This is a genomic window from Streptomyces buecherae, from assembly GCF_014295035.1.
GTDB lineage: Bacteria > Actinomycetota > Actinomycetes > Streptomycetales > Streptomycetaceae > Streptomyces > Streptomyces youssoufiensis.
Genome location: NZ_CP060404.1, coordinates 5,612,330 through 5,670,000 on the forward strand (window position 1 = coordinate 5,612,330; position 57,671 = coordinate 5,670,000).

Consider the following 57,671-nt stretch of genomic DNA (forward strand, 5'->3'; position numbering starts at 1 on the left):
CGTGGTGACCGAGAGGCCGACCGGGGAGAGGCACAGCTCACCCATGGTCTGGAGCATGTAGATCGAGAGCAGCCAGCCCGGGCTGACGGCCGAGCCGTCGTTGGCCATGCTCATCGGGATCACGAAGACGAAGAACGAGGCTCCGGTGAGGACCAGCGCCATGGCGAACTTCACCGTGGTGCTGGGTTCCTTGTTCCGCCGGGCCAGCGCCAGCCACATCCAGGCGAAGACCGGGGCGAGGGCCATGACCCAGGCCGAGTTGACCGACTGGAACCAGGACGACGGGAAGCGGATGCCGAAGACGTTGTCCGCCGTCTTCGTCTCGGCGAAGGCGGACAGCGTCGACCCGCCCTGGTCGAAGATCATCCAAAAGACGGCCGCCGCGGCGAAGAACCAGATGTAGCCGCTGACCTTGGTCTGTTCGAGCTCGGTCAGTTCCTTGTCCCGCTTGATGCGGACGAGCACCGCGATCGGGATGACCAGGCCCGCGATGGTGATCGGCACGAGCGCCCAGTTCAGGGTGAAGTGACCGGTCAGGGTGACCACGGCGTAGAACGCGGCCGTGGCCGCCGTCCAGATCAGACCCTTGCGGAGCCAGCCCTTGCGCTCCTCGATGTTGAGCGGGGTCGGCACCTGGCTGGAGAGCGGGCTCAGGTGGCGGGTGCCGATCAGGAACTGGATCAGGCCCAGCGCCATGCCGAGCGCGGCGATGGCGAAGCCGAGGTGCCAGTTGACCTCCTGGCCCACCGTGCCGATGATCAACGGCGCGGCGAAGCCACCGATGTTGATGCCGATGTAGAAGATCGTGAAGCCGCCGTCACGGCGCGGGTCTTCCGGGCCCTCGTAGAGGTGGCCGACCATCGTGGAGATGTTGGCCTTCAGCAGGCCGGAGCCGAACGCGACGAGCGCCAGGCCGCCGAAGAACGGCAACTGTCCGGGCACCGCGAGCAGCAGGTGGCCGGCCATGATGATGCCGGCGGCGATGGCCACGGTCTTCCGCGGCCCCCACACCCGGTCACCGAACCAGCCGCCGGGCATCGCCAGGAGGTAGACCATGGCCAGGTACACGGAGTAGATCGCGACCGCGTTGGCCTCGGTCATCTCCAGGCCGCCACCTTGGCTGCCGTCCTTCGAGTCCGGACCGCCGGAGATCAGGTAGAGGACGAGCAGGGCCCGCATGCCGTAGAAGCTGAAACGCTCCCACATCTCGGTCATGAAGAGAGTGGCCAGGCCGCGAGGGTGGCCGAAGAAGGTCTTGCCGCCGTTGGCAGGGGGTCCCTGCTTGGCCGCGCCCTTCGTCAGGCTGGACGCCATGGTTGTTCCTTGGGGGGCTCGGGACGCGAGGCCAAGACGGCTAGCCGGAATCAAGATCACGCGCCCGGTCGGGTAGCCGGCTTCGACGACGCGTCGCCCACCCCCGTCCCGCGGGGGCGGTACCCATGGGGGGAACCGGGAAGGGCGGTCACACCGCCGCGCTCCACGCCCCCCGCGCGAGGAACACGCGGCGGACCCGGCCGGCAGGTCATTCACTGTGCCTGACGGGGCTGGTGGCTCCAGTCCCGGGCACAAAGAAACCTTTGGCGCGTCTTGCGAACCAAAGGTCTCAGGGCAGTGCTACAGACGTTCCGTCACCATACGCCAGACGCGGGGCACGAATGGAAGGCGATGAGACGTAACTCACGACACATGGTCGCAACTTTTACCGCGCATTTGAAGAGAACTAGTCACTCGCTCACGATGACCTGATAACGGTCTAACACACACCAGAACGCCCGTGGCGATCCGGGGCCGACAACGGCGGCCCGGCGGGGGCCGTTTGGCCTCCGGTAGGCGCGGCTCCGGCCGGCCCGGAAGGTGTCGCGGTGGCTCGACCGCGCGGGGCGGGTCGGGGCCGGCGGCTTCGGCGGCGTCGGTGGCGTCCGGGCGAGGCCGCCCGCGCGTGGCGTGGGACACGTTCCACGGGGGGCCGCAGGGGCGCGCGGGGGCGCGTGGCGTGCGCCGGGGGCGTACGCGGGAGGGGCGGTCGCGGCTCGCGGGCCACCCGTGGTCGGCGGGCCGCGCCCCGCGAGGTGTCCGCCGAGACGAGGGCGCAGGCCCGGCCCTTCTCCGGTCGGTCGCGGACTACCATTCCCGCATGACCCGAGTACTGCTCGCCGAGGATGACGCGTCCATCTCGGAGCCGCTCGCCCGCGCTCTGCGCCGCGAGGGGTACGAGGTCGAGGTGCGCCAGGACGGCCCCACCGCGCTGGACGCTGGCCTGCAAGGCGGCGTCGATCTGCTCGTCCTCGACCTCGGCCTGCCGGGCATGGACGGCCTGGAGGTCTGCCGGCGGCTGCGGAACGAGGGCCACGGCTTCCCCGTGCTGGTGCTCACGGCCCGCGCCGACGAAGTAGACACCGTTGTCGGACTGGACGCCGGCGCCGACGACTACGTCACCAAGCCGTTCCGGCTCGCCGAACTGCTGGCCCGGGTACGGGCCCTGCTGCGCCGTGGCTCCGCCGAGGCGCAGCAGCCGCAGCCCGCCACCCACGGCGTACGGATCGACGTCGAGTCCCACCGGGCCTGGATGGGCGACGAGGAGTTGCAGCTCACCGCCAAGGAGTTCGACCTGCTGCGGGTCCTGGTCCGGGACGCGGGCCGGGTCGTCACACGCGACCAGCTCATGCGCGAGGTCTGGGACACCACCTGGTGGTCCTCGACCAAGACGCTCGACATGCACATCTCCTGGTTGCGCAAGAAGCTGGGCGACGACGCCGCCAACCCGCGCTACATCGCCACGGTGCGCGGCGTGGGCTTCCGGTTCGAGAAGAACTAGCGCGGGACCCGGCGAGGAGATCCGGTGGTAAGCACCGGAAACTCGCGAAGATGGCGAAAGTCGGCAGAAAGCCAGTGAAATGCCGACAGAATGCCGGCGGAAGACTGGCCGGAACCGCACCTGAACGCTGAACACTCAGCGCTGACCCGAACACGGTAGTGGGCCCATGCGTCGCCGTTTGATCAATTCCACGCTCGCGGTGGTGCTCGTCGTCATCGCCGTCTTCGGCGTCTCCCTGGTCATCGTGGAGACCCGCACCATCGAGAACAGCGCCCAGGAGAGCGTGGAGTCCGAGGCCCTGCGGCTGCTCAGCATCGTGGACGGGCGGCTCATCGGCGGCGAGGCGGTCACCCCCAAGGTGCTGAGCGAACAGATCACCACCGACCGCTACGCCCGCATCACCGTCCCCGGCCAGTCCGCCCCGCTGGAGATCGGCGACCGCCCGTCGGGCGGCGTCATCGCCGCGGAGGAGAGGGGCGCGAAGGGCGTGACGGTCCGGGTCGAGGAGTCGCACGGCACCGTCGGCCGGGAGATCGGTCGCACGTTACTGATCATCCTGGCGGTGGCCCTGCTGGCCGTCGCGGCGGCCGTCATCCTCGCCGTACGGCAGGCGCACCGGCTCGCCGCGCCCCTCACCGACCTGGCCGAGACCGCCGAGCGCCTGGGCTCGGGCGACCCGCGGCCCCGGCACCGGCGGTACGGCGTCCCCGAACTCGACCGGGTCGCCGACGTGCTCGACGCCAGCGCCGAGCGCATCGCGCGGATGCTCACCGCCGAGCGACGGCTCGCCGCCGACGCCTCGCACCAACTGCGCACACCGCTGACCGCGCTGTCCATGCGGCTTGAGGAGATCACGCTCACCGACGAGCCGGAGACGGTCAAGGAGGAGGCCACCATCGCGCTGGCCCAGGTCGAGCGGCTGACCGACGTCGTGCAGCGGCTGCTCACCAACTCCCGTGACCCGCGCTCCGGCTCGGCCGTCGCCTTCGACCTGGACGAGGTCGTCAAGCAGCAGATCGAGGAGTGGCGCCCGGCCTCCCGCAGCGAGGGACGGGCCATCGTCCGCTCCGGCAAGAAGGGACTGCGGGCGGTCGGCACCCCGGGTGCGGTGGCCCAGGTGCTGGCGACGTTGATCGAGAACTCGCTGATGCACGGCGGCGGCACGGTGGCGCTGCGCACCCGGGTCACCGGCAACCAGGCCGTGGTCGAGGTCTCGGACGAGGGCCCGGGCGTCCCCGCCGACCTCGGCGCCCGCGTCTTCGAGCGCACGGTCAGCGGCCGCAACTCCACGGGCCTCGGCCTCGCCGTGGCCCGCGACCTGGCCGAGGCGGACGGCGGCCGACTGGAACTCCTCCAGCAGCAACCGCCGATCTTCGCCCTCTTCCTCAGCCGCGAGGCCGACTCCGCGCACGAGGCGTGAGCCGTACGTACGCAGGCGTGGGCGCCCGTACGTACGGAAGCACGGACCGGACGCGCGGAGGCGTGGGCCGGACGCGCGGAGGCGCGAGCCCGTACGTACGAAGGCGTGGGCTGCGTACGAGGCGACAGCCGCCCGTACGAAGCGACAGCCAGGGAAGCGAGATGGCGCCCGGCGCGGGGCGTGGGGCGACGAGCCCCGGTGGCCGGGTTACTTGGCGCGGCCGGCCTGGGCGCGCTCGCGCCGCTCGGCCGTGGTGAGGAACGACTCGGCCGTCTGCACCGCCTCGCGGGCGGGCAGTGCGCGGAACACCCAGGTGCGGTACGACCAGAAGCGGAAGAGGGTCGCGATGCCGATGCCGACGAACTTGAACACGTTGCTCTGCAGCGGGGTGTCCCAGTCGAAGCCGTACGTCGCGGTGTAGAGGATGCCGTTCTCGATCACCAGGCCGATGGCGCTGAAGAGCAGGAACAGGCTCAGCTCCTTGGCCCGGCCGCTCTTGTCGCGGTCCCGGTAGGTGAAGTACCGGAATCCCACGTAGTTGAAGGCGATGGCGACGACCGTCGCCAGGATGCTCGCGCGCACCACGGGCAAGTCGGTCATGTGCCGGACGAGGTTGAAGACCGCGAGGTTGACGAGGAGGCCCACACCGCCCACGGCGCCGAACTTGGCGACCTCGCGCATGAGCAGTTCCAGCCGCATACGCAGCGCGGGCCGTTCACTCATAGTGATCGTCTTACTCCGTATCGCGGTTGTCGGCATTACTCCATCTGCTTCATGCTAACCAGCCGCGGCCGGGGGCGCGTCCGGGTATCGCGGATCGCGGCTCCGGCCGACCTTGGAGGTTCCTACGAGCGCGCGCGGGGCCCGTTGGCTGATACGGCTACCCTGGGTGGGTGACGTTCCCTGTAATTGGCATGGTCGGCGGGGGCCAGCTCGCGCGCATGACGCACGAGGCGGGCATCCCCCTCGGCGTCAAGTTCAAGCTCCTCAGTGACACCCCGACGGACTCCGCGGCGCAGGTCGTCGGCGATGTCGTCGTCGGTGACTACCGCGATCTGGAAACCCTTCGTAGCTTCGCACAAGGCTGTGACGTGATCACGTTCGATCACGAGCACGTGCCGATGGAGCACCTGCGGGCCCTGGAGGCCGACGGCATCGCCGTCCGGCCCGGCTCGCGGGCGCTGGTGCACGCCCAGGACAAGGGCGTCATGCGGGCCAGGCTCGACGCGATCGGGGCGCCGTGCCCGCGCCACCGGATCGTCGCCGACCCCGCCGACGTCGCCCGGTTCGCCGCCGAGGGCGACGGCTTCCCCGTCGTCCTGAAGACGGTGCGCGGCGGCTACGACGGCAAGGGCGTCTGGGTCGTGCGCGACGAGGCCGAGGCGGCCGAGCCGTTCCGCGCCGGCGTGCCGGTGCTGGCCGAGGAGAAGGTCCCCTTCGTGCGCGAGCTGGCGGCCAACGTGGTGCGCTCGCCGCACGGCCAGGCCGTGGCGTACCCCGTGGTCGAGTCGATCCAGGTGAACGGCGTCTGCGACACGGTCATCGCCCCCGCGCCCGACCTGGACCCCGAGCTGTCCACGCACGCGCAGCAGCTCGCCCTGCGGATCGCCGAGGAACTGGACGTCACCGGCCACCTGGCCGTGGAACTCTTCGAGGTCCAGCGCCCCGACGGCCCCGCGGTGCTGGTCAACGAGCTGGCGATGCGCCCGCACAACTCGGGCCACTGGACCCAGGACGGCGCCGTCACCTCGCAGTTCGCCAACCACGTGCGCGCCGTGCTCGACCTGCCGCTGGGCGACCCGCGCCCGCGCGCCCGCTGGACCGTGATGGCCAACGTCCTCGGCGGCGACTACCCCGACATGTACGGGGCCTACCTGCACTGCATGGCGCGCGACCCTGGCCTGAAGATCCATATGTACGGTAAAGATGTGAAGCCCGGCCGCAAGGTCGGCCACGTCAATACCTACGGCGACGACCTGGCCGACGTGCGCGAGCGCGCGAGCCATGCCGCCGGTTACCTGCGAGGAACGATCACGGAATGACTTCGCCGCTCATTGGGATCGTCATGGGGTCCGACTCCGACTGGCCCGTCATGGAAGCCGCCGCCAAGGCCCTGGACGAGTTCGAGATCGGCTACGAGGTCGATGTCGTCTCCGCGCACCGGATGCCCCGCGAGATGATCGCGTACGGGGAGGGGGCCGCGGACCGCGGGCTCAAGGCGATCATCGCCGGCGCGGGCGGCGCCGCCCACCTGCCGGGCATGCTGGCCTCCGTCACGCCGCTGCCGGTCATCGGCGTGCCGGTGCCGCTGAAGTACCTGGACGGCATGGACTCGCTGCTGTCCATCGTGCAGATGCCGGCGGGCGTCCCGGTCGCCACGGTCTCGGTCGGCGGCGCCCGGAACGCGGGCCTGCTCGCGGCCCGCGTGCTCGCCGCGTACGACCCGGACCTGCTGGCCCGGATGCGGCAGTTCCAGGAGGAGCTGAACGAGCAGGCCACCGAGAAGGGCAAGCGCCTGCGGGCCCGCGTCGAGGGCTCCGGCGGCTTCGGCTTCGCGAAGTAACCGGCCCGGGCGTCGCGGAGCGGCCGGTTCCGGTGACGCGCGCCAGCCGCCGGCGCCGCGCCGTACGCCCCGCGCGCCCGCCCACGACCTGCCGCGCACCCCGCGCCGCGACCCGCCCCGCACGGCTCGCGGCGCCTCGGCCGGCCGCCGCCCGTCGTTTAGCGCCCGCCCGCGACGGGGAACCCAGCATCCGCGGAAACGATGTCAGCACGGAAGCGCGGATGCGCGGAAGCGCGGAACGATGCCGCCACCGCCGGCACCACCACCGGCGACCGCACCACCGCACGCGCCAGCGACAGCGCGCGCGACAGCGACGATGGGGATGTGAGTGACCGTGTCACGTGAAGGCGCCAGCGACGGGCAGCAGTCGGAATCCGGGCCGGCCGTGGTCGCCCCCGCCCCCGAACTCCTGGCCCGCGCCCGCGAACTGCTCGCCGAGTACCCCGTGGTCGACGGCCACAACGACCTGCCCTGGGCGCTGCGGGAGATCGGCTACGACCTCGACGAGCGCGACCTGGCCACCGACCTGAGCGCCCACCAGCACACGGACATCCCGCGCATGCGGGCCGGCGGCCTCGGCGCGCAGTTCTGGTCGGTGTTCGTCCGCTCCGACTACGCCGGCGACCAGGCGGTCAGCGCGACCCTGGAACAGATCGACGTCGTACGCCGCTTCGTCGACCGCTACCCCGACGACCTGCGACTCGCCCTGACCGCCGACGACATGGAGGCGGCCCGCGCCGAGGGCCGGATCGCCTCGCTCATGGGCGCCGAGGGCGGCCACTCCATTGACTGCTCGTTGGGTACCCTGCGCGCCCTGTACGAACTGGGCGTCCGCTACATGACGCTCACCCACAACGACAACGTGCCCTGGGCGGACTCGGCCACCGACGACCCGGGCGTGGGCGGCCTCAGCCCCTTCGGGCACGAGGTCGTGCGCGAGATGAACCGCCTCGGCATGCTCGTGGACCTCTCCCACGTGGCCCCCACCACGATGCGGGCCGCGCTGCGCACCAGCGAGGCCCCGGTGATCTTCTCGCACTCGTCGGCGCGGTCCGTCTGCGACCACGTGCGCAACATCCCGGACGGCGTCCTCGAGCAACTGCCCGCCAACGGCGGCGTGGCGATGGTGACGTTCGTACCGAAGTTCATCCTGCCCGAGGCCATCGAGTGGACCCTGGCCGCCGACTCCAACATGAGCGCCAACGGCCTGCACCCGCTGGACACCTCCGCCGAGGGCATGCGGGTGCAGCGCGCGTTCGAGGCGGCGAACCCACGCCCGCTGGCCACGGCCAAGACGGTCGCCGACCACCTGGACCACATGCGCGAGGTCGCGGGCGTCGACCACCTGGGCATCGGCGGCGACTACGACGGCGTCGCCTTCACCCCCGCCGACCTCGCCGACGTCTCCGGCTACCCCACCCTCATCGCCGAACTCCTCGACCGCGGCTGGTCGGACGCCGACCTGGCCAAGCTGACGTGGAAGAACGCGGTCCGGGTCCTCCGCGCGGCGGAGGACGTCTCCCGCGACCTGCGAACCCGCCGGGGCCCGTCGATCGCCACCTTCGAGGCGCTGGACGGCAAGAGCAGGCGGTAGCGCGTGCGGCTGGGGTGGGGTGGGGCGGGGTGAAGCTGGCAGCCGGGCTGAAGCAGGCCCGGCGCCGGCCAGACACGGCCTTCTGACCGTGGGTGGTTGGGCTTGGCGCCGTCGCGGCCGGTGGTGATCGGACGATGGCCACTTCTGTCCTTCGCGAGCCCCGGCCGCCCGCCCACCCCCATGCTGGTGTCAGCCTCCGACCGGGAGGCAGCCAGGACAGCCAGAAGGGGCCGCCATGGGCGATCACCGCAAGCCGGACCCGGACCCCGGCCAGGGGAAGCCGCCACCCGGCAACTCCGACGGGAAGGTGCCCGACCCGCCGCCGCCCTCGGGCAACCGGCGGAAGTAGCCGTGCCGGCGCCCCGACTCCGCCGCCGCCAGAACCGGTTGGACAACGCCATGGCGAGCAGGGGCCTGTGGCCGGCGGGCTCCCCGTGGGTCCGCCCCGCCATGCGGGCCCTACCGCGCCACGCCTTCGCCCCGGACCGGCTCTGCGCCTGGTCAGGCCACGCGTACGCGCCTGTCGATCGAACCGCGACCCCGGGCCGGTGGGCCGATCTCGTCTACGGCGGCCCGTACGACTCCACCGTCATCCAGGTGACGGACGGCTTCCCCAGCTCCAGCCTGAGCTGTGAGGCGGTGGTGGCCGACATGCTCGACTCCCTGATGCTGGAGCCCGGCCACGCCGTCCTCGAACTCGGCGCGGCGACGGGTCGCAACGCGGCGCTCATGGCACACGGCGTCGGCCCCGACGGGCGGGTCACCACCATCGAGGCCGACCCCCGACTGTCCGACCTCGCGCGGCGGAACGTGTCGGCGGCCGGCGCCCGCGTCACCGTGCTGACCGGCGACGGCACGCGGGGAGCGCCCGCGCACGGCCGCTTCCACCGGGTCATGGCCACTTACGCCGTCGACCTCGTCCCCTGGGCCTGGGTCGAGCAGACGCGACCCGGCGGCCGGATCGTGGCCCCGTGGGGACGGCTCGGCCATGTCGCCCTCACCGTCGCCGCCGACGGCCGCTCGGCGAGCGGCTGGATGCAGGGGCTGGCGACCTTCATGCCCAGCCGTGGAACGGACCAGGGCCGGCCGTGGGAAACGGTCAGGGGAGCCGACCCGCCGGACGAGGAGACCCCCATGGCACGGGACGACCTGGCCTTGCTGCACACCGACGCCAACCTCCTGTTCGCGCTGCGGGTCGCCCTGCCCGACGTGCGGGTGCGCACCGAGGCGCTCCCCGACCGGCGAGCGACCGCCTGGCTGCACGACGGCCACTCGTCCTGGGCGACCATCGTCAACCCAGCCGCCGGCCCCACCGTCGCCTATCAGGGCGGCCCGCGCCGCCTCGCCGCCGAACTCGACGCCGCCTGGCGCGACTGGCAACGGGCCGGCTCACCCACGGTGTACGACTTCGGCATGACCCGCACCCGCGAGGAGCAGTGCGTCTGGAGCGGCGACCCGGTGACGGGGAGGCGGTGGTGGGTTGAGCGGGTGCCTCCGGCGGTCGAGCGGTCGTGATGGCTGGGCGTCGACTGTCCCTGGCCACTGCCCCTGGCCAGGGTGCCGCTCAGGTGACGGGCATACCGGCTACGTGGCCAGGCCGACCCGGCGCGCCATCTCCAGCAGGCGAGGCCGCGTGCGCTGGTTGAGGACGAAGAGAACGCGGATGACCTCGCGGCTCATCGGGTGCACCGCGGCCATCTCCGGGGCCACCGCGAACGCCTGCCCCAGTGCCCGTTCGGCCTCCTCGTACCCGCGCACCGCGAGGTGCGCCCGGGCGGCGTCGATGGCCAGGCGCCCCACCCGCGTGGGGCGGAGGCCGGCGGGCGGGGAAGCCAGCAGGGGCGTCGCCATCCGCGCCGCGTCGGCCGGCCTGTCCAACTCGATGTGGGCGGCCAGCTCGTAGAGGGCGACGTTGCCGGGCCCGAACGTGAGGTTGTGCGCGAGCACGTCCCTCGGGAGCTGCTCCGCAAGGGTCTTGGCCTTGGTGACGTGCGCCTCGGTGGCCGCGGCATCCCGGTGCCGCGACGCGAGGACGACGCCGCGCAGGTGCAGAGAGCCCAGGGAGACCAGCCGCTCGGGCGTGGCACCGAGAGCGCGCGTGGCTCGCTCGTACGCGCTGATGGCCCGCTCGATGACGGCCAGGCCGTCGTCGTACTGCCCGGCGGTCTGGTACGTGCCGGCCTCGTTCCACGCCGCGGACGCCTCGACGTCCGGCGCCCACGTCTGCCGGGCTGCCCACGTCTGCCGGGAGACGATCATGTCGGCGAGATCGGCCTGCCCGAGCCGGTGGGCCACGCCGTACGCACATCCGTACAGGTCCGCCACCTGGGCCCAAGCCGTCGCGTCCCCAGGGGCCTCGAAGGCGCTCGCCGTGGCTTGCCCCAGCAGCTTGGGCAGCAGTGCCAGCAGATCCAGGTAGCGGGTCTGCGCCCGCAGGTCCACCGCCTCGCGCACCGCGCTGAGCAAGGCCGCAGGCGGTAGCGCGTCCTCGCGCGGCAGGGTGTGTCGGCGAACGGCCGCCCGGAGCACGTCGAGCCCTTCGGCCTGCTGCGACGTGTCGGCGAACGGCTGTCCGTAGACGCGGGCGGTCGTCACGCGGAGCGCGGCGGCAACGGCCGCTACGAATTGAGGCGTCGCGGGGCGCAGTCCCGTCTCCACCTTGCTGAGACAACTCACCGAGAACCCACTGCGCTTCGCGAGCTTGGCCTGTCCGATGCCCCGTGCTTTGCGGAGGACGGCGATGTTCTCTCCGGGCGTCGGCGGGGTGTCCGCCGTGGTGCTGCTCATGGGGGAAGCTTCCCCGCGCGGGGCACACGACAGACCCGGCGCGTGCACCGGCTACACCGCACCCCGGCGGACGGTGACGCTCGCTCGCGTGTCGCGCAGGAGGTAGTACGGGGGAGTCGAGGGCGAAACGATAGATATCGGCAGCGTTTCACGCACGAGGAACGAGCGCGGCGTTCGCGATCCATCGTTCCACGGCCCCCGCCGTCGACTCCCTGCCCTCCACCATGCCGCCTCGGCGCTCGGCGAGCAGAGCCCGGCGCATGGGAGTGCGCTCCGTAGCGCGACAACTCAGCGCTCGCCGGGCCCTGTACAGGCTCACGCGGGGGCGGGGCAGACGAGCCGCGCCCGCTCGTAGAGGTCACGCGCTGTTTGGTTCTTCCGGTAGGGGCGGATGCGTTCGTTCATGGCGCGCATCGCGCGATCACACTGCCCCGATTGGACCTGCGGATAGATCTCAACGGCCATTCCCCAGGTCTGGCATGCCGCTTCCAGGTGCCCGAATTCGCACTGCCGCTCGGCGAGGATGGACAGATATCGGACGCGATTCCGCTGGAGCGAATGGTGCCGCAGTTTGTCGGATTCCTGGAGTGCGTCGATCGATCCAGCGATATCGCCCAATGCGTAGCGCACCTGCCCCACGTGGTAGGCCAGGGAAGAGGGATTGTAGGAACCGAAGGTCTTGGATCGCGCCTCGGCCTTTTCCATGGCCACTTCGGCTTCGCGGAGGTAGGTGAGCGCCTTTCCCTCGTTGCCCAGGGCCGCCGCGTGCGCCTGCTGGCCCGCCAGGAAGGCCCGCATGCGGGGCCCTGCCTGCGGGGATGCCGCCGCGGCGGCGTCGGCGAGCCTCATCGCTGTCTGGCTGTGGCCCAGATCGACGGCCTGCACACTCATGCCGCGAAGGGTGGTGCAGTACGTGAGGTGGTCATCGGCGGCGCCGGCGAGTTTCAGCGCCTGTACGTAGTACCGCTGGGCCAGCCCGTTAAGCCCCTCGTCCACGGCCATGTAGCCCGTCAGATAGCAGAGGTCGGCGGCGGCCGAGAGCATCGCTTTGCGTACGGATTCCGGCGCCTCCGTGTGCAGGTACGGAGCCACCGTGTTCACCAGGAACGCTGCTGCCATGGGGCGGGCGTGCCGACCGCCGAATTGGTCGTCCAACTCCGAGATGCGTTCGGTCATGGCCGTGACCATGTGAACCTCGGGCATCCCTATGCGCCGCATCTGGCCCTTCCGGGCAGCCTCCATACGCCCCACGACATCGGGCCAGTCAGGAATGGCGAGGGCCGCGGAGAAGAGTCCGGCTCCCACGATGCCGCGTCGCGTAGGGCTCATGTCGTCACTGCCGAGACGTACGAGGTCCGCAACGGTGCTGGGTGCGCCGGCCTCATCGTCGGTCGGCGCGGGGAAACCCGCGTCTGCCGGGTGCACCGGCCGTCCGAGGCGGCGCGCCAAAGCCTCGACGATGAGCGGTCGGGTCTCTGTCCTCGGCATGTGGCCCTGGAGCCAGGCCCGCGCCGTCTGCGGACTGTAGGACCTGGGTGCCCCCTGTTCCGTCGCCAACCGGTTCACCTGTTGGGCGAACTGGCGCAACGTCCAGCCGGTCTCGCGGAACAACCGCTCCAGGTGCGCGTTGGGCAGGCGATCAGACATGCCCTCAACTCCTCGTGCTGGAAGACTTTTTACGGCTTTTAAGCCGACGCCTTCAGTGACGGTACCGCCGAGCGTAAGCGATCGGTTGCCTAGAGCGAGATCGGAATGCGCGAGCGAGCGGCGTCCAGCCCGCTGCGGCTTTCCCCCGCCACGCACGGCGCGGAGAAGCGCCCCACGTCGCGCGTGCCATGGGCGTACCGCGCCTGGAGGAGACAGGGAGTCATGGATCAACCCAGGGACAGAGTGACCCACCGGTGCGGGAGGAGATGCTCCGTGCTGACCGGGCAGCACACCGTAAGGACCGCGCTGGGCTGCGTGTTGCGGTTCTTCCTCGCGGATGCCGGGCGCGGCGCCGGGCCCGGGTGGCGGCCGGTGTCGGACTGCGCGTTCCAGCACGCCTACGAGCTGAGCCTGTTCGACCCCGTCGGCCTTGCCGCCGGTGACCTGCGGCCCAACGCGCACCGCGTCCAACTCGCCCTGGACGCGCTGACCGGTCCGGGCAGCTTCCTCTGGTCGGACGGCGCGGACGCGGCCGGGGTGATGACGACCAACGGCAAGGCGCCCGAGGACTGTGGCCTGGGTGTGGAGGAGTGGCGTCGAGGTACGGGAGGGACGGCATGACGGAACGGCAGGTACGCGTGAGTCTGTTGGTGTGGCGGCCACGCGACCCCGACCACCCCGGGGACCTCTCGGCGGGCTGGCCGCGCGTGTTGCAGGTCCGTACGGGCGCGGGCCCCTGGCAGGTGCCCAGTGTGTTGCTACGGCCGGGCGAACCGCTGATGGTCGCGGCGGAACGTACCGCGTACGCACTCGGCCTGACCTTGCCGAACGCCCACCGCGTACTGGCCATCGACCAGCGGGCGCCCGCGGACCGGGAGCCGGAGGAGTTGATCGTCATCGTCGACGGTGGCTGGGTGGCCGAGGGCGATGTTCGCGCGGCGGACGGACCCCGCTGCGCCTGCTCACCCGCCTGCCCGCACCAGCGGCGCTGGGCCGGTACGGACGCGCTGGCCGATGACGTGGGGTTGGCCTCGGCCCTGGGCGCGGCGGTCGCGGCGATCCCGGCGTTCATCGTGAGCGCGCCCGCAACGGGTGGCTCGACTGCCCGCCCCGCCCCCGCCGTCGACCATGAGTGGCCCGCTCGGCGCTCAGCTCCACCCGGCCGGCGCAACTCCCGGGGTGAGGAGTGCCGTTGATCGACACCTCGCGTCACCTACCGTGTCCGCGACAGACGCAAAGCACGGACGAGACGACGAGGAGCCGCGGACCGTGGGCCAGGGACAGAGCCGTGAACAGAGTCGTGAACAGGGCAAGGGCGGAGACCGGGAGTACGTGAGTGCCACGCTGACGGTCGCCGCGCCCGCCGAGCGGGTGTTCGCCGTGTTGGCGGATCCGGCGACGCACGCGGCGATCGACGGCACCGGGTGGGTGCAGGAGGCCGTCGAGCGGGCGCCGCTGGCCGAGGAGGGGCAGATCTTCCGGATGGCCATGTACCACCCCAACCACCCCAACGGTGACTACCAGGTGGCCAACAAGGTCCACGTGTTCGACGCGCCGCGCGCGATCGGCTGGCTGACCGGGGAGGAGAAGGAGGACGGCCAGTTGACGTTCGGCGGCTGGTTCTGGCGGTACGACCTGGTGCCGCTGGGCCCGTCCGAGACGGAGGTGACGCTCACCTACGACTGGACCGAGGTGCCGCCGTCCATCCGGCAGTACCTGGAGTTCCCGATGTTCGGCCCGGACCACCTCTCCAACTCGCTCAGGCACCTGGCTGACCTGGCCGTCAGCGACTGACGTCAGCACGCCGACGCTGACGCCTCCGCCCTGAAGGGGCCCGCCCCTTCAGGGCTCGCCCCCCGGGCCCGCGCCCTGCGCCCCTTCCACGGAGAACGCGGTCATCAACACGCTGCGTCGGTGCTGCAATCTTTGAAGTAGTCGGGCGGCCCGAAGCTCACGAAAGTTTGCTCGGGATGCTCCGGGTATCCGTCAATGGTGAATCTCTTCTCCCCGTTCTTGATTTGCTGTGTGTGAGTTCCCTCGGCGTCCCTGTACTCCACTTCGAATACCCAGTCGCAGTCCTTCGCTCCCGACGTGACCCCCACTCGTAGGCCGCCGGGGGTGGCGCCGTTCCCCAGGTCAATCTTCTTGTAACTGAAGAACGGCTTTCCGAAATGTTTGTCGCTGCGGTCAGCGATGGTTGGATAGGGATTTTTTGACAGGTCGAACCACATGCCTTCGTAGGTGCCTGCGCCTTGCGGAGGGAAATGCAGGACGGTCTTTGCGGAAGCCGGTTCACACCTCAGGTCCTTGGCGCGCATTCCGACGATGGAAAGGCTCGCCGCCCTGTCGCTGAACAGGTCCATGAGCCAGACCCTCGTGTACGGATCGGTGCGACCTGCGGGTACGTTCAGCTTCTCCCCGCCGTGTGACGCCACGAGCTTGTTGAACCTTCTGACATCTTCTTCCTTTCCCAGGTCGGCCGTCGTGAGCGTCTCGCTTTCGGCGGGGGTGAGTGGGCGGTCCATGGTAATAACCACTCCGCCGTCAAGCCCTACTTCTTCCTCTCTGACACGTGAGGTGAAAGCAGGCCCTTCTCGGTCAATCTTTTCTTCCGCTTCTTTCGCGCGACGAGTCGTCGTTTCCGTCGAGAGGTAATCGAGTGTGTAGGGGAAGGCCCAGCCCAAAAGAGCGAGTACGGTCACGACGGCCAACGTCACCCAGATCCTCTTGCGCCTCCCGGTGGACGGTGAGTCGGCTATTCCGGGCAATGCCACCTCGGCGATGAGGTCAGGTAGACCTCTGGCTGTGCCGCCACCGGCGGATGCGCCACGTGCCGGTGGCGAGGTTGGCTCAGGGCTGTCCGTAGTCGGGGTGGACCGAGGTGCTTCGCCTGCGACGTGGCGTCGCGCCGCCGGCGTGTCCGGCACGGGAGTTCCTGAGTCCCCTTCGCTGGCCGACTGGCTCGCTGGGGAGTCGGGGTCAGGCATGCGCCCTCCCAGGGCAGAGTTGTTCGTCGGTCAAGGACCACAGCGGGACGACGGTCGACAGCCGGCAGCGCACGTCGTCCCCGGGGACAGGCGCTGACCCCAGCGCCGCTCCCTTGCGGTGAAGGAACCACAGGCGCAGCGGGTACGGGCGGGTACGCAGGCAGGTACAGCGGGATGCTCACGAGCGCGTACAGCCGCCGCACCACCCGCATCGCCCCGTCGGCAGGGCCGGCCGCCCCCGTCGCCATGGTCACGACGGTACCGACCCGCTCTGCGGGCTGGTGCGCGTTTCGTCAGGGGCAGTCGCCAAACTGGCCTGAACACCCGACGCCGCACCTCCGAACGCACGTGGTGTGCGTTCCATACGCCACTCACCGCGCCTGATCACCGCGCGGAACTTCGCCACCGGCCCTCCCCTTACCTCGCCCGCGCCCCGCCGTGGCATCCCCCAGGGGACCCGTCGTACCCCGGTACTACGTCCGGCCGGCCCGCAGCGGACCGCGGGCTGACGAGTGGGGGCGGCGCCGTGCCTAACGTCGGATGTGGGCCACGGGAGCACCGGGCCCGCACGTCAGGGCGTGCGCCGACGCGCCTGCTCTGACGTGCTCCGATACGCGCGGGCCAGGCCGCGGGGTGGCCCAGCCAAGGGGCGCCGGGATGACGGGAGCACAGCGATGATCAGGGCTTACGGGCTCACCAAGCGGTACGGCGAGAAGACCGTCGTGCGGGACCTGACCTTCACCGTGCGGCCGGGCATGGTCACCGGGTTCCTCGGCCCGAACGGCGCCGGCAAGTCGACGACGATGCGGATGCTGCTCGGGCTCGACGCCCCCACCAGCGGCCGGTCCACGATCGGCGACCGCGCGTACGCCAGCCACCCCGCGCCGCTACGTCAGGTCGGCGCGCTGCTCGAAGCCCGCTCCATCCACCCCGGCCGCACGGCCAGAGCGCACCTCCAGGCCCTCGCGCACACCCACGGCATACCGCGCCGCCAGGTGGACGCGGTCATCGACCGGGTGGGGCTCGGCGAGGCGGCCGACCGGCGGGTCAAGGGGTTCAGCCTCGGAATGGGGCAGCGGCTCGGCATCGCCGCCGCGCTGCTCGCCGACCCGGCCACGGTCATCCTGGACGAGCCGGTCAACGGGCTCGACCCGGAGGGCGTGCTATGGATACGCAACCTGCTCAAGTCCCTCGCGGCCGAAGGCCGTACGGTCTTCGTCTCCTCGCACCTGATGAGTGAGATGGCGGTCACCGCGGAGCATCTGATCATCATCGGACGCGGCCGGCTGCTCGCCGACACCACGGTGGAGCGGTTCGTGCGCGACGCGGGGCTCGGGGAGATCACGGTCGTCTCGCCGGAGGCGGACCGGCTACGGGCCCTGCTCGCGGGCCCCGACGTGCGGATCGAGGCGGCCGACGGCCGCCCGGACACGTTGCGGGTCACCGGCGCCGACGGCGAGCGCATCGGCCGCACCGCGGCGGCACACGGCATACCCGTCTTCGAACTCACGCCGCGCCGCGCCTCGTTGGAGGAGGCGTTCATGGAGCTGACGCGGGACGCGGTGGAGTACGTGGCCCACGACGACGACCCGACCACCCCTCAGCCCACCCCCACCTCACAGCACGCCACCGCGTCCCAAGGAGCCGCCACGTGACCGGCCGACCCGACGACCTCGTCACCCAGTCCCAGCAGGGCCAGCCCCGGCAGCAGCGCCAGCCCCGGCGGCGGAGCGCGGGCTCGCCCACGGTCGCCGTGGCCGGCCCGCCCGTCGACTACCGGGTCACCTGGCCGCGCGTGGTCCGCTCGGAGTGGGCCAAGCTGTGGTCACTGCGCTCGACCTGGAGCATCCTCGCCGCCACCCTGCTGGTGACCGCCGGCCTCGGCGCGGTGGTCGCGGGGACGTACCAGAGCGGTGACGGCGACGGCATCGAGCCCGTCGAACTCACGCTACTGGGCACGCAGTTCGGGCAGATCCTGCTCGCCGTGCTCGGCGTGCTGGTGACCGCCGGGGAGTACGCGTCCGGCATGATCCGGGCCTCCCTCACCGCCGTGCCGCGCCGGCTGCCCGTGCTGTGGGCCAAGGCGGTCGTCTTCGGCAGTGTGGCCCTCGCGGTCATGTTCGCGACCGTCTTCCTCACCTTCCCCCTGGCCCAGGTCTTCCTGTCCGGCACGGACATGGCGGCGGGCCTCGGCGATCCCGGCGTGGCGCGGGCGCTGTGCGGGGCGGCGGTGGGCATCGCCCTCCTCGGCCTGCTGTGCCTGGGGCTCGGCGCGCTGCTGCGCAGCGTTCCGGCGGCGATCGGCGCGTACATAGGGGCGGTGCTCGTGCTGCCCGAGGTGGTCGGGCTGCTGCCGTACGACGTGGTGGACGACATCGTCGCCTGCCTGCCGAGCAAGGCGGCGCAGGCCCTGATGATGGTGGACCCAGGCCCCGACATGCTGGCCCCGGGCCCGGCCCTGTTCGCCCTGTGTTGCTCGGTCGCGGCGACGTTGGCGGTGGCGGCGCTGTTCCTGCGCCGCCGGGACGTGTGAGCGACGGGCCCGGCCGGCGCGCGGGGCGGGCGCGTGACGCCGGACGTGCGCCCACCCGCGGGGCGGGCGGCCGGTGCGCGGGGTACGAGGATGGTGCCGGGTGGGCGGCGCGTACGGGCGGCCCGCCCGACACCCTGCCGGCCGAAGCAGGCTCGGCATGGGGCCGGCCGACGTGGGGCCGGCGCGGGGGCTGGCCGACGTGGGGCCGGCGCGGGGCCGGGTGAAGCAGGGCCGGTACGGGGTCGGCCGACGTGAGGCCGGCACGGGGGAGAGCGACGAACGAGGGGTGGGCGGGGATGAGCGCGGTGGGGGGCGTCCAGGAGTGGACGCCGAGTGGCCCGTATCCGATCCGATGGGCGCACCGGGCCGCGCGGCGGGTGCGTGCCCTCGACGCCCGCCGCCCGGTGCTGTGGGACGCGCTGCTGACGCTGGTGTTCGCCGCAGCGGCCAGCGTGGACGTGGGCGGCGGCAGTTGGCGGCGGATCGCCCACTCCGACGAGGTGCCGGTGGCGTTGGTGGCCGCCATGGCGGCGGGCTTCGTCCTGGCACTGCCCTGGCACCGCAGACGCCCGCTGGCCGCGTTCGCCGCCATGTCGGTGATCGGCCTGGTGGACGCGTGGGTGGGTACGCGGCTCCAGGTCGGCCAGCTGGGGCAGTTGATCGTGCTCTTCTGCATCGCCCTGCGGCTGCCGGGCAAGGCCCTGACGGTCGCCGGCGCGCTGGTCGTCACGCAGGCCGCGGTGGGCGCGACGCGCTGGCCCGAGGGGGACTGGGGGCAGGCGTTCCTCCCCGTCGTCACGGGCAGTGTCGTGGTGGCGCTGCTCGGCATAGCGGTCCGCAGCCGCCGCGACTACACGGCCTCGCTCGTGGAACGGGCCCGCCAGCTTGAGGTCGAACGCGACCAGCAGGCCCAGCTCGCCGCCGCCGCCGAACGCGCCCGCATCGCCCGCGAGATGCACGACATCATCGGCCACAACCTCTCGGTCATCACCGGCCTGGCCGACGGCGGTTCGTACGCGGCGCGCAAGAGCCCCGAGCGCGCGGCCCAGGCGCTGACGGCGATCGGCGCCACCAGCCGGCAGGCGCTGGACGAGCTGCGCAGACTGCTCGGCGTGCTGCGCGACGACGATGACACGGACGCGCAGCCCGAACCCGAACTCGGCCCGCAGCCCACGCTCGCCGACCTCGGCACACTCGTGGACCGGGTGCGGGAGGCGGGGCTGCCGGTGCGCCTGTCGGAGCGCGGCACGCCCGCGCCGGGCTCACCCGGCCGCGAGCTGACCGTGTACCGGGTCGTACAGGAGGCGCTGACCAACACGCTCAAGCACGCGGGCCCACAGGCCACGGCCATGGTCGAGGTGACGCACGCGCCGCACGCGCTCTCCGTCGCCGTCATCGACACGGGCGGGCCCGCGCGCCAGCTACGACACGGACAGCTCGCGACGGGCGGCGGCCACCAGGGCAGGGGCCTGCGCGGCATGCGCGAACGGGCCGCGCTCTACGACGGAGCCCTCACCGCGGGCCCGCGCTCCGACGGCGGCTGGCACGTACGCCTGGAACTCCCCGCGTCCCCCGCCACCCCACCCCCACGCCCACCGACCCCCCGCGGCGCGGACACCGAACCGCAGCCGGATGCCGAGCCCCGACCGGACACGGAACCGCGGCCGGACGCCGAGCCCCGGCCGGATGCCAAGCCCGGTGCGCCCGACCTCCGGGGCGCGGGCTCCGCCCTCGGCGGGACCGCCCCGCAAGGTCGGAAGGCTGACGTCGTGCGGGACACAGGCGTCGCCCACAGCGCACGCGCCGTACGGGACGCACACGGCGCACGGGACGCGTGGGACACACACGATTCCCACAGCGCACGGAACTCACGCGAGTCACGCGCTGCACGCGACGCACAGGACGCACAGGGGACGGGTATCGGGCGCGGGTCGCGCGAGGGGTGGGGCGGGCAGGTGACGGGCACTGTGCCCGGGGCGTGCGAGAGGCGAGAGGTGGGTGGCGCGTCGTGACGACGGTCCTCATCGTCGATGACCAGCCGTTGCAGCGCTTCGGCTTCCGCATGTTGCTGGAGAGCCAGGACGACATGGCGGTCCTCGGCGAGGCGGACAACGGCACCGCGGCCGTCCGCAAGACCGCCGAACTGCGTCCCGACGTCGTCCTGATGGACGTCCGGATGCCGGGCCTGGACGGCGTGGAGGCCACTCGCCGCATCGTCGCCGCCGGCGACCGCAGCCGTGTGCTGATCCTGACCACGTTCGACCTCGACGAGTACGCGTACGCCGGGCTGCGCGCCGGGGCCAGCGGCTTTCTGGTCAAGGACGCCCAGCCGGAGGAGTTGCTCGCCGGCATCCGCGCGGTGGCCAGCGGCGACGCCGTGGTCGCCCCGGGCCTGACCCGCCGCCTGCTCGACGCCTACGCGGACCGGCTGCCGACGCCGGGCGGCGGGCCGGGCGGGAGTCGTGCGGATGGCGCGTTGGACCCGCGGCTTGAGGCCCTCACCGAGCGGGAGCGGGAAATCCTCACCGTGATCGGCAAGGGCTGGTCCAACGCGGAGATCAGCGCCCGCTTCCGGCTCGCCGAGTCCACGGTCAAGACCCACATCAGCCGCATCCTCGCCAAGACGGGCGCCCGCGACCGGGTGCAGGCGGTGATCCTGGCGTACGACACGCGACTGGTGCGTCCCGCGCCATGACGCCGTCGCGGCCCCGGGGGGTCTCAGAGGCGGGGGCGGCCCAGGGCGCGGTACGTCCAGTCGGCCTGGCGCCAGACCTCGGGGTCGAGCGCGTTGCGGCCGTCGAGGATGCGGCGGTCGTCGACGACGCCGCCCAGCTCCTCCGGGTCCAGCTCGCGGAACTCGCGCCACTCCGTCAGATGCAGTACGACATGGGCGCCGCGCACCGCGTCCAGGGCGCTCGGGGCGTACCCCAGGGTGGGGAAGAGGGCGCGCGCGTTGTCCATCCCCTTCGGGTCGAACACCGTGACCTGCGCACCCTGGAGGTGGATCTGACCGGCCACGTTGAGGGCCGGCGAGTCCCGTACGTCGTCCGAGTCCGGCTTGAACGCGGCGCCCAGCACCGCGACCCGCTTGCCCAGGAAGGAACCGCCGACGGCGTCGCGGGCCAGTTCGACCATGTGGCCGCGCCGCCGCATGTTGATCGAGTCGACCTCGCGGAGGAAGGTGAGGGCCTGGTCGGCGCCGAGTTCGCCGGCGCGGGCCATGAAGGCCCGGATGTCCTTGGGCAGGCACCCGCCGCCGAACCCGATCCCGGCGCGCAGGAACTTCTTCCCGATCCGCTCGTCATGGCCGATCGCCTCGGCCAGCTTGACCACGTCGCCGTCGGCGGCCTCGCACACCTCGGCCATCGCGTTGATGAACGAGATCTTGGTGGCCAGGAAGGAGTTCGCGGAGGTCTTCACCAGCTCGGCGGTGGGGAAGTCGGTCACCACGAACGGCGTGCCCGCGGCCAGCGGCGCCGCGTAGACCTCGCGCAGCACCTTCTCGGCCCGCTCGCTGGTGACGCCCGCGACGATGCGGTCCGGCCGCAGGGTGTCCTGGACGGCGAAGCCCTCGCGCAGGAACTCCGGGTTCCAGGCCAGCTCCGCGTCCTCGCCCACCGGCGCCAGCTCGCTCAGGCGCGCGGCGAGCCGGCTCGCGCTGCCGACCGGGACCGTGGACTTGCCGACGACCAGCGCGGGGCGGCGCAGCAGTGGGGCGAGGGACTCGAAGGCGCTGTCCACGTACCGCATGTCACAGGCGTACTCGCCCTGCTTCTGCGGCGTGTTGACGCACACGAAGTGCACGTCGCCGAAGTCGGCGACCTCCTCGTAGGAGGTGGTGAACCGCAGCCGCCCGCTGCTGCCCTCGTGGCCGGCGACGTGCTGCCGCAGCAGGTCCTCAAGGCCCGGTTCGTACATCGGCACCCGGCCCGAGGAGAGCAGTTCGATCTTCTTCGGGTCGACGTCGAGGCCCAGCACCTCGAACCCGAGTTCGGCCATGGCCGCGGCGTGGGTGGCGCCGAGATACCCGGTGCCGATCACAGTGATCTTGGGGGCCATGCTGTGCTCCGTGGGTACGAATCGTGGTGAGGGCGGGCCGGACTGCGTGGCCCGAGCATAGTCCGGGCCTCATTCGGGAAACTGAGCCGCTGTCGTCTAACTCACGTACCCGCGTCTCGGCCGCCACCCCTAGGATTGGGTTACTTAACGGTTATTAACGCTCGGGTACGCCTACTCAGGGAGTGAGGACACCGTGGCCTCCGCGGAGAAGAACACTGTCGGATTCGACCTCTACCGCCCGGCCGAGGAGCACGACATGCTCCGCGAGTCGGTGCGCGCCCTCGCCGAAGCCAAGATCGCGCCGTTCGCGACCGAGGTGGACGAAGAGGGCCGCTTCCCGCAGGAGGCCCTGGACGCGCTGGTCTCCAACGACCTGCACGCCGTGCACGTCCCCGAGTCCTACGGCGGCGCCGGGGCCGACGCCCTCGCGACGGTGATCGTCATCGAGGAGGTGGCCCGCGTCTGCGCCTCCTCCTCGCTGATCCCCGCCGTGAACAAGCTCGGCTCGCTCCCGGTCATCCTCTCCGGCTCCGAGGAGCTGAAGAAGAAGTACCTGGGCCCGCTGGCCAAGGGCGACGCGATGTTCTCGTACTGCCTGTCCGAGCCGGACGCGGGCTCGGACGCCGCGGGCATGAAGACCAAGGCGGTCCGGGACGGCGACTTCTACGTCCTCAACGGCGTGAAGCGGTGGATCACCAACGCGGGCGTCTCCGACTACTACACGGTCATGGCCGTCACCGACCCGGAGAAGCGCTCCAAGGGCATCTCGGCGTTCGTCGTCGAGAAGGGTGACGAGGGCGTCTCGTTCGGCGCCCCGGAGAAGAAGCTCGGCATCAAGGGCTCGCCCACCCGCGAGGTCTACTTCGACAACGTCCGCATCCCCGCGGACCGCCTGCTCGGCGCCGAGGGCACCGGCTTCGCCACCGCGATGAAGACCCTGGACCACACCCGCATCACCATCGCGGCCCAGGCCCTCGGCATCGCGCAGGGCGCCCTCGACTACGCCAAGGGGTACGTCAAGGAGCGCAAGCAGTTCGGCAAGCCGATCGGCGACTTCCAGGGCGTCCAGTTCATGCTGGCCGACATGGCGATGAAGCTGGAGGCGGCGCGGCAGCTCACCTACGCGGCGGCGGCCAAGTCCGAGCGCGTCGCGGCCGGCGGCCCCGACGAGGACCTGACCTTCTACGGCGCCGCGGCCAAGTGCTACGCGTCCGACGCCGCCATGGAGATCACCACCGACGCGGTCCAACTCCTCGGCGGCTACGGCTACACGCGTGACTACCCGGTCGAGCGCATGATGCGCGACGCGAAGATCACGCAGATCTACGAGGGCACCAACCAGGTCCAGCGGATCGTCATGGCCCGCAACCTGCCGTAGCGGGAGTCGCGGATGCCGCCCGCGCGGCCTGACCCAAGGCCCGCACGCCCCGCGGCCCCCGCGCACCCGTGACCCGCGTACGGACCACGACCCCCGGCATCGCGCCGGGGGTCGTTTTCCGTTCCCCGCGCGCGGCGCCACGCCAGAACGTCCGGGGCGCGCCGGGCCCCGCGCCCGGCCCCAGCTCGCAGCCCTGCCCCCAAGCCGCCATCGGCTGCCCCGGCGCACGCCGCGCCCCCGAGGCGCGGCGCGAACCGAGTGGCGGGCGCGCGGCGACGGTGGGGGCGTGCGGCGGCGACGGTGCTCCGGACCGGCGGGTGGGGGCGGCGCAGGACCCGTCAGCGGCCTCTCAAGCGGCCTACCGTGAGGACGACGAGTGCGGCCACGCGGACGCACCGTGCATCCTCGGGGAGCAGCCATGGGAGATGTCGTCGACAAAGTGACCTGGTGGGGCGATGGCAGTACGTCGGGCCCCGCCGTGATCCAGCCGATGGACACGCCGATCCTCGCCTGGCGTGGCAACCAGAACAGTCGCAACCTCACCGTGGCCAACGCGACCGGCCCGCCCGGCCAACTCGCGGGCACCGTGCTGCGGAAGACGGTCCTCGCCGACTCCTCGCCGTACGCGCCGGCCCTCGCCGGCGGGCTGTTGGCGGACATCCACGGGCAGCTGGCCTGGGTCGACATCAGCGCCGGGCAGCGGTTGCACGTCGCCACGTTGGAGATCGAGACCCGCACCTTCACCTTCACCGGGCGCCTCGCCGGCCGCACCATCGTGAGCGACGGCCTACTCAGCGGGCGGAGCGCCCCCACGCTGGCGGGCTCCAGCCGGGCGTTCCCGCAGGTCGGCGTGGTCGACCAGCAGGGCAACCAGGTGGTGACGAACGAGAGCGGCCCGCTGGTCTTCAGCGCGCTGGCCACGCTGGCCTGGGTCGGGGCGACGCGCGGCCCCGTGCGCCGGTTCAGCCTCAGCGACGTGCCCGGCGGCCGGTTCCTGTGGGCCTGGACCGCGTCGGACGGCTTCCTCCGGTTCGCTTTCACGACCTCGCCGACCCCGAGCGGGGAGACGCCGGCGGTCGTCCGCTCGGCTCAGCAGAGCATCGCGCAGCCTTCGGTCACCTCGTACCGGGGCGGGGTGCACGTCGGGTGGACCGGCGTGGACGGCACCGGGCTGCTCAACGTCGCCGCCCTGGACCTCGACCGGCTGGGAAACGGGGCCGACCCCGTCACCTCGGTGAACATCCTCAACGAGCGCGGCATCGGCGCCCCCACGCTGGTGGGAATGGCGCCCACCGCCAACGTACGCACCCACCGCCTGGCCATCTTCTGGGCCGGCACCGACGGCCAGGGCACGCTCAACGGGGGCATCGTCTACCGCGAGTGAGCCCCGCGTACCCCGGCGGGCTCCCACGACCGGCCCCGCCCCCTTCCCCGTCGGCGCGGACCGTTCCCACGCCGATCACGCGCGGCCCGGCCCCACGGGGACCGTTCTCGCGGGCCCCGGCGGTGGCCGGCCGTCCGCGTGGGGTGGGGTGGCGCGTCGGCGTCAGCGGCCGGGGTCGTTCCGGCGCTTGCCCAGTTGGTCGTCGAGCTTCTGCTGAGCGGAGTCGATCTTGCCTCGGTGCTTGCCGCCCGTCTTGCGGTCCACCGCGTCACCGGCCTTGTTCATGCCCTTGCGCGCGGTGTCCTCGTGCCCCTTGAGCATGTTCTTCAGCTTGTCGAGCATGGACATGGCGTCCTCCTTGCCGATCCGGCTTGCTCTTGTCACCAGCATCTCCGAGCCCGGCCCACCCCGCATCCGCACCCGTTCGGCCCGCCGGTCAGCACCATGGGCGCCGCGCGGCGGTCCGTGCCGGGGTGATTGCGCTGGGCCGGGCCGCGTGCCGAGCGATCGTGCGGCTCACCGACCGACCCCCCGCACGCCACCTACGCACCTGCCCCCACGTACGCCACATACGCACCCGCCCTCGCATACGCCACGTACGCACCCGCCCTCGCGCACGCCACGTACGCACCCGCCCCGGCGTACGCCACGTACGCACCCGCCCCGGGGCACGCCCGCGACGGCGACCGGCCCACGCGCACGCCCGTGGCGGCGACCCGGCCCCGCGCGCCCGTCGCGACCTGCCCACGCGCCCGCCGGGGGCCCTGCCTGGCGGCTCCGCACACGCGAGCCCGTTCGCGACACGCGCACACGCGAGCGGGCCCCGACACCTACTGTCGGGGCCCGCTCACGGACTCATCGCCCTGCCGCACCGCCACCGCTGCCGGCTCGCCGAAGCGGTGCACCGGCGCGCGGGGCGGGCTCAGGCGGTGGTCACTTGGCCGAGACGGTGACCTTCTCGTCGTTCTTCAACTGCTCGACCAGCTTCTTGACCTGCGGCATGTCCCAGAGCACCGCCGAGCCCTTGGGGGTGCTGTAGCCGGGGTTGGCGACCGGCATGTTCATCTGCTTGCCGTCGCCGCCCGTGACGCCCTTCATCGCCCAGAACATCGAGCGCAGCTTCCACAGGCTCATGTCCTTGTCCACGATGAGCGAGTCGAGGCCCGCGCTCATGGTCGGGTAGAGCCGGAACGGGTTCAGGATGGTGCCGGGCGTCGCGGCCTGGGAGGCCAGCGTGGACAGGAACTTCTGCTGGTTCTTCGTACGCTCCAGGTCGCTGCCCGCCTCGTACCGGTTGCGGACGAAGGCCAGCGCGTCCTTGCCGTCCAGCGTCTGCTTGCCCTTCTTGAAGTCGGCGCCGGACTTCTTGTCCTTGATGTCGCGCGGGATGTCCATCTCGACGCCGCCGACCGCGTCCACGATCTTCGCGAAGCCGCCGAAGCCGATCTCCGCGTAGTGGTCGATCTTGAGGCCGGTGTTGTACTCGATCGTCCGGACCAGCAGCTCCGGGCCCTGGATGGAGAACGCGGCGTTGAGCTTCTGCTGCTGCTCCGGGATGCGCTTGCCGGACTCGGAACCGGTGAACGCGGGGATCGTCACCCAGGAGTCGCGCGGCAGGCTGACCATGGTGTTCCCGTTGTCCCCGACGTGCAGGATCATCATCGAGTCCGTGCGCTTGCCGTCGGCGGAGCCGGTGTGCAGGTCCTTCTTCTCCTCGTCGGACATGCCCTCGCGGCTGTCGGAACCCACGATCAGGTAGTTGGTGCCGCTGCCGCCGCTCGGCCGGTCCTCCACGGCGCCCAGGTCGACCTCGCGCTTGAGCTTGGAGTCGGCCCAGAAGTACGTGCCGATGGAGACGACCAGGAGGAACGCGAAGACGCTGACCAGGCCGATCGTGATCCGCTTGCGCCAGTTCGGGCGCACGGGCGGCGGGCCGGGCGGGGCGCCGTGCGGCGACTGGCCGCCACCCGGGTCGCGGGGGAGGGGGCCGCGGCCGGCGCCGTAGACCTGACCGGTGTTGTACCCGTCGTCATAGCCGTCGCCGGCGTGCGCGCCGTCGTAACCGGGGGGCTGCTGCTGGGGCGGGACCGCGCCGCGCGGCGACATCCCGGGCGGCAGCGGCGGTCCGCCCTGCGGACCGCGGGACGCGGGGTCGCGGCGGACGTGCGGCATCGAACGCGCGATGTCGGGCGCGGGGCCGCGACCGGCGCCGCCGCCGCGCCCCCGGTCACCGTCGCCATTCCACCCCTCGGGCCAATTGCTCATAGCCGAAGTTTGCCCGCTCACACCAGCGCGCTCACAGGGCGGGTGCGGTCTTGGGGCGGTGCTGTTGCAGAGCTGATGCATTACGAGGGGCGCATAAGCGGCGGCCATGACCATTCAGGCCCAGGCCGTGGCGGCGGCAATTCAGGGCAAACCGCCCTCCGGATCCGCGTCGAAGATCGCCCACCGTACCGACACCGCGTACGGGTCGTGTCGGACGGTGGTCGGATGGTGGACGGCGGCGGGCCGGTCCGCCGGGGCCGGTCGGCGCCAGACCGCCCCGTACCGTCGATCGCGTCCCGTGGCGCCCGCGCTGACCAGCGTAGATGTACGGCGAGCGACGGCAGGGCGGCGTCGACGGCGTCCGAACATGATGTCGGGGCCGTCCGCTTATGGTGGAGGGCATGACTGATCAGGGCCCTACGGCGGCGGGGGACGACCTTCCCGGCAAGCCGACCTCGGCGTCGCGCACGACGCTGTCGCACATCATGACGGCGGCGGACACGAACCTCCTCGGGACCGTCCACGGCGGCGTGATCATGAAACTGGTCGATGACGCGGCCGGAGCGGTCGCCGGCCGGCACTCGGGCGGGCCCGCCGTCACGGCGTCCATGGACGAGATGGCGTTCCTCTCGCCGGTGCGCGTCGGCGACCTCGTCCACGTGCACGCGCAGTGCAACTGGACCGGCCGCACCTCCATGGAGATCGGCGTGCGCGTCATGGCCGAGCGGTGGAACGAGTCCACGCCCGCCACTCAGGTCGGCAGCGCCTACCTGGTGTTCGCCGCCGTCGACGCGGACGGCATGCCGCGCGGCGTGCCGCCGGTCATCCCCGACTCGGAGCGCAACGCGCGCCGCTTCCAGGAGGCGCAGATCCGGCGCACGCACCGGCTCGCCAGGCGCCGCGCCATCCGGGAACTGCGCGAGCAGCGCCCGGACGAGTGACCCGGCCTTCCCGGCACACGAGCCGGGCTCAGCGGGGCACCGGCGTCGTCGTGGTGCGCCCCGGCTGCCTGCCGTCCGGGGCGTAGTCGCAGTCGAGGCTGGACATCTCGCGGTCGCCGTCCTCCGAGTCGATGATGACCACGCCCGTGCAGGCCCGGCCGTGCTCGTCGGTCCACGTGACGAGTTCGCTCCGGTCCGACTGTGCGCAGCCCACGAGCAGCGCGCCCACCGCCGTCGCCGCGGCCGTGGTGACGAGTCTTCGCACCCTCATGTCCTTCTCCCCCCGCCGCCCCGTGCCGGGGCGGGTCGTCGCGGCGCACCCCCCGTGCGCCGACCCACCCGTCATCATGCGGCTGGTCGGCCGTCGGGCACAGAGGGCGGACGAAGCCGGGGGAGGGCGGCGGGCGGATGAGAGCGGGGTGGCACCGGCCGACGGCGCCGCTACGAGCAGCTCACCTCGTCGCCCTTGACCGCCGACCCGGCGACCGGGGTCGGGTGCTCCGGGCGTACCGGGCGCACGCCCCGGTGCTCGGTGCCCAGCGTGACCTGGAGCACCGGGCCCTGGCCGCGCACCGCGCGGAGCGTGGCGCCGGGCAGGGCCGTGGCCAGGGAGCGGGCCGAGTCCCGCCAGCGCGGGTCGTGGGCGATCACGGTGTGCGGAGCTCCGCGCTCGCGCGCGTTGCTGGCCACGCCGGTGGTGGCGAACCCGGTCGCGCGTAGCGCGCGGTCCGTCCTGGCGCCGAGCCCGGTGCGGTCGGTGCCGTTGACGACCTGGACCCGGATCTGCGCCGGGTCGATCTCGACCGCGGTGGCCCGGGGCCGGCGCGGGCGCTGCGGGGCCAGCGGGCGGTCCTCGCGGATGGCCTCGAAGAGCTTGTCGGCCCGCGCCTCGTTCCACCGTACGGTCGAGCCGACGCCCGGCACCGAGTAGCTGACGTCCCCGACAGGTACCGAGGCGAACTCCGACGAAGCGGGCGAGAAGCCCCGCATGGCCTTGCCCAGCTTGACGAGTTCGGCGCTGCCCAACTGCCGGTCGGCGCGCACCGAGCCGAGCACGGACGAGGCCACCCTCGCGAACTTGACCGGGTTGAGCAGCACCCCGCTGGCGGTCGCCTTGTCGATGAGAGCGGCCAGGAACCGCTGCTGACGCTGCATCCGGCCCAGGTCGGCGGCGCCGTCCACGTGCCGCGACCGCACGTACTGCAGGGCCTCGCCGCCGACCAGCGTGTGCCGCCCGGCGGCCAGGTCGAGCCCGGTGTACCGGTCCTTCAGCGGCCGTACGGTGCACACCTCGACGCCGCCGACCACGTCCACGGTCCGCATGAAGGTGGCGAAGTCGACCTCCAGGTAGTGGTCGATGTGCACGCCCGTCATGTGCTCGACGGTGCGCACGGTCAGGCTCGGGCCGCCCTCCGCGTACGCCGCGTTGATCTTCTGCGCGTGGGCGCGGCGCACGGTGCCGGTCGCCGGATCGGTGTACGCGGGGATCTCGGCGTACGAGTCGCGCGGCAGGCTGACCACGCTGGCGCGCTCGTGGTCGTCCGAGAGGTGGACGAGCATCAGGGTGTCGGCGCAGTTGCAGGGGGCGCCGCCGAGCCGGTACTTGGCCTTCTCCTCGGGCGTGATCGCCTCGCGCCGATCGACGCCGGCGACCAGGAAGTTCGTCCCGTCGCCGGCGGCGGGGCGGTGGTCGAGGGACCCGAACGGGTCGACCCGGTCGATGCCGTTCTCCAGGCCGGAGACCATCGCGTGCCCGGCCCCGCCGGCGATCAGCACCGTCACGGCGACGGACACGGACAGCCGCCGTCCCCAGCGGGGCCGGTCGCCGCGCCCCGACCTGGTCCGCGCCGCGGCGACGGGCGGGGCGGCGGGCTCGCGCGGGGTGCGGGGCCGGCGCTGCGGGGGCGGGTGCGGGGAGCGGTCCGGTTGGGTCACTGGGGGAGACCTCCGCGACGGGCTGGGGGCGGGCGGGCACGCAGAGCGGGAGGAACGCCCGGCACAGCGTGGGCAGAACAGGGCGAAGTCGGGCGAAGCGGCTCGAAGTGAACATCGTAAGTCCATATGATGAGCGCCACAGCTCCCCACGCCGGTCATCGCGCCGGCGGCCACCCGCCCGGTGCGCCTCCGCATCCCCCATTAGCGGTAACGTGGCCCGTACTACCCGCAGTCACCTGGGCGGCGACCCCTGTACCCCCGAGGGAAGATGTCTGAGTCACAGCCTCCGGCCGTATCCGTGATCATGCCGGTGCTCAACGAGGAGCGTCACCTGCGCAATTCCGTCCGGCACATCCTGGAACAGGAGTACGCCGGCGAGCTGGAGGTGGTGATCGCCCTCGGCCCGTCCACGGACCGTACGGACGAGATCGCCGCCGAGCTGGTGCGCGAGGACCCTCGGGTGCACACGGTGCCCAACCCCACGGGACGCACGCCCGCCGCGCTGAACGCGGCGATCAAGGCGTCGCGCCACCCGGTGGTGGTGCGCGTCGACGGCCACGGCATGCTCTCCGCGAACTACATCGCCACCGCGGTGCGACTCCTTGAGGAGACCGGCGCGCAGAACGTGGGCGGCATCATGCATGCCGAGGGCGAGAACGACTGGGAGCACGCCGTCGCCGCCGCCATGACCTCCAAGATCGGCGTGGGCAACGCGGCCTTCCACACCGGCGGCGCCGCGGCCCCGGCCGAGACCGTCTACCTGGGTGTCTTCCGCCGCGAGGCGCTGGAACAACAGGGCGGCTACAACGAGGAGTTCATCCGTGCCCAGGACTGGGAGCTGAACTTCCGCATCCGCGAGGCGGGCGGCCTGATCTGGTTCTCGCCCGAGCTGAAGGTCTCCTACCGGCCGCGGCCGAGCATGCGCGCGCTGGCCAAGCAGTACAAGGACTACGGCCGCTGGCGGCACGTGGTGGCCCGCTACCACCAGGGCTCGATCAACCTGCGCTACCTCGCCCCGCCGACCGCCGTGGTGGCCATCGCCGCGGGCCTGGTCGTCGGCGTCGCGCTCACCCCGTGGGGCCTGGTCGTCCCCGGCGGCTACCTCGCGGCGATCGTCGCCGGCTCCGTCCCGGCGGGCAAGGGGCTGCCGGTCGGCGCCCGGCTGCGGATCCCGCTCGCCCTCGCCACCATGCACCTCTCCTGGGGCTGGGGCTTCCTGACCAGCCCCCGGGCGCTGGCGAAGAAGGTCATCGCCAGCCGCCGCCCCGCCGTCGTCGCCAGCGGCTCGGGCGTCTGAGCCCCGCCGCGACACCTCCGTACGACGACGCCGTACGACACCGCCGTACGCCGCCGACGCGCCGGCGAGGCTGAAGGCCCGCGCGCCCGCGCCTGGGCCGGCAGCGCCGCCCGGCGGGGCAGGGCCCCAGCCGGCGGGTCGACAGCCTGACCGACCGGTCGGGCCGGGCGCCACCAGGCGCGGCCGGCCCGGCCGGGACTAGAACGTGTAGACCGGGTTCACCTTCATGCACGCCGTGTCGTCGTCGCCGTTGAGCGCGTCCGCGCTGTCCGGCGCCTTGGTGTCCTGGTCCCGCTCCTCGCCTCCGGCGCCGTCGCCACTGCCCGCGTCCCCGCCGTCGGCCGGCTTCGGGAAGCTGGTGCCCTCCCGCCAGTCCGCGCCCACGACCACCGTCACCTGCGGCAGCCCGGAGCCGAGCTGGACGGCGCTCTTGGGCAGGCCGAGCGAGTCCGCGACGGCCAGCGCGTTGGCGCGCTGCTCCTCGGTCGCGTACGTCACCGTCGTCGCCGCCTGCGGCTTGGGCGTCGGGTCCGCGATGGCCTGGTGGAAGCCGTCCGCGATCAGCGCGTCCGCGATGGCCGAGGCGCGCTGCGGCACCGGGGCCAGCGAGGGGGAGCCGGTGCCGTTCTGGACGGCGACGGCGATCTCGCCCTTGGGCGCGGCGGGCACCGTGGGCTCGGTGGTCTTCTTCGGCGGGAGCTTCTTCTTGTCCTTGCCGTCGAGCGCGATGTCGTTGCGGATCAACTCGAACAGCTTGTCCGCGTCACCCGGCTTGGGCACGACGTGCGCCTTGCTCCGCGGGTCCGGAATCCACGGCATCGTCGTCATGGTGATCCGCTTGGTGGGCACCCGCTTGAGGTCGTTGCCCAGGTCGTAGAGCTTCTTGACGGTGCCGAGCCCCGGGTCCACCTTGAGCGCCTTGGTCGCCGCCTCGGCCAGGTCCATCAGCTTGCCCGGGTCGGACAGCTTGGTGCCGGACTTGAGTTGGCGGACCATCGCGTTCATGTACATGTGCTGGGCCTTGGCCCGGCCGATGTCGCTGCCGTCCTCGAAGCCGTGCCGGGTGCGCAGCCACTGCAGGGCCTGCTGGCCCTTGATGTCGTGCTCGCCCTTGTTCAGGTGCAGCCCCGAGTCGGGGTCCTTGACGTTGTTGTCCACGCAGACCGGCACGCCGCCGACGGCGTCGGCCATGTCCACCACGCCCGCGAAGTCGATCATCATGAAGTGGTCGATCGGGACCCCGGCGAGCCCCTCCCAGGTGGCGACCGTGCAGCCGGGGCCGCCGTTCTGGAGGCTGGAGTTGATGATGTTGCGGTCGGACTCCGGGTAGACCGTGCCGTCGTCATCGATGCACTTGGGTATGGTCACCCGGGTGTCGCGCGGGATGCTCACCACCGACATGTTGCTGCGGTCGGCGGAGACGTGCACCAGCATCTGCACGTCGGCCAGCGGCTTGCGGTCGGCGTCCGCGCGCGAGCCGCCGAGCTTGATGTTCTCCTCGGTGTTCCGGCTGTCGGAGCCGAGCAGCAGGATGTTCAGCGGGGTCTGGCCGTCCGCGTTGGGCGTGCTGCGGTCCAGCCGGTTCTCGCCGAGGTTGAGGGTGTCCTTCTCTATGTTGCCGTTGAGGTGCTGGTAGTAGAGGTAGCCGGCGCCGGCCGTGCCGAGGATGACGAACGCCAGTCCGCCCGCCGACCACAGCAGTACGCGCCGCCCCTTGCCCGGCCCCCGGCTGCGCCGCCGGCCGCCCGCGCGCCGCGCGCCGCCGCCCCGAGGCGCCGGTACACCGCCGCCCCCGTGGCCGCCGCGCTCCCCGTCGTCACCGCCGCCGGGCGTGGCCGGCGGCGCGGCCGGCCCACGGGCGCGCCGCCCCCCGGCCCGCGAGCCCGCGCCGGACGCCGCCGCGGCGGCCTCGGTCGAGCGCGCGCCCGGCAGGCCCGCGCCCGCACCGGCCCGGCCGGGGGCGGCCTGCGGCCTGGCCGTCTCGGCGTCGCCCTCGTAGAGGCTGTCATCCCAGCCGAGTTCGCGGGCCTCCGGAACGCGCCGTCTCGATCGCCCCCCTCGCGTGCCGTTGTGCCGCATCGGGCCTCCCCACTACTCGGTCGTGCTGCCGGCCTGATGGGGCGGGCGAATCGCAGGTTACTTCGCGCAGACGTTCTTATCGTCCGCCCCGATGCGCTGGACACCCTCCGGTGCCTTGCGCGGGGCGGTGATCGGAACGCCCTTGCCCTTGTAGTCCTCGCCCAGCGTCAACGTCATCTCCGCCATGGGGTCGGCCTCCACGGTGCCCGGCTTGAGCGCGGACCCTGGCAGACCCATGCTGTCGGCGAGCCGTCGGGCCTGGTCGGCCTGGTTGGGCGCGTACTCCAAGGTGGTCTTCTTGATCTCCGACGGCGCGTTCTGGCCGTTGGTGCTGTGAATTATCCCCTCTTCGTTCTGCATCCAGGTCACCGTCTCCTGTGCCGCGCCCAGCTTGCCGCTGCCGTTGAGCACTTTCACCCGAACGTTCGCGGGATCGGCCTTGGTTCCCTTCAGCCGGGCGGCCTCCTTGCCCTTGGCGGCCTTCTCCTTCTTCTTGACCTCGGTCAGCGACACGTCCTGGCGGACCATGGCGAACAGCGGCTCCGCCTTGGGTTTGTCCAACAGGACGGTCACCTGATCGGTGTTGTCGAAGACCGGCACTGTCGCGAAGGTGATGTTCTTGATGTCGACCTTGCTCAGGTCCTTACCGAGATCCATCAGCTTCTTTACGCTCCCAATGCCGGTGTCGACCGTGAGGGCGTCGGTGGCGGCGTTGCTGAGCTTCCACATCTTCTTCGGGTTGGAGAAGGTGCCGCCCGACTTCATCTCGCGGATCATCGAACTCAGGAACTGCTGCTGGAGCTTGATGCGGTCCAGGTCGCTCTCGAAGCCGACGCCGTGCCGGGTCCGGACGAAGGCGAGTGCGTCCTCGCCCTGGATCTTGTGCCGCCCCGCGCTGAGCTTCAGCTTCGACTTCGGGTCGTCGATGTCGCGGGCCAGGCACACCTCGACGCCGCCCACCGCCGACGACAGCGTCTTGACCGCGTTGAAGTCGGCCATCATGAAGTGGTCCACCTCAAGGCCGGTCAGCTTCTCCACGGTGTTCCAGGTGCAGCCCGGATCGCGCCCGTCCTGGCCGAGGCTGGAGTTGAACCGCACCTGACGCTCGCCGGGGATGGTCTTGCGGGAGCCGTCCTCCTGCTTGACGGTGCAGTCCGGGACGTCGGTGATCAGGTCGCGCGGGATGCTCAGCGCGGTGGCGTTCGAACGGTCCTCGGAGACGTGGAAGAGGATCGTGGTGTCCGCGTGGCCCACGCTGTCCTTGTCGCCGTAGCTCCCGTTGCCCTTGCCGGAGCGCGTGTCGGTGCCGATCACCAATATGTTGACCGGCCCGTCGATGACGGCGGGATTGTTCTCGCCGACGTCGACCTTCTTGATGTTGCCGTTCAGGTGCTGGTACACGAGGTACGCCGCGACCGAGCCGCCCACCAGCAGGAACGCCATCGTCCCGCCGCCCCAGATGAGGGCCTTCTTGGTCTTGGACTTCTTCGGCTTGGGCTTGCGGCGACTGACGGGCCCCGACTGCTGCGGCACGCCACCGGCCCCACCCTTGGCGTCCCGGCCGCCGCGCGGCGCGGCCCGCCGCCCGCGTTGCTCGGGGACGGCGCGTCGACGGGCGGCCTCCCTGGCCGCGGCCCTGCCGCCGGGTGCGGGTGCGGGTGCGGACGCGGGCGGCTCCGAGGTGTCCGCGGAGGTGTCCAGCCGCAGCTCGTAGCTGCCGGTGCTCGGATTGAATACCCACTGATCAGCGGGGTCGAAATCGCCCGCCTGCCCACGGCCTTGCGCGTCCACGGTCGTCTGTGTCCTCCGTCGGTGCCACGCAGCGCCTCCCCCTCGGCGCGCGGTCAATCATCTGCTGCAGGGCGCGGAAAAGCCTTGGTCCAGCGCTCCGGATCGCTCACACTATCCGCCAACTTCATTCGGCAGCGACGCCGGTGCCCGTTCGCGCGTTCCTACAACTGGGCAATTTGCCCAATCCATTCGGCACCGTGACGCCGTCCGGCGGAGTTTTTCACTTCCTCTTCTCACACAGCCCACGGGCGGTCGGCGCGGGTCCGGGGGAGGCGGCACCGGGCGGCGTCCCGCCGGGCGCGCTGTCGGTTTCGTCGGCTTTCGTGCCGTTCTTCCCGCCGGCGTTGTCGGCCGCTTCGATCGTGCTTCGCCGTGGCGTCACCGGACGGTCTTCCCGTAGTTGGGCGAAGAGCCGGTCGGCGTCCGGCTGTACGAGTTCGTCGCGCGCGGCGTCGTGGCGGAAGGCGCGCCGCGGCACGGTGAGAAAATCAACCTTGTCCGACGGAATGTCCCGTACGCCGCGCACCAGGTTGTACAGATCTCGCAACGAGTCCAGACCGGGGTCCGTGGTCAGGGCGGAGGTGGCCGCGTCGAGGACCGGGTACAGCTTCGTCGGGTTGAGCAGCACCCCGCTGCCCTGCACCTTGCGCACCAGGGAGCTCATGAACGCCTGCTGGCGCGCGATCCGCTGGGTGTCGCTGCCGTTGCCGAGCGTGTAGCGGGCGCGGACGAAGCCGAGCGCCTGCTCGCCGTCCAGCACCTGGCGCCCGGCCGGCAGATCCACCCGCGCCTTCGCGTCCCGCATCGGCGCCGCGAGGCACACCTGGACCCCGCCCACCGCGTTGACCAGCCGCTTGAAGCCCTCGAAGTCCACGATCATGTGGTGGTCGATCCGCACGCCGGTGAGCTGCTCGACGGTACGGATCGTGCAGGCCGCCCCGGCCTTCTCGAAGGCGTGGTTGAACTGCCCGAACGTCGCCCGCTGGCGCTTGCCGCCGGGCCGCTCGCAGTGCGGGATGGGCACCATCAGGTCGCGCGGGATGCTCACCGCGGTGGCGCGGTCCCGGTCGCGGGACAGGTGCAGCACGATCGCGGTGTCCGAGCGCTGGGTGCCCCGGTCGCGGCCGTACCTGCCGTTGGGTCCGCCTCGGTCGTCGCTGCCGATGAGCAGGATGTTCTGGGCGCCCTTGACCAGCACCGTCGGCCGCTCCGCCTCGTACTTGCGCAGCAGCTCCGCCGTGTCGCTGTCGGAGGTGATGTTGCCGTTGAGACGCTCGTACAGCACCCAGCCCGCGCCGGCCACGAGCAGCACCAGGACCGAGGCGGTCACCGCCGTCCAGCGCAGCCAGCGGCGCTGGCGCGGCGCTGGCGGGCCGGACGGCGGCGGCTCGTCTGCTTCCGGGTCGGTGGGGCGCTCACTCACGTCGGGGTCCTTCCCCCGCGGGCTGTGGCCCCCGCGGAGTCCGCGGCGCGTGGGGCGGCCGGTCACTGGAGCGAACGCGTCGGCCCCGCGCGTGGTGGTGCGTCACGACGATCATCACCCCCACGGCCCGCCCCGGCCTGCGGTCCGGCCCCGCGGTGCGCCGGACGGGCTACTCGGGTGCCCCGACGGCGGAGGGCCCGGCGGCCGACCCCGCCGCGTACCGCCGGCTCAGCCCGCCGGCGCGGTGGCCATCGCCGTCACGCGCTCGGTCGCCCGGCGCTGGTCGACCTCCGCGGGGCTGAGCCGGTCCAGGTTGCGGCACAGCACCACGGAACCGCCCGTGGCCAGCGGCGCCAGCAGCCCGGCGGACAGGCCGTCCCAGGTGTCGTACGGCAGGCTCGACAGCAGCCGCGCACCGGGTTCCAGGCCGCGCCGCGCGGCGTCGGCCCGGGCCCGCTCGACGACCTCGGTCCCGGACAGCGCGGGACCGTCGGTGCCCACCACGAGCGCCGGGGCCGCCGGGTCCACCGGGGCGAAGGGGGCGAACCGGTCGCCCTGCGCCGGCACTTCCACCGCGTAGTCGATGAACCCCTGCGGCACCTGGGGGAAGCGCGCGCCCAGCGGGCGCAGGCTCAGCGCGACGCGCTCCCCGGAGCAGGCGCGCGCCGCGTCCAGCGTCTCCGGGCCGCTGACCACCAGGTCGGCGGCGGCCGGGTCGCCCCCGACCTCGGCGACCACCCCGGTGGAGGAGCAGGCCAGCAGCCACACCGCGCTCTGCCAGTGCGCGGGCAGCAGCAGCGCGAGCCGGTCGCCGGGCTCGGCGGCGAGGTCGCCCTGGAGCAGGTTGGCGGTCTTCGCCACCCAATTGGCGAAGGTGGCCACGGACAGTTCGACGCGCTCGCCCGTGGCGTCGTCGTAGAAGGTCACAAGGGGGCGCGCCGGGTCCGCGGCGAGTGCGGATTGCAGCAGGTCGGCGGGGGTGTGATCGGTGGCGTTCATCGCCGCAAGGGTACGCGCCGGGCGGGCTGGCGGGCAGTCAACCCGGGGCCGTGCCGGGGCTGGTGGTGGGCGTTCCCGACTACCGACCGTCATCTTTCGAATAGACAGATATGTCTGAGATGTCCAGTGTTTCGGTATGCGTGCAACCCTAGCTTCCGCGGTCGGCGTCGCGTGCACGGCCGCCTTGGCCCTCCCGTTGACCCCCGGCCAGGGGGCCATAGCCGCCCCCCACACCGCCGCCCCCCACACCGCGCCCGCCAGCGCGGCACTGCCCGGCAGCACCCAGTCGCTGCCGCTGTCCCCGCTGGCCCGCCCGGTGGCGAGCCCCGACCGCGCCAACGTGGAGCCGGAGTACGGCGTCGCGGCCCGGAAGGTGCGGCCCTTCTCCCTCGTCGGCGTCGTCTGGGACGACGCGCGGGCCGACCTGCACGGCCAGGTGCAGGTCCGCGCCCGGGCCGCCGGCACCGACCGCTGGTCGGGCTGGCAGGACGTCGAGACGCACAGCGACGACGCCCCCGACCTCGACGCGGACGACCGGCGCTCCGGAAGGGTGCGCGGCGCCACCGCCCCGCTGTGGGTCGGCGACTCGGACGGCGTGCAGCTCCGTATCCGGCCGCACGCGCGGCCCGCGCCCGATCACCCGCACGCGCCGACCGACCGACACGCCGCCGGGCCGCTGCCCAGCGGCCTGCGCCTGGAACTGGTGCACCCCGGCGACCCCCAGCCGGCGACCACGGCCACGACCGCGGGCCCCGCCGACCCCGCCGACCCCGCCACGAAGGTCGGCCCCGCCGACGGCCCCGCGGCACAGAGCGGCGACCTGGACGGTGGCCTGGACGGCGACCTGGACGGCGACCAGAGCGGCGACGCGGCCGACCCCACCGAGCCGCAGGCACCCGACCAGCCGGACCAGCCCGACCAGTCCGAGGCCGAGGCGACGACCGACAACCTGGTCCTCGACCAGACCCGCAGCGCCGCCGCCGACCTCGTCCTCCCGGCCGAGACCGCCGAGCAGGCGGAGGCCCAGCGCGAGGGGAAGCGCCGGTACCTCGCCCCTCGGCCCCGGATCATCCTGCGCAAGGGCTGGAGCGCCGACGAGCGGCTGCGCGAACGGCGGCTCGGCTACACCAGGACCGTCAAGGCCGCCTTCGTGCACCACAGCGCCACGGGCAACAACTACCGCTGCGCGCAGGCGCCCTCGGTCATCCGCAGCATCTACCGCTACCACGTCAAGAGCAGCGGCTGGCGGGACCTGGGCTACAACTTCCTCGTCGACAAGTGCGGCAACATCTACGAGGGCCGCGCCGGCGGCCCCGGCAAGCCGGTGCTCGGCGCCCACACCCTCGGCTTCAACTCCAACAGCACCGGCATCGCCGTCCTGGGCACCTACTCCCGCTCGACGCCCCCGAGAGCGGCGGTACGCGCCGTGGCCAAGCTCACCGCGTGGAAGCTCGGCCTGCACGGCCGCAACCCGGCCGGCAGCACGTACCTGGTCTCCGGCGGGAGCAACAAGTACCGCAAGGGCGTCACCGTGCGGCTCAAGGTGATCTCCGGGCACCGGGACGGCTTCACCACCGACTGTCCCGGGACGCAGCTCTACCGCCAGCTCGGCGCGGCCCGCTACGTCGCGGCCAAGCTCCAGGGGCGGTGACGTCCTCGGCGACGCCCGTCCCGGCCGTCTCGGCTGACCGGCGCGAACCGGGCCGCGACCTCTGCATACACTGGCCGCCGACCTCCCCCGGGCCCACCGGCCCGGGGGCGAGCCAGCCCGCAGCGAAGCGCCCCGCAGGAAGCAGAGACGACCAGGTGACAGAAGCGATCCTCCTCGTCGGCGGCAAGGGCACTCGGCTGCGCCCGCTGACCGTCCACACGCCCAAGCCCATGGTCCCGGCGGCCGGCGTGCCCTTCCTCGCGCACCAGCTCGCCCGCGCCCGCGCCGCGGGCGTCGAGCACGTCGTACTCGCCACGTCCTACCTGGCCGAGGTCTTCGAGCCCTACTTCGGCGACGGCTCACAGCTGGGCCTGCACCTGGAGTACGTGACCGAACGCGAGCCGCTCGGCACCGGCGGCGCCATCCGCAACGTGGCCTCGCGGCTGCGTTCAGGGCCGAACGACCCGGTGCTGATCTTCAACGGCGACATCCTCACCGGGCTCGACATCAACTCCCTGGTCGAGACCCACCAGCGCACCGGCGCCGACGTCTCGCTGCACCTGACCCGGGTCAGCGACCCGCGCGCGTACGGCCTGGTGCCCACCGACGCGACCGGGCGGGTCACGGCCTTCCTGGAGAAGCCGCAGACGCCCGAGGAGATCGTCACCGACCAGATCAACGCGGGCGCCTACGTCTTCGACCGCTCGGTGATCGACTCCATACCCACCGGCCGGCCCGTCTCCGTGGAGCGCGAGACCTTCCCCGGGCTGCTCGCCGCCGGCGCGCACCTGCAGGGCCTGGTGGACTCCACGTACTGGCTCGACCTCGGCACCCCGCAGGCGTTCGTCCGCGGCTCGGCCGACCTCGTGCTCGGCCGCGCCCCCTCGCCCGCCCTGCCCGGGCGCCGCGGGGACCGGCTGGTGCTCGACGGGGCCCAGGTCGCCGAGGACGCGAAGCTGACCGGCGGGACCGTGATCGGCGCCGACGCCCGGATCGGCGCGGGCGCCCGGGTCGAGGGCAGCACCGTGCTCGCCGGCGCGGTCGTCGGCGAGGGCGCGCGGGTGCGCGACTCGCTGATCGGCGCGGGCGCCCGGATCGGGGCCCGCACCATCCTGGACGGCGCGGTCGTCGGCGACGGCGCCTCGGTGGGCGCCGACAACGAACTGCGCGACGGCATGCGGGTCTGGTGCGACGTGGCCATCCCCACCGGCGCGGTGCGCTTCTCCTCCGACCAGTAGGCCGCCGACCAGGAGGCCGCCGACCAGGAGGCCGCGCCGGGACCGGGGCCGGGGGAGTGGCCGGGGGAGTGACCCGGCCGCCGGGCTCGCCGACGTACCCTGGCCGAATGTCCGCCACCCGCACCTGGGTCCCGCCAGGCCCGTACGACCTGGTGCGCAACCTCAGCGTGCTGGGCCGGGGGCCGGGCGATCCGGCGTTCCGAGTGGCCGCCGACGGGTCGGTCTGGCGGGCCTCGCGCACGCCGCAGGGCCCCGGCACGATCCGCCTCGCGCGCCGGGCCGGCGCCATCGAGGCGCGGGCGTGGGGCGAGGGGGCTGACTGGCTGCTCGACCGGTTGCCCGCCCTGCTCGGCGCCGACGACGACCCGGCCCGCTTCCGCCCGCGCCACCGCCTCGTGCACGAGGCGCACCGCCGCCACCCGGGCCTGCGGCTGATCCGCACCGGTCTGGTGCTGGAGTCGCTGGTGCCCTCGATCCTGGAGCAGAAGGTCACCAGCGACGAGGCGTACCGCGCCTGGCGGCTGCTGCTGTGGCGGCACGGCGAGCCGGCGCCGGGCCCCGAGACGCGGTTGCGGGTGATGCCGGACGCGCGTGGCTGGGCGCTGATCCCGTCCTGGGAGTGGCACCGGGCCGGCGTGGACGGCAAGCGGTCGGCCGCGGTCGTACGCGCCGCCCGGGTCGCCGGCCGGCTCGAAGAGGCGGCGTCGATGGAACTGCCGCGGGCCATGGCTCGGCTCCAGGCCGTGCCCGGCATCGGCCCGTGGACGGCGGCCGAGGTGCTCCAGCGCAGCAACGGCGCCCCGGACGCGGTCACCGTCGGCGACCTCCACCTGCCCCGCATCGTCGGCTACGCCCTCACCGGCCGGCGCGGCGCCGACGACGCCACCATGCTGGAACTGCTCGCCCCCTACGCGGACCAGCGCTACCGCGCCTGCCGGCTGATCCTGCTCGCCGGCGTCGTCCCGCCGCGCCGCGCGCCGCGCTTCTCGCCGGGCGACATCCGGGCCCTGTGAGCCGCGCCCGCGTCCGTACGGTGTGCGCTGCCGCGCGGGGCGCGGGCCGGTCGTCGCCGGCCCGCGGCCCGCGCCGCTAGCGCACCTCGATGAAGGCCGACGGCTCGCGGGGCGGGCGCGCGGCGGGCGGGGCGGCCGGGCGGCCGACGGCCACCGCGCCCAGCGGGTCCCAGTGCGCCGGCAGGTCCAGCACGCCGCGCACCACGTCGCGGCAGAACATCGTGGAGGAGACCCAGGCCGAGCCGAGCCCCTCGCCGGCCAGTGCGACCAGCAGGTTCTGCACGCCGGCGCCGGCCGCGACTACGAACATCTCGCGCTCGGCGGTGGCCCGCCGCTCGTCCGGGTAGGTGTGCGCGCCGTCCGCGACCAGGCACGGCACGACCAGGTACGGGGCGCGACGCAGCACGTCCCCGCGGCGCACCCGCCTGGCGACGCTCTCCTCGCTGAAACCGTCGGCCCGCAGGTCGGCGATCCACGCCTCGCGCATCGCGTCAAGGAGTTCGGTACGCGCCTCTGCGCTCTCCAGCAGCACGAACCGCCAGGGCGTCGTGTGGTGCGGGGCGGGCGCGGTGAGCGCGGCGGCGACCGCGCGCCGCACCGCCGCCCCGTCCACCGGCGCGTCGGTGAACTCGCGCACCGTACGCCGCAGCGTCACCGCCTCCCGTACGGCCTCCGACGTCCCGAGCCGGAACATGTCGTCGGTCGCGGAGCGCACCAGGGCCCGTGCTCCGACGTCGGTCGGGTCGGCGGCCTCGCCCACCAGGCGCGGCAGCCCGCGCAGCACCGCGACCGGGCAGCCGCTGGCCTTGCCCTTGACGAGGTCGCCGGCGGCGGCCAGTTCGTCGGCGGTGGCCACGACGGTGACCGCGAGCGGGTTGCCGTGCTCGTCGGTGTCGCCGCGCAGGTCGTCCAGGACGCGCAGGCCCGCGGCGCCGATGGCCACGTCGGTCAGCCCGGCGCGCCAGGGCCGCCCGAAGGTGTCGGTGATCACGACGCCGACGTCGACGCCGAGCGCCTCGCGCAGCTCGGCGCGGATGGCCCGGGCGGAGGCGTCCGGGTCGGCGGGCAGCAACAGGACGGTGCCGGCCGGGGTGTTGGAGGCGTCCACGCCGGCGGCGGCCATCACGAAGCCGTTGCGGTTCTCCACGATCCGCAGCGCGCCGCGCCGGGCGACCACGCGCACCGTCTCGTCGTCGATGGCCGCCTCCCGGTCGTCGGCCCGCACGACGCGGCCCTCCGCCTTGCTGACGATCTTGGAGGTGACGATGAGGACGTCGCCGTCGGCGAGGCCGGGCAACTCGGGCCCGACGGCCGCGGCGGCGATCAGCTTGGCGACGGAGTCGCCGGGCCGCACCTCGGGTATGCCCGGCAGCGCCCACACCCGGAAGGCCGCGGGCCCGGCTGGTCCAGCAGTCCCAGCCGGCTCCGCGTCGGACGCCGGCGCCAGGTCGCTCACGCCCGCACCTCCTCGGCCAGGGTCAGCGCCTCGCGGGCCATCTGGGCCGTGGCGGCCGGGTCGGTCATCATCAGCGGCACGGCCCGGCAGCGGATGCCGGCCGCCTCCACCTCGGCGGTCGCGTGCGCGTCCACCGTGTCCACCAGCCAGCCGTCGAGCAGCCCCGAGCCGTAGTGCGCGGCGACGGCGGCGGCCGTGGACTCCACGCCGACGGCGGCCAGCACCTTGTCCGCCATGCCCCGCACCGGAGCGTCGCCCACGATCGGGGACAGGCCCACGACGGGCACGCCCGCGTCCGCGATGGCCTCCCTGATCCCGGGCACGGCCAGGATGGTGCCGACGCTGACGACGGGGTTGGACGGCGGGAAGAGCACGACGTCGGCGGCGGCGATGGCCTCCAGGACGCCGGGCGCCGGCTTGGACTGCTCGGCGCCGACGGGCACCACCGCGTGCGCGGGCACCGAGGCCCGCAACCGCACCCAGTACTCCTGGAAGTGCACGGCCCGCCGTCCGCCGTCCGCCTCCGGGTCGTCGATGAGTACGTGCGTCTCGACCCGGTCATCGCTCATCGGCAGCAGCCGCACACCGGGCTGCCAGCGGGCGCACAGCGCCTCGGTGACCGCGCTGAGCGGATAGCCCGCGCCGATCATCTGGGTCCGGACGATGTGCGTCGCGAAGTCCCGGTCGCCGAGCCCGAACCACTCGGGCCCGACGCCGTACGCCGCCAACTCGCCCTTGACCGCGAAGGTTTCGTCCGCCCGGCCCCAGCCCTGCTCCTCGTGGATGCCACCACCGAGGGTGTACATCACGGTGTCCAGGTCGGGGCAGACCTTCAGGCCGAAGAGGTGGATGTCGTCCCCGGTGTTGCCGATGACGGTGATGTCCGCGTCGGGCGCCGCCGACTTGAGACCGCGTAGGAACCGGGCGCCGCCGATCCCCCCTGCCAGAACCACAATGCGCATGGGCACAGTCTGTCAGTCGCGCGGCGCGCGCCGTGGTCCGGTGCGGCGCCGGGCGGGCGGCCTCAGTTGCCGCCGCCGAGCGCCGCCGCGGCCGTGGACCGCTGCTCGGGGGCGTGCGCCGTGGCCGCGAGGACCGCGTCGCCGACGGCGGAGCGGCCGGACTGGCCGGGGTGGAAGGGCATGTCCGTCAGGCCGGGGAAGTAGACGTGCAGGCTGACGGCGGGTTCGAGGGAGTCGTTGACGACGTCGTGCGCGTAGCCGGGCGCGATCACGTGCTGCGCGCCGGGGCCGAGGGTCCGCTGCCCGTACGCGGTGCGCTCGGTCAACCGCCCCCGCAGGACGGTGAAGACGCCGCTGGAGCGACCGTGGTCGTGCGCCCCGCTGCTCTGGCCGGGAACCCAGCTCAGCAGCCAGACCTCGTAACCGGGGCCGGTGCGCAGCCGGTGGTACCAGCGGCTGGTCGCGTCGTAGTCGACCAGCGGGGCCCACATCGCGCGGTCGGCGGCGATGGTGCGGGCGAGGCGGGCGAAGCCCGAGACGGTGCTCGGGTGGGCGGGGACCGGCGGCAGCAGGTGGGGAATGTCGAGCCAGTCCCCGGCGATCTGGACGTCGCTGTTCATGTACGGAGTTCCTCGGCAGGAGTGCGGGTGGCGCGCGGTGCGATCAGCCCCGAACGAGGCGTCGGGCGACCCGGCGCGCACGCGGAGGCAGTGAACGAGGGGAAAGCGGAGGCAAGCGAAAGCAAGCGGAAAGCTGGAGCTCGGTGGCATCAACAGCTGGAACAGCGACAGCGGGCCTGCACAGCGCAGCGGAACCCGTAAGCACGGGTCGGCCGGGGCATGGGGCTCACTGACATGTGACCAAGGAGACCGGGTCTGCTCGATCCTGTCAACCGGCTGTCCATTTTGGGGGTAATGTTTCACCTCATCCGGTTACTCCGGCCGGAGAAAGGTTTGTGCACTCGGGGCACCGGAGAGGTGGCGCAGCATCCGCAGTCGTTGACGCCGTGGAGTGCTCGCGCTCGTTGTCCCGTGTGGGTGGCGGGATGTGATCAGGTTCGCTTTGGCGTGTGGACCGCAACTGGGATTGGCAGGCGTGGCGTCTGCTTCCGTGGAAAGACGCCGTAGCGTGCGCCGAACACGGCAGGGCGTTAGATGTGTCCGGCTTTAGGCTGATTTGAACACTTTCCGCGAGCCCTTGGTTCCGCAGAGTGAATAAGCGGCCCAATAGCAGATCTCGGCTTGACTGGCTCGGATCGGCACACTTGTAATTTCACACGTGTCGTTCACGCTCACGGCGGCGGCACGCGACGCAATGACGGACGAGGGGCGCACATGACCGAGTTGTTCCAGCAACTGCTGGTCGAAGAGGCGGACGAGGAGCTCGGCTGGCAGGAGCGCGCACTGTGCGCTCAGACCGATCCCGAATCGTTCTTCCCGGAAAAGGGCGGATCCACGCGCGAGGCGAAGAAGGTCTGCCTCGCCTGTGAGGTCCGCTCCGAGTGCCTCGAATATGCCCTCGCGCATGATGAACGTTTCGGTATCTGGGGCGGTCTGTCCGAACGCGAACGCCGACGACTCAAAAAGGCCGCGGTCTGAACGGCTGGTCCCCCCACAGAGGCTTCACCCACGGTCCGCCCCCGACGCCACGGCGCACGGGAGGCGGACCGTCGCGTTGAGCGCCCGCGCGAGTCCGCGTCTCGCGCGTCCCTCTTACCGGTGACGCCGGTACGCGCCGGGCCCACCCCGCGGCCGGGGTCGGGCCCGCTCTCCGCCGCCGAGCCCGGGACGGCCGCGTGCGCGCCGCTCGCTGACGCGGCGTCGGGTCCCCGGCCGGGCGCTCGGCCCGTGCGGCGCGGACATGCGTACGGGAGATGGCGCCGGGTGTGTCGGGACAAGGCGGGACATGTCGGTGTCCGATGCGGTGCGCGAAGTGAACGTATCCGAGCGGTGCCCGGCCGCATCTGGCCCGCGGGCTCGTGGGGCGGGTGGGAGCGGGGTGGGGGCTCGGGCGCGCGCCGCCCTCCGAACCGGTGCGGCTCAGCGGCCCCGCCAGCGGGCGCGGCCCGGCCGTATGCGGCCCCCCGCGCGCGCGAGCGCCGTGCACGCGGCGGTACGCGCCCCGGGCGCGCGGGGTTCGGGACGCGGCCCGGGCGGAGCGGCGACGCGACCCGGGCGCGCGGGCCGAGGGGCCGGCACGGACAGCGCGACGGGGCCGGGCGGCCAAGCCGTTAGTGTGGGGGCCCGTCCGAGACGCACCGGCGCCCCAGCGGGGCCCACGCGTCCACCGCAGTCCAGCGAACCGGGGCCCGTACCTCGATGTCCGTGCACAGCCAACCGGCGGCCTCCTACCCGGCCGCACCCACCGAGTTCGCGCCCACCCACGCGGGCGCGGCGTCTGCCACGCCCGAGTTCCCGCGGCACGTGGTCACCGCCGTACTCGTCTCCCACGACGGAGCCCGCTGGCTGCCGGACGCGCTGGCCGGCCTGTTCGGCCAGGAGCGCCCGGTGCAGTACGCGGTGGGCGCCGACACCGGCAGCGCCGACACGTCCGCCCAGTTGCTCACCGACGCGCTCGGCCAGGAACGGGTCCTGCACCTCGCGCGCCGCAGCGGCTTCGGCACGGCCGTCGACGAAGCGGTGCGCACGGCCCCGGTGCTGACGCCGGACCAGTTGCCGTACCTCAAACGCCCCAGCGGCTGGGACCCGGCCACCCGCACCTGGCGCGACGACGCGTACGACATGCCCGAGCTGCCGCACGGCGAACCCGTGCAGTGGCTGTGGCTGTTGCACGACGACTGCGCCCCCGAGCCCACCGCCCTGGCCGAGTTGCTGCGCGTCGCCGACGCCAGCCCCCGGGCGGCCATCATCGGGCCCAAGCTGCGGAGCTGGTACGACAAACGGCAGTTGCTCGAAGTCGGCGTCAGCATCGCCCGCAGCGGGCGCCGCTGGACCGGTCTGGAGCGCCGCGAGCAGGACCAGGGCCAGCACGACCAGGTGCGGCCCGTGCTCGCCGTCTCCAGCGCCGGCATGCTCATCCGACGCGACGTGTGGGACGAACTCGGCGGCTTCGACGCCCGCCTCCCGCTCATGCGCGACGACGTGGACCTGTGCTGGCGCGCCCAGGCCCTGGGCCACCAGGTGCTCGTCGCCCCGGACGCCGTGCTGCGGCACGCGGAGGCCGCCGCGCGCGAGCGGCGCCCCATCGACTGCGTGGGCCGCGCCGGCCGCACCGCCCCCGCCGACGGCGAGCAGGGCTCGGCCCTGCGCCGTCTCGCGCCCCGTGGCTCGTCGCCGCACCGCGTCGACAAGGCCGGCGCCGTCTACGCGCTGCTCGCCAACACCCGCGGCGCGCTGCTCCCCTACGTCTTCGCGCGCGTCGTCCTCGGCACCCTGCTGCGCACCCTCGGCTACCTGGTGGGCAAGGCCCCCGGGCAGGCCGTGGACGAGTTCGCCGGGCTGTGCACCGTACTGCTGCGCCCCGAGCGGGTGCTCGCGGCGCGGCGGGCGCGCGGCCGGCCAGCGGTGGCGGCGAGCGAACTGCGCCCGCTGTTCCCGCCGCCCGGCGCGACCGTCCGGGCCACCGTCGAACAACTCGCCAGCAGCGTCGGCGGGCGCTCCGAGCCGGAGACCGCGGCCGGCGGCCGGCACGGGGCCGTCGAGTCCGGGCCCGGCGGCGACGACGCCGACTTCCTGGAGGTCGAGCAGTTCACTCGGCTCAAGCGGGTCGCCCGCAAGCCGGGCCCGGTGCTCTTCGTCGCGCTGCTGCTCATCTCCCTCGTCGCCTGCCGCGACCTGATCGGCGGCGGCTCGCTGGCCGGCGGCGCCCTGCTGCCCGCGCCCGCCGACGTCGGCGACCTGTGGGCCCGCTACACCGACACCTGGCAGCCCGTCGGCGTCGGCTCCGCCGAGGCCGGCCCGCCCTACCTGGCCGTCCTCGCCGCGCTGGCCACCCTCTTCCTCGGCAGCACCGGCTTCACCCTCACCCTGCTCCTGGTCTGCTCGGTCCCGCTGGCCGGGCTCAGCGCCTACTTCGCCTCCCGGCCGCTGATCGGCTCCCGGCTGCTGCGCGCCTGGGCCAGCGTCGCGTACGCGTTCCTGCCCGCCACCACGGGCGCGCTGGCCAGCGGGCGGCTCGGCACCGCCGTGCTCGCCGTGCTGTTGCCGCTCATGGCGCGCGCCGCCGTCGCCGCCGCCGGGCTGACCCTGCCGCGCGGCGCCGGCGGGGCCGCGCGGCAGGTGCCCTCTTGGCGGGCGGTGTGGGCGTACGCCCTGCTGCTCACCTTCACCATGGCGTTCACGCCGGTGGTGTGGCCGATCGCGATGGTCACCGGCGCCGGCGTGCTCGTCCTGCGCGGCGCCCGCGGCGGGGTCGGCCAACTCCTCGCGTACGGCACCCGCTTCCTGGCCGTCGCGCTCACCCCGCTGCTCGTGCTCGCCCCCTGGTCGCTGTCGCTGCTCACGCACCCGGGCCGGCTGTTCGACGAGGCCGGGCTCGACCACGCGACCGGCGGCGCCTCCGCACTCGAACTGCTCACCCTGACCCCCGGCGGCCCGGGCGCGCCCGGCGCGCTGCTCATGGTCGGCGTGCTGCTGGCCGCGCTCGCCGCGCTGCTGCGCTCCGAGCGGCAGCTCGCGGTGCGCGCCGCGTGGGCGGTGGCGCTGACCGGCTTCCTGTTCGCGGCGCTGGCCGGCGGCGACCGCTGGGCCGGCCCGGCGACCCTGGTCTACGGCCTCGCGCTGCTGTGCGCGGGCCTGGTGGGCGCCGAGGGCGCCCGGGCCCGCGTCGCCGAGCAGAGCTTCGGTTGGCGGCAGCCGGTCGCCGCGCTCATCGCGCTCGCCGCCGGCCTCGCGCCGCTCGTCGCCGCCTGCGCCTGGATGCTGGGCGGCGCCGACGGGCCGATCGAGCGGCGCGACCCGGTGCAGGTCCCGGCCTTCGTCGCCGAGGAGGCCCGCACCCGCGACCAGGCCCGCACCCTGGTCCTCGACGGCAGCGCCGCGCGGGTCGACTACATCCTGGTGCGCGGCTCCGGCGCGCGGCTCGGCGACGCCGAGGCCGCCACCGAGGCCGGTGGCGACCAGCGGTTCGACAGCGTCGTGGCCAACCTGGTCGCCGGCTCGGGGGCCGACCAGACCAGCGAACTCGGCGGCTACGCCGTGCGCTACGTGCTGGTCCGCGACAGCGCCCCGCGCCAGTTCGCCCGGGTCCTGGACACGACCCCGGGCCTGACCCGGCTCAGCCAGCAGGACGGCAGCGCCCTGTGGCGCGTGGACCAGCGGGTGTCCCGGGTCGCCGTCATGCCGCCCGCGAAGGCCGACGCCGGCGCGGGCGACGCGACGGCCGTCCCGGTTCCGGTCGCGGCCGGCCCCGTCTCGGCGCACGGCACCGTGCCCGACGGGCCGGAGGGACGGGTGCTGCGCGTCGCCGACGAGGCCGCGCCCGGCTGGCGGGCCACCCTCGACGGCAGGGAACTCCAGCGGACCACCGTGGACGGCTGGGCCCAGGGCTTCGAACTGCCCGCCACCGGCGGCCGGCTCTCCCTCACGTACGAGACGCCGACCAGCCACACGCTGTGGGTGTGGGCCCAGGGGCTGCTCGCCCTGGTGCTCCTGGTGCTCGCGCTGCCCGGGCGGCGACGCGAGATGGACGACGACCTGCCGGCGGCCGACGCCCCGGCCGCCCCGGCAGCCGCCGCCCCCGGCGCGGTGGCCGGCGCGCCCGGCCCGGTCGACGGCGCCGCGGCGCAGCCCCCGGCCGGCGAGGGCCGCCGGGCGCGACGGCTGCGGGCCGCCGCCGAGGCGGCCGGCGCCCCCCGCCCCGACGCTGCGGAGCCCGGCGCGGACCCCGCCCCCGACGGCGCGGGCCCCGACCCGCGGCCCGGCTGGGTCCCGCCGGACGGGTCAGGACCGCCGGCCCCGCCCCTGCCGCCGCAGGCACCCCCGCCGCCGGCCGCCCCGACCGGCGACCCGACCGCGACGCCCGTCCAGGGCACGCCGCTGGTCGACCCGTACGCCGCGCCGCGACAGGGCTTCGGGCAGCCGGGCTTCGAGCAGCAGGGCTTCGAGCAGCAGAGTTACGGCCAGCAGTGGGACGACGGACCCGGGTACGCCCCCGACCAGCCCAGCCAGCCCGGCCCCCCGCCGTACGAGCAGCCCTACCAGGACCCGTACGCGCAGGGCGCCGACGCCGGCTACCCGGGCCAGCCCGCCCCCGGCGACCAGGCGCCCGGCTACCCGGGCGGCTACCAGCCCGGCCAGGCCGACCCGTACGGCAACGGGAGCTACCAGAGCGGCTACGACCCCTACGGCTACGGTCAGCAGCCCTACCCGGACGCCGACCCGGGCGCGGGGTCGGCCGGGCAGGACGACACGACGTACGGCGACGGCACCATCCCCGGGCCCCGCCGCGACGGGAGCCAGGCATGAACCGCACCACCCTGTCCCTGCTCGCCGCCGTCACCGCCCTGGCCGCCATCACCGGCGTCGCGTCGATGACCGGGGACTCCGACGCCGACCCGAAGTCCGGCCCGGGCGGCACCCGGGCGGCAGCCGCGGCCCGGATGCCGGTCGAGCGCTCCGCGCTGGTGTGCCCCGCGCCCACCTCGTCCGAACTCGGCGAGACCACGTACACCGCCTACACCCCGCAAGCACCGGGCCAGGGGGGCGATGACAAGGGCGCGGCCGAGCTGCTCCCCGCGCACCCCGCCGACGACGGAGGCGAGGACGGCGACCGGGGCAAGGGCGACGCGCGCGGGGACGCGCTGACCGGCGACCCGGTGGTGCCGCTGGCCAAGCCCGGGACGCCGGTCTCCGAGGACACCTCGCGCTCCGACGCGCCCGCGCTGATCGGCGTCGCGGACGGCGCGCTCGCCCCGGGCTGGACCGTGCAGCAGACCACCGCCGTGACCGCGGGCGACGGGCGCGGCCTGCTCGGCGCCTCCTGCGTCGCCCCCGGCACCGACTTCTGGTTCCCCGGCGTGAGCACCGCGGGCGACCGGCAGGACTACGTCCACCTCACCAACCCCGACAGCACCCAGGCGGTGGTCGACCTGGAGCTGTACGGCGAGAACGGCCGGCTGGAGGCGCCCAGCGGCGAGTCGATCAACATCCCGCCGCACTCCACCAAGCCCGTACTGCTCTCCACCCTGGTCAGCAAGCCGACCATCAACGTGACCCTGCACGCGGCGGTGCGCTCCGGTCGCATCGGCGCCAGCGTGCAGGCCGTGGACGCCAACATCGGCAGCGACTGGCTGCCGGCCGCGGCCCCGCCCGGCACCCGCGCGGTGCTCCCCGGCATCCCGAAGGACGCCACCTCGGTCCGGCTGGTCGCCTACGCCACGGGCTCGGGCGACGCCGACCTGAAGATCCAGCTCTCCGGCCCCTCCGGCTCCCTCACCCCGGCCGGCCACGAGAAGCTGAGCGTCAAGAGCCGGATGACCAGCGCGATCGACCTCGGCGACCTCACCAAGGGCGAGCCGGGCTCGCTCGTGCTCACGCCGCAGGGCAGCGGCGCGGCGCCGTTCGTGGCCGCGCTGCGCGTGACGCGGGGCAAGGGCGACCAGCAGGAGACGGCGTTCATCCCGGCCTCCACGCCGATCGAGAGCCGCGGCACGGTGGCCGACAACCGGTCCAAGGGCAGCACGCTGACCCTGACCGCGCCCGACGAGGCCGCGACCGTGCGGGTCACCTCGTCGGCCGGGAGCCAGGGCGGCGGCCCGGCCAGCCGGGAGGTCACGGTCAAGGCCGGTACGACGCTCGCCCTCGACCCGCCCCGCCCCGACGGCGCGAAGGGCTCCTACGCGGTGACGGTCGAGCGCCTGGACGGCGGGCCGGTGTACGCGTCCCGGCTGCTTGAGGTGGAGGCGGGCGGCATGCCGATGTTCACCATCCAGGGGCTGCCGGACGACCGGGGCACGGTCGCGGTGCCGCGCGGCAACCAGGACCTGTCCCTGCTCAACGACGACTGAGCCCGGGCCGGGAGGCGATTCCCGGCCGCGGGACGCCGCGCGATGGCCGAGACCGGTCGGTCGCGGGGGAGCGCGGCCGGGCGGATCGCGGTCCGCGGCGAGGTTCGGAAATGGCCGAAACCATTCGGACGCGGACGCATTCGAGGCGGAGGCTGGCGGCTTGGGAGCGGAAGCTGGCGGCTTCGGGGCGGAAGCCGGTGGTGCTTCAGTCCTGTCCGTAGCGCGGATCGACCGACTCGGGCGCGAGCCCCAGCAACTCGGCGACCTGCTCGACGACGACCTCGTGCACGAGCAGCGCGCGCTCGTCGCGGCTCTTGGTACGGATCTCGATCGGGCGGCGGAAGACCACGATCCGCGCCGGGCGCTCGCCCTCACCGGCGATGAACCGGCCGAGCGGCACGGCGTCGTCGCTCCACGCCCCGGGACCGAGCCCGTCGCCGGCGCCGGCCTCGACACCCGGCACGTCGCGGACGGAGAAGTCGACGCCGGACAGTTGCGGCCAGCGCCGCCCCAGCCGCTCGGCCGAGTCGTGCACCAGGTCGTCGAAGGCGTCCGCGCGGCTGATCGACAGCGGCACCTGCGGCGGTGCGATCGGCCCGCGCATGCCGCGGCCGTGCCGGTCCCGGCGTCGCGGGCGCGGTCCGGCCGGCGCCGGAGCGTCCCCGGCACCGCCCGTCGCGCGGGCGGCACCGCCGCGCGCGCGGGGCCCGCCGGCGTCGGCCGACGCGGCGCCGGCGTCCCGGGCGTCGGCCGGGCTGCGGGCGGCGTCCCCGGCACTGGACGGGGTGGGCGTGCCCCCAGCGCCGGGCGGGGGAGGTACAGGGGTGTCCATCACTGACGAGAGTAGCCGCCGGGCGCCCGCGTACACGTGGCTGCGCCGCGTGACGCACCCTGTCAAGGGATGAACATTCCAGCCATGTTCGCGTTCACATGACGGCGCCTCCTGGCGGCCCGAGCGCGCGCACGCACACGTCAATGGGATCGCATGGTGACAGGAATCATCCCCGGCGAAATCCTGCGATCGCTGGCCTTACGCAGGTCAGGCTGGTTGGCTGGCCGCCGGGTTCATAAGATGAATGAGGACGACACGGTGGAGTGAGGTCATGGAGAGTCTTCGCGGCCCGTTCAAGAGTGCGGTACCGTCCAACGTCGTGAGCCCTGTACGTCGCTGTTCGCGCACCGCGTGCGGCCGTCCCGCCGTCGCGACGCTGACGTACGTCTACGCGGACTCCACCGCGGTCCTCGGACCGCTCGCCACCTACGCCGAGCCGCACTGCTACGACCTGTGTTCGGAGCACTCGGAGCGCCTCACCGCGCCGCGCGGCTGGGAGGTCGTCCGGCTCGCCGTGGACACCGGCCCCACCAGACCCAGCGGTGACGACCTCGAAGCGCTCGCCAACGCGGTACGTGAGGCCGCCCGCCCGCACGACCGTGGCCCCGGAGCGCCGGGCGCCGGCCCGCCGCACGGCCGCGAGGCCGACCCCATGGAGGTCGCCCGCCGCGCCCACCTGCGGGTCCTCCGCTCTCCCGACTCCTGACGCCGACCCCCGGACCGTCCCCGCGCCACCCCGGCCCGCCCGCTCCGCCGCCGCGCCGAGCGCTCCCACGCAGCCCTGATCGCACACTGCGCACCCGCTCCCGAGATCCGGGCCGCTGCCGAGGCCCCCGGTCGAACGCCTCGCCCGCTCCCGCGCGGGTGACGCGGCTGGCGTGGCCTCGTTACGGCTGCATGAAGACGACGATCCGACGTACCGCCCCGCGCGGCGCGCTGGCCGCGATGGCGGCCGTGACGGCGACCCTCACGCTGGCCACCCCCGCCACCCCCGCGCCCACCCCGGCCTTCGACCGACAGCTCCTGGAACGCACCAACGCCCAGCGGGCCCGCCACGGCGTCCCGCCGCTGGTCCTCGACCCCGCGATCAGCCGGTGGGCCCAGGAGTGGGCGGACCAGATGGCGAAGTCCGGAAACTTCGCGCACCGGCCCAACAACAAGTACGGCGAGAACCTGCACTACGCGTGGAGCTCGGACGGCGCCTCGCCGAGCGGCGCCCAGGTGGCCGACGCCTGGTACAACCAGGTCAGGGAGTACACGTACTACGGCCGCGAGCCCGACATGAGCACCTTCTCCAAGTGGGGCAACTTCACCCAGGCGGTGTGGAAGAGCAGCCGCGGCATGGGCGTGGGGCTGGCGAAGGCGCGGAACAAGACGTACGTCGTCGTGAACTACAGCCCGCCCGGCAACTACGTCGGCCAGTTCGCCGCGAACGTCCCGGCCCCCAGGTGACCCCGCCCCGCTGACGTCCCGCCCGGGGCGGGCCGACCCCCGCTCCACCGCCCGCGACCGCGACGGCCCCGCCGGTCGCGGGCCCGGGGCCGGGCGCCGGCATGCCGTGTTGACGCCACCTTGTCGCGGACACGACCATTCCTCCACCCCGGGAGGTCCGCTTGTTCGTGCCGCAACTGGAGCCGGTCGCCGGTTCGCTCGCCCTGTCCGCGCTCGTCGCCGCCCTTCCGCTCGCCACCGTCCTCACGCTGCTCGGCGCGGCGCGCGTCCGCGCACCCCGCGCCGGGCTGGCCGGCCTCGCCATCGCCGGGCTCGTCGCCTGGGGCGCGTACGACATGCCCGTCGGGCAGACCGTGTCCGGCGCGGCGCAGGGCGCGCTGTTCGGGCTCTTCCCCATCCTGTGGATCGTCGTGAACGCCCTGTGGGTGTACCGGATGACGGTGCGCACCGACCACTTCGACGTGCTGCGCCGCTCCTTCGGCCGGCTCTCGGACGACCCCCGGGTGCAGGCGCTGGTGATCGCGTTCTGCTTCGGGGCGCTCCTCGAGGCGCTGGCCGGGTTCGGCGCGCCGGTGGCGATCTGCTCGGTGATGCTGGTCGCGCTCGGCTTCGACCCGGTCAGGGCGGCGGTGGTCGCCCTGGTCGCCAACACCGCGCCGGTCGCCTTCGGCGCCATGGGCACCCCCGTGGTCACCCTCGCGCAGGTCACCGAGTTGCCGCTGGACACCGTCGCCGCGGTCGTCGGGCGGCAGACCCCGCTGCTCGCGCTGCTGGTGCCGCTCCTCCTGGTGGCCCTCGTGGACGGCCGGCGCGGGCTGCGCGAGACCTGGCGTCCCGCGCTCGCCTGCGGCCTCGCCTTCGCAGTCGCACAGTTCGCGGCGGCGAACTACCTCTCGTCCCAGCTCGCCGACATCGGCGCCGCGCTCGCCGGCGCCGCCGCCCTGGTCGCCACCCCGTCCGCCCGCCGCCCGGCCACCGAGCAGGTCCGCGCGGCCGTGCTCACCGGCGCGCACGACGCGGACGACGCGGACGTGGACCGGGTGGACCCGCGCCCCGAGGTGCTGCGCGCCTACGCCCCGTACGCCCTGATCGTCGCGGTCTTCTCGGTCGCGCAGCTCGGCCCGGTCAAGGAGCTGCTCGACCGGGCCACCCAGCGGTTCGACTGGCCGTTCCTCGACGCGGCGAGTGCCGAGGGACAGCGGCTCGGCGCCAACGTGTTCGCGCTGCCGCTGCTGGCCACGGGCGGCACGCTCGTACTGCTCGCCGGCCTCGGCACGGCCCGGGTGCTGCGGGTTCCCCCACGGGCGGCGCTCGGCGAGTGGCTGGCCACCGTCCGGGAGCTGCGCGCCGCGATCGTGACCGTGACCTCGGTGCTCGCGCTCGCGTACGTGATGAACCTGTCCGGCCAGGCGGCCACCATCGGCCACTTCGTCGCGGCGGCCGGCGGCGGGCTGGCCTTCCTCTCGCCGGTGCTCGGCTGGTTCGGCGTCGCGGTCACCGGCTCGGACACCTCGGCCAACGCGCTTTTCGGCGGGCTCCAGGTCACCGCCGCCCGCGAGTCCGGCCTCCCGCCCGAGCTGCTGGCGGCGGCGGGCAGCTCCGGCGGCGTGCTCGGCAAGATGGTCTCGCCGCAGAACCTCACCATCGCCTGCGCCGCCGTGGGCCTGACGGGCCGCGAGGGCGACCTGCTGCGCAAGGTGTTGCCATGGAGCCTGGGGCTGCTCCTCGTGATGTGCCTCATCGTGCTGGCCCAGAGCACGCCGGTACTGGGCTGGACGCTGCCGTGAGGGCGCGGGGCGCCCCTTACCACCCTCGCCGCCGGCCCCGACACCGCCGCCGGCCCGGCCGCCCCCGTCGGCCCCCGCCGCCCCGTCACCCGGGTGGCCCATGGCGGCGGAGGTGGCCGACTCCGTACGGGGGCGGCGGGGCGCGGGCGTAGCGTGGGGCCGCCGCCGCGGCGGTAGCCGTGCCCGCGGGGGCCACCGGCCGGCAGGCGTTCACCCTCCCACCGGTAGATTTGGCACCCTTCAACATCGCCCAGAAGGAGTAGGCCGTGGCTGATCTGTCGCAGCTCGTGAAGGCGTACGACGTGCGTGGGGTCGTCCCCGACCAGTGGGACGAGACGCTGGCCGCACTCTTCGGCGCTGCCTTCGCACAAGTGACGGGCGCAAACGCAGTGGTCGTCGGCCACGACATGCGCCCGTCGTCCCCCGGGCTCTCGCGGGCCTTCGCCGAGGGCGCCGCCGCGCGCGGCGTGGACGTCACCGAGATCGGGCTGTGCTCGACGGACGAGCTGTACTACGCCAGTGGCGCGCTCGACCTGCCCGGCGCGATGTTCACCGCGAGCCACAACCCGGCCCAGTACAACGGCATCAAGATGTGCCGCGCCGGCGCCGCCCCGGTGGGCCAGGACACCGGCCTCGCCGAGATCCGCGCCCTGGTCGAGCGCTGGTCCACCGAGGGCGCGCCGCCGAGCGCGGCCACCCCCGGCACCCTCACCCAGCGCGACGTGCTCGCCGACTACGCCCACCACCTGCGCACCCTGGTGAACCTGACCGCCAGCCGCCCGCTGAAGGTGGTCGTGGACGCGGGCAACGGCATGGGCGGCCACACCGTCCCCACCGTCTTCGACGGCCTGCCGATCGAGCTGGTCCCGCTCTTCTTCGAACTCGACGGAACGTTTCCCAACCACGAGGCCAACCCGCTCGACCCCAAGAACATCGTCGACCTCCAGGCGAAGGTCCGAGAGGTCGGCGCCGACCTCGGGCTGGCCTTCGACGGCGACGCCGACCGCTGCTTCGTCGTGGACGAGCGGGGCGAGCCGGTCCCGCCGTCGGCGATCACCGCGCTGGTCGCCGAGCGCGAGCTGGCCAAGCACCCGGGCGGCACGGTCATCCACAACTGCATCACCTCCTGGTCCGTGCCCGAGGTCGTGAAGGAGGCCGGCGGCACGGCCGTGCGCACCCGCGTGGGCCACTCCTTCATCAAGGCGGAGATGGCCCGTACCGGCGCGATCTTCGGCGGCGAGCACTCGGCGCACTACTACTTCCGCGACTTCTGGAACGCCGACACCGGCATGCTGGCCGCGCTGCACGTGCTGGCCGCGCTCGGCGAGCAGGACGGCACGCTCTCCCAGCTCGTCGCCCGCTACGACCGGTACGCCGCCTCCGGCGAGATCAACAGCACCGTCGCCGACCAGCCGGG

Annotated in this window: 45 protein-coding genes (2 of these 45 running past the window's edge); 27 read left to right on the top strand and 18 right to left on the bottom strand. The window is 73.3% G+C overall.

Features of this window, described 5'->3' with window-relative positions; translation table 11 throughout:
• Positions 1 to 1,314 carry the 5' portion of a peptide MFS transporter gene (locus tag H7H31_RS22195; RefSeq protein ID WP_187059770.1) on the bottom strand. The gene continues 216 nt to the left of window position 1, outside the view, so only the first 1,314 of its 1,530 coding nucleotides appear in the window; the start codon lies at positions 1,312 to 1,314; its stop codon lies beyond the left edge, outside the window.
• 820 nt (positions 1,315 to 2,134) lie between these two features.
• Between H7H31_RS22195 and H7H31_RS22200 the strand changes: the two genes are divergently transcribed.
• On the top strand, positions 2,135 to 2,815 hold the full coding sequence (locus tag H7H31_RS22200) for a response regulator transcription factor (protein ID WP_187062624.1): 681 nt from the start codon (positions 2,135 to 2,137) through the stop codon (positions 2,813 to 2,815).
• 166 nt (positions 2,816 to 2,981) lie between these two features.
• Positions 2,982 to 4,235: a HAMP domain-containing histidine kinase gene (locus tag H7H31_RS22205; protein WP_187062625.1), complete on the top strand. Its 1,254-nt coding sequence runs from the start codon at positions 2,982 to 2,984 to the stop codon at positions 4,233 to 4,235.
• A 207-nt stretch (positions 4,236 to 4,442) separates the two neighbouring features.
• Here H7H31_RS22205 and H7H31_RS22210 read toward each other — a convergent pair whose 3' ends face one another.
• Entirely contained in the window at positions 4,443 to 4,958 is a 516-nt protein-coding gene (locus tag H7H31_RS22210) for a GtrA family protein (RefSeq protein ID WP_187062626.1), read from the bottom strand.
• Between the two features lie 170 nt (positions 4,959 to 5,128).
• Between H7H31_RS22210 and H7H31_RS22215 the strand changes: the two genes are divergently transcribed.
• From H7H31_RS22215 to H7H31_RS22230, 4 genes are all read left to right on the top strand, one after another.
• A complete protein-coding gene (locus tag H7H31_RS22215) occupies positions 5,129 to 6,277 on the top strand; it encodes a 5-(carboxyamino)imidazole ribonucleotide synthase (protein WP_176161973.1) in 1,149 nt (382 codons plus the stop codon).
• Entirely contained in the window at positions 6,274 to 6,798 is a 525-nt protein-coding gene (purE, locus tag H7H31_RS22220) for a 5-(carboxyamino)imidazole ribonucleotide mutase (protein WP_187062627.1), read from the top strand. The genes H7H31_RS22215 and purE overlap by 4 nt, the downstream gene beginning before the upstream one ends.
• A 385-nt stretch (positions 6,799 to 7,183) precedes the next feature.
• Positions 7,184 to 8,392, top strand: a complete 1,209-nt coding sequence (locus H7H31_RS22225; RefSeq protein WP_187062636.1) for a dipeptidase — start codon at positions 7,184 to 7,186, stop codon at positions 8,390 to 8,392.
• 399 nt (positions 8,393 to 8,791) lie between these two features.
• Positions 8,792 to 9,907, top strand: a complete 1,116-nt coding sequence (locus H7H31_RS22230) for a methyltransferase domain-containing protein (RefSeq protein WP_232110021.1) — start codon at positions 8,792 to 8,794, stop codon at positions 9,905 to 9,907.
• A 69-nt stretch (positions 9,908 to 9,976) separates the two neighbouring features.
• On the opposite strand, the gene H7H31_RS22235 is transcribed toward H7H31_RS22230, so the two are convergent.
• Complete coding sequence (locus tag H7H31_RS22235) at positions 9,977 to 11,179, bottom strand: helix-turn-helix domain-containing protein (protein ID WP_187062629.1); 1,203 nt, start codon at positions 11,177 to 11,179, stop codon at positions 9,977 to 9,979.
• Positions 11,180 to 11,494: 315 nt separating this feature from the next.
• On the bottom strand, positions 11,495 to 12,826 hold the full coding sequence (locus H7H31_RS22240; protein WP_187062630.1) for a tetratricopeptide repeat protein: 1,332 nt from the start codon (positions 12,824 to 12,826) through the stop codon (positions 11,495 to 11,497).
• Between the two features lie 273 nt (positions 12,827 to 13,099).
• Between H7H31_RS22240 and H7H31_RS22245 the strand changes: the two genes are divergently transcribed.
• From H7H31_RS22245 to H7H31_RS22255, 3 genes are all read left to right on the top strand, one after another.
• Complete coding sequence (locus tag H7H31_RS22245; protein ID WP_187062631.1) at positions 13,100 to 13,447, top strand: hypothetical protein; 348 nt, start codon at positions 13,100 to 13,102, stop codon at positions 13,445 to 13,447.
• On the top strand, positions 13,444 to 14,022 hold the full coding sequence (locus H7H31_RS22250; RefSeq protein ID WP_187062632.1) for an NUDIX hydrolase: 579 nt from the start codon (positions 13,444 to 13,446) through the stop codon (positions 14,020 to 14,022). Before H7H31_RS22245 ends, H7H31_RS22250 begins: the two co-directional genes overlap by 4 nt.
• Positions 14,023 to 14,095: 73 nt before the next feature.
• Positions 14,096 to 14,620, top strand: a complete 525-nt coding sequence (locus tag H7H31_RS22255; protein ID WP_187062633.1) for an SRPBCC family protein — start codon at positions 14,096 to 14,098, stop codon at positions 14,618 to 14,620.
• A gap of 104 nt (positions 14,621 to 14,724) precedes the next feature.
• On the opposite strand, the gene H7H31_RS22260 is transcribed toward H7H31_RS22255, so the two are convergent.
• Entirely contained in the window at positions 14,725 to 15,528 is an 804-nt protein-coding gene (locus H7H31_RS22260) for a hypothetical protein (protein ID WP_187118056.1), read from the bottom strand.
• Positions 15,529 to 16,487: 959 nt separating this feature from the next.
• Between H7H31_RS22260 and H7H31_RS22265 the strand changes: the two genes are divergently transcribed.
• The 4 genes from H7H31_RS22265 (at position 16,488) to H7H31_RS22280 (ending at position 21,041) form a co-directional block, all read left to right on the top strand.
• Positions 16,488 to 17,468 carry an ATP-binding cassette domain-containing protein gene (locus H7H31_RS22265; RefSeq protein ID WP_187062635.1) on the top strand — a complete coding sequence of 327 codons (981 nt, stop codon included), beginning with the start codon at positions 16,488 to 16,490 and terminating at the stop codon, positions 17,466 to 17,468.
• 98 nt (positions 17,469 to 17,566) lie between these two features.
• Entirely contained in the window at positions 17,567 to 18,346 is a 780-nt protein-coding gene (locus H7H31_RS22270; RefSeq protein WP_187062637.1) for an ABC transporter permease, read from the top strand.
• Positions 18,347 to 18,642: 296 nt separating this feature from the next.
• Complete coding sequence (locus H7H31_RS22275; RefSeq protein WP_232110022.1) at positions 18,643 to 20,358, top strand: histidine kinase; 1,716 nt, start codon at positions 18,643 to 18,645, stop codon at positions 20,356 to 20,358.
• On the top strand, positions 20,355 to 21,041 hold the full coding sequence (locus tag H7H31_RS22280) for a response regulator (protein WP_187061493.1): 687 nt from the start codon (positions 20,355 to 20,357) through the stop codon (positions 21,039 to 21,041). Before H7H31_RS22275 ends, H7H31_RS22280 begins: the two co-directional genes overlap by 4 nt.
• A gap of 23 nt (positions 21,042 to 21,064) precedes the next feature.
• Here the strand turns inward: H7H31_RS22280 and H7H31_RS22285 are convergent, their stop codons facing one another.
• Positions 21,065 to 22,405 carry a UDP-glucose dehydrogenase family protein gene (locus tag H7H31_RS22285; protein ID WP_187061494.1) on the bottom strand — a complete coding sequence of 447 codons (1,341 nt, stop codon included), beginning with the start codon at positions 22,403 to 22,405 and terminating at the stop codon, positions 21,065 to 21,067.
• 256 nt (positions 22,406 to 22,661) lie between these two features.
• Between H7H31_RS22285 and H7H31_RS22290 the strand changes: the two genes are divergently transcribed.
• Positions 22,662 to 23,783, top strand: a complete 1,122-nt coding sequence (locus H7H31_RS22290) for an acyl-CoA dehydrogenase family protein (RefSeq protein ID WP_187061499.1) — start codon at positions 22,662 to 22,664, stop codon at positions 23,781 to 23,783.
• Positions 23,784 to 24,201: 418 nt separating this feature from the next.
• Positions 24,202 to 25,167, top strand: coding sequence for a hypothetical protein (locus H7H31_RS22295; RefSeq protein ID WP_187061495.1), 966 nt, complete (start codon positions 24,202 to 24,204; stop codon positions 25,165 to 25,167).
• Between the two features lie 162 nt (positions 25,168 to 25,329).
• Here H7H31_RS22295 and H7H31_RS22300 read toward each other — a convergent pair whose 3' ends face one another.
• Together H7H31_RS22300 and H7H31_RS22305 are read right to left on the bottom strand one after the other, a co-directional pair.
• Positions 25,330 to 25,551: an antitoxin gene (locus H7H31_RS22300; RefSeq protein ID WP_372454636.1), complete on the bottom strand. Its 222-nt coding sequence runs from the start codon at positions 25,549 to 25,551 to the stop codon at positions 25,330 to 25,332.
• 549 nt (positions 25,552 to 26,100) lie between these two features.
• Positions 26,101 to 27,432, bottom strand: coding sequence for an LCP family protein (locus H7H31_RS22305; RefSeq protein WP_187061496.1), 1,332 nt, complete (start codon positions 27,430 to 27,432; stop codon positions 26,101 to 26,103).
• 401 nt (positions 27,433 to 27,833) lie between these two features.
• On the opposite strand from H7H31_RS22305, the gene H7H31_RS22310 reads away from it, so the two are divergent.
• Complete coding sequence (locus H7H31_RS22310; protein WP_187061497.1) at positions 27,834 to 28,373, top strand: acyl-CoA thioesterase; 540 nt, start codon at positions 27,834 to 27,836, stop codon at positions 28,371 to 28,373.
• 28 nt (positions 28,374 to 28,401) lie between these two features.
• On the opposite strand, the gene H7H31_RS22315 is transcribed toward H7H31_RS22310, so the two are convergent.
• Positions 28,402 to 28,644, bottom strand: a complete 243-nt coding sequence (locus H7H31_RS22315; protein ID WP_187061498.1) for a hypothetical protein — start codon at positions 28,642 to 28,644, stop codon at positions 28,402 to 28,404.
• Positions 28,645 to 28,814: 170 nt separating this feature from the next.
• On the bottom strand, positions 28,815 to 30,308 hold the full coding sequence (locus H7H31_RS22320; protein WP_232110023.1) for an LCP family protein: 1,494 nt from the start codon (positions 30,306 to 30,308) through the stop codon (positions 28,815 to 28,817).
• 268 nt (positions 30,309 to 30,576) lie between these two features.
• On the opposite strand from H7H31_RS22320, the gene H7H31_RS22325 reads away from it, so the two are divergent.
• Positions 30,577 to 31,605, top strand: coding sequence for a glycosyltransferase family 2 protein (locus H7H31_RS22325; protein WP_187060955.1), 1,029 nt, complete (start codon positions 30,577 to 30,579; stop codon positions 31,603 to 31,605).
• 198 nt (positions 31,606 to 31,803) lie between these two features.
• Here H7H31_RS22325 and H7H31_RS22330 read toward each other — a convergent pair whose 3' ends face one another.
• From H7H31_RS22330 to H7H31_RS22345, 4 genes are all read right to left on the bottom strand, one after another.
• On the bottom strand, positions 31,804 to 33,684 hold the full coding sequence (locus H7H31_RS22330) for an LCP family protein (RefSeq protein ID WP_187060956.1): 1,881 nt from the start codon (positions 33,682 to 33,684) through the stop codon (positions 31,804 to 31,806).
• A gap of 57 nt (positions 33,685 to 33,741) precedes the next feature.
• Positions 33,742 to 35,475 (bottom strand): LCP family protein, encoded by a 1,734-nt coding sequence (locus tag H7H31_RS22335; protein ID WP_187060957.1) that lies wholly within the window; start codon positions 35,473 to 35,475, stop codon positions 33,742 to 33,744.
• 220 nt (positions 35,476 to 35,695) lie between these two features.
• Positions 35,696 to 36,898 (bottom strand): LCP family protein, encoded by a 1,203-nt coding sequence (locus tag H7H31_RS22340; protein ID WP_308284268.1) that lies wholly within the window; start codon positions 36,896 to 36,898, stop codon positions 35,696 to 35,698.
• Between the two features lie 228 nt (positions 36,899 to 37,126).
• On the bottom strand, positions 37,127 to 37,897 hold the full coding sequence (locus H7H31_RS22345) for a TIGR03089 family protein (RefSeq protein ID WP_187060959.1): 771 nt from the start codon (positions 37,895 to 37,897) through the stop codon (positions 37,127 to 37,129).
• 136 nt (positions 37,898 to 38,033) lie between these two features.
• Here H7H31_RS22345 and H7H31_RS22350 point away from each other — a divergent pair, with 136 nt between their 5' ends.
• From H7H31_RS22350 to H7H31_RS22360, 3 genes are all read left to right on the top strand, one after another.
• A complete protein-coding gene (locus tag H7H31_RS22350; protein WP_187118058.1) occupies positions 38,034 to 39,548 on the top strand; it encodes a peptidoglycan recognition protein family protein in 1,515 nt (504 codons plus the stop codon).
• 155 nt (positions 39,549 to 39,703) lie between these two features.
• Complete coding sequence (gene manB, locus H7H31_RS22355; protein WP_187061818.1) at positions 39,704 to 40,786, top strand: mannose-1-phosphate guanylyltransferase; 1,083 nt, start codon at positions 39,704 to 39,706, stop codon at positions 40,784 to 40,786.
• Between the two features lie 107 nt (positions 40,787 to 40,893).
• Positions 40,894 to 41,799 carry a DNA-3-methyladenine glycosylase family protein gene (locus tag H7H31_RS22360; RefSeq protein WP_187061819.1) on the top strand — a complete coding sequence of 302 codons (906 nt, stop codon included), beginning with the start codon at positions 40,894 to 40,896 and terminating at the stop codon, positions 41,797 to 41,799.
• Positions 41,800 to 41,875: 76 nt separating this feature from the next.
• On the opposite strand, the gene H7H31_RS22365 is transcribed toward H7H31_RS22360, so the two are convergent.
• From H7H31_RS22365 to H7H31_RS22375, 3 genes are all read right to left on the bottom strand, one after another.
• Positions 41,876 to 43,246 (bottom strand): coenzyme F420-0:L-glutamate ligase, encoded by a 1,371-nt coding sequence (locus H7H31_RS22365; RefSeq protein ID WP_187061824.1) that lies wholly within the window; start codon positions 43,244 to 43,246, stop codon positions 41,876 to 41,878.
• A 5-nt stretch (positions 43,247 to 43,251) separates the two neighbouring features.
• A complete protein-coding gene (cofD, locus tag H7H31_RS22370) occupies positions 43,252 to 44,217 on the bottom strand; it encodes a 2-phospho-L-lactate transferase (RefSeq protein ID WP_187061820.1) in 966 nt (321 codons plus the stop codon).
• Between the two features lie 62 nt (positions 44,218 to 44,279).
• Complete coding sequence (locus H7H31_RS22375; RefSeq protein WP_187061821.1) at positions 44,280 to 44,837, bottom strand: cysteine dioxygenase; 558 nt, start codon at positions 44,835 to 44,837, stop codon at positions 44,280 to 44,282.
• 714 nt (positions 44,838 to 45,551) lie between these two features.
• On the opposite strand from H7H31_RS22375, the gene H7H31_RS22380 reads away from it, so the two are divergent.
• The 3 genes from H7H31_RS22380 (at position 45,552) to H7H31_RS22390 (ending at position 52,183) form a co-directional block, all read left to right on the top strand.
• Positions 45,552 to 45,815 (top strand): WhiB family transcriptional regulator, encoded by a 264-nt coding sequence (locus H7H31_RS22380; RefSeq protein WP_176161945.1) that lies wholly within the window; start codon positions 45,552 to 45,554, stop codon positions 45,813 to 45,815.
• Positions 45,816 to 46,535: 720 nt separating this feature from the next.
• Positions 46,536 to 50,642 carry a glycosyltransferase family 2 protein gene (locus H7H31_RS22385; protein WP_187118059.1) on the top strand — a complete coding sequence of 1,369 codons (4,107 nt, stop codon included), beginning with the start codon at positions 46,536 to 46,538 and terminating at the stop codon, positions 50,640 to 50,642.
• Positions 50,639 to 52,183: a DUF5719 family protein gene (locus tag H7H31_RS22390; protein WP_187060574.1), complete on the top strand. Its 1,545-nt coding sequence runs from the start codon at positions 50,639 to 50,641 to the stop codon at positions 52,181 to 52,183. Before H7H31_RS22385 ends, H7H31_RS22390 begins: the two co-directional genes overlap by 4 nt.
• Before the next feature lie 205 nt (positions 52,184 to 52,388).
• Here H7H31_RS22390 and H7H31_RS34240 read toward each other — a convergent pair whose 3' ends face one another.
• Positions 52,389 to 52,787 carry a metallopeptidase family protein gene (locus tag H7H31_RS34240; protein ID WP_232110024.1) on the bottom strand — a complete coding sequence of 133 codons (399 nt, stop codon included), beginning with the start codon at positions 52,785 to 52,787 and terminating at the stop codon, positions 52,389 to 52,391.
• A 499-nt stretch (positions 52,788 to 53,286) separates the two neighbouring features.
• Here H7H31_RS34240 and H7H31_RS22400 point away from each other — a divergent pair, with 499 nt between their 5' ends.
• The 4 genes from H7H31_RS22400 to H7H31_RS22415 all read left to right on the top strand — a co-directional run.
• On the top strand, positions 53,287 to 53,721 hold the full coding sequence (locus H7H31_RS22400; RefSeq protein WP_187060576.1) for a DUF3499 domain-containing protein: 435 nt from the start codon (positions 53,287 to 53,289) through the stop codon (positions 53,719 to 53,721).
• A gap of 191 nt (positions 53,722 to 53,912) precedes the next feature.
• Positions 53,913 to 54,467 carry a CAP family protein gene (locus H7H31_RS22405; protein ID WP_187060577.1) on the top strand — a complete coding sequence of 185 codons (555 nt, stop codon included), beginning with the start codon at positions 53,913 to 53,915 and terminating at the stop codon, positions 54,465 to 54,467.
• Positions 54,468 to 54,628: 161 nt separating this feature from the next.
• Positions 54,629 to 56,254: an L-lactate permease gene (locus H7H31_RS22410; RefSeq protein WP_187060578.1), complete on the top strand. Its 1,626-nt coding sequence runs from the start codon at positions 54,629 to 54,631 to the stop codon at positions 56,252 to 56,254.
• Between the two features lie 266 nt (positions 56,255 to 56,520).
• Positions 56,521 to 57,671, top strand: partial view of a phosphomannomutase/phosphoglucomutase gene (locus tag H7H31_RS22415; protein WP_187059996.1) — the 5' portion only. 208 nt of this gene lie beyond the right edge of the window; only the first 1,151 of its 1,359 coding nucleotides appear in the window; the start codon lies at positions 56,521 to 56,523; its stop codon lies off the right edge, out of view.

Coding starts and splice junctions, on each gene's coding strand:
- H7H31_RS22305 (WP_187061496.1), bottom strand. CDS start 27,432: ATGAGCAATTGGCCCGAGGGGTGGAATGGCGACGGTGACCGGGGGCGC.
- H7H31_RS22205 (WP_187062625.1), top strand. CDS start 2,982: ATGCGTCGCCGTTTGATCAATTCCACGCTCGCGGTGGTGCTCGTCGTC.
- purE (WP_187062627.1), top strand. CDS start 6,274: ATGACTTCGCCGCTCATTGGGATCGTCATGGGGTCCGACTCCGACTGG.
- H7H31_RS22240 (WP_187062630.1), bottom strand. CDS start 12,826: ATGTCTGATCGCCTGCCCAACGCGCACCTGGAGCGGTTGTTCCGCGAG.
- H7H31_RS22350 (WP_187118058.1), top strand. CDS start 38,034: ATGCGTGCAACCCTAGCTTCCGCGGTCGGCGTCGCGTGCACGGCCGCC.
- H7H31_RS22345 (WP_187060959.1), bottom strand. CDS start 37,897: ATGAACGCCACCGATCACACCCCCGCCGACCTGCTGCAATCCGCACTC.
- H7H31_RS22315 (WP_187061498.1), bottom strand. CDS start 28,644: ATGAGGGTGCGAAGACTCGTCACCACGGCCGCGGCGACGGCGGTGGGC.
- H7H31_RS22210 (WP_187062626.1), bottom strand. CDS start 4,958: ATGAGTGAACGGCCCGCGCTGCGTATGCGGCTGGAACTGCTCATGCGC.
- H7H31_RS22285 (WP_187061494.1), bottom strand. CDS start 22,405: ATGGCCCCCAAGATCACTGTGATCGGCACCGGGTATCTCGGCGCCACC.
- cofD (WP_187061820.1), bottom strand. CDS start 44,217: ATGCGCATTGTGGTTCTGGCAGGGGGGATCGGCGGCGCCCGGTTCCTA.
- H7H31_RS22295 (WP_187061495.1), top strand. CDS start 24,202: ATGGGAGATGTCGTCGACAAAGTGACCTGGTGGGGCGATGGCAGTACG.
- H7H31_RS22230 (WP_232110021.1), top strand. CDS start 8,792: ATGGCGAGCAGGGGCCTGTGGCCGGCGGGCTCCCCGTGGGTCCGCCCC.
- H7H31_RS22265 (WP_187062635.1), top strand. CDS start 16,488: ATGATCAGGGCTTACGGGCTCACCAAGCGGTACGGCGAGAAGACCGTC.
- H7H31_RS22275 (WP_232110022.1), top strand. CDS start 18,643: ATGAGCGCGGTGGGGGGCGTCCAGGAGTGGACGCCGAGTGGCCCGTAT.
- H7H31_RS22310 (WP_187061497.1), top strand. CDS start 27,834: ATGACTGATCAGGGCCCTACGGCGGCGGGGGACGACCTTCCCGGCAAG.
- H7H31_RS22375 (WP_187061821.1), bottom strand. CDS start 44,837: ATGAACAGCGACGTCCAGATCGCCGGGGACTGGCTCGACATTCCCCAC.
- H7H31_RS22360 (WP_187061819.1), top strand. CDS start 40,894: ATGTCCGCCACCCGCACCTGGGTCCCGCCAGGCCCGTACGACCTGGTG.
- H7H31_RS22380 (WP_176161945.1), top strand. CDS start 45,552: ATGACCGAGTTGTTCCAGCAACTGCTGGTCGAAGAGGCGGACGAGGAG.
- H7H31_RS22290 (WP_187061499.1), top strand. CDS start 22,662: ATGCTCCGCGAGTCGGTGCGCGCCCTCGCCGAAGCCAAGATCGCGCCG.
- H7H31_RS22405 (WP_187060577.1), top strand. CDS start 53,913: ATGAAGACGACGATCCGACGTACCGCCCCGCGCGGCGCGCTGGCCGCG.
- H7H31_RS22390 (WP_187060574.1), top strand. CDS start 50,639: ATGAACCGCACCACCCTGTCCCTGCTCGCCGCCGTCACCGCCCTGGCC.
- H7H31_RS22235 (WP_187062629.1), bottom strand. CDS start 11,179: ATGAGCAGCACCACGGCGGACACCCCGCCGACGCCCGGAGAGAACATC.
- H7H31_RS34240 (WP_232110024.1), bottom strand. CDS start 52,787: ATGCGCGGGCCGATCGCACCGCCGCAGGTGCCGCTGTCGATCAGCCGC.
- H7H31_RS22400 (WP_187060576.1), top strand. CDS start 53,287: ATGGAGAGTCTTCGCGGCCCGTTCAAGAGTGCGGTACCGTCCAACGTC.
- H7H31_RS22330 (WP_187060956.1), bottom strand. CDS start 33,684: ATGCGGCACAACGGCACGCGAGGGGGGCGATCGAGACGGCGCGTTCCG.
- H7H31_RS22325 (WP_187060955.1), top strand. CDS start 30,577: ATGTCTGAGTCACAGCCTCCGGCCGTATCCGTGATCATGCCGGTGCTC.
- H7H31_RS22385 (WP_187118059.1), top strand. CDS start 46,536: ATGTCCGTGCACAGCCAACCGGCGGCCTCCTACCCGGCCGCACCCACC.
- H7H31_RS22250 (WP_187062632.1), top strand. CDS start 13,444: ATGACGGAACGGCAGGTACGCGTGAGTCTGTTGGTGTGGCGGCCACGC.
- H7H31_RS22200 (WP_187062624.1), top strand. CDS start 2,135: ATGACCCGAGTACTGCTCGCCGAGGATGACGCGTCCATCTCGGAGCCG.